This window comes from Plantactinospora sp. B5E13, from assembly GCF_039871775.1.
Taxonomy (GTDB): domain Bacteria; phylum Actinomycetota; class Actinomycetes; order Mycobacteriales; family Micromonosporaceae; genus Plantactinospora.
The window spans coordinates 115,344-172,041 of the sequence record NZ_JBDPLT010000011.1 but is presented as its reverse complement, the minus strand read 5'-3'; the positions used below and the strand labels follow the sequence as shown (position 1 = coordinate 172,041).

The 56,698-nt window shown below is 72.3% G+C and carries 54 protein-coding genes (2 of these 54 only partly in view); 30 read left to right on the top strand and 24 right to left on the bottom strand.

The annotated features are described in order from the left end of the window. On the bottom strand, positions 1-2,145 hold the 5' portion of the coding sequence (locus ABGB05_RS13320; RefSeq protein WP_347653565.1) for a dynamin family protein. The gene continues 174 nt to the left of window position 1, outside the view; only the first 2,145 of its 2,319 coding nucleotides appear in the window; it begins with the start codon at positions 2,143-2,145; its stop codon lies beyond the left edge, outside the window. 213 nt (positions 2,146-2,358) lie between these two features. Beyond that, the gene (locus ABGB05_RS13315; protein ID WP_347653564.1) at positions 2,359-3,282 is read right to left on the bottom strand and encodes an IniB N-terminal domain-containing protein; all 924 of its coding nucleotides are present in this window, start codon (positions 3,280-3,282) and stop codon (positions 2,359-2,361) included. Positions 3,283-3,696: 414 nt separating this feature from the next. Here ABGB05_RS13315 and ABGB05_RS13310 point away from each other — a divergent pair, with 414 nt between their 5' ends. The 6 genes from ABGB05_RS13310 (at position 3,697) to ABGB05_RS13285 (ending at position 11,848) form a co-directional block, all read left to right on the top strand. Continuing rightward, positions 3,697-5,010 carry an Hsp70 family protein gene (locus ABGB05_RS13310; protein WP_347653563.1) on the top strand — a complete coding sequence of 438 codons (1,314 nt, stop codon included), beginning with the start codon at positions 3,697-3,699 and terminating at the stop codon, positions 5,008-5,010. Positions 5,011-5,021: 11 nt separating this feature from the next. Further along, positions 5,022-7,718, top strand: coding sequence for a helix-turn-helix transcriptional regulator (locus tag ABGB05_RS13305; protein ID WP_347653562.1), 2,697 nt, complete (start codon positions 5,022-5,024; stop codon positions 7,716-7,718). Next, entirely contained in the window at positions 7,715-10,252 is a 2,538-nt protein-coding gene (locus ABGB05_RS13300) for a nitrate- and nitrite sensing domain-containing protein (RefSeq protein WP_347653561.1), read from the top strand. The genes ABGB05_RS13305 and ABGB05_RS13300 overlap by 4 nt, the downstream gene beginning before the upstream one ends. Then, on the top strand, positions 10,224-10,643 hold the full coding sequence (locus ABGB05_RS13295; protein ID WP_347653560.1) for a roadblock/LC7 domain-containing protein: 420 nt from the start codon (positions 10,224-10,226) through the stop codon (positions 10,641-10,643). Before ABGB05_RS13300 ends, ABGB05_RS13295 begins: the two co-directional genes overlap by 29 nt. Positions 10,644-10,649: 6 nt before the next feature. Beyond that, on the top strand, positions 10,650-11,033 hold the full coding sequence (locus tag ABGB05_RS13290; protein WP_347653559.1) for a DUF742 domain-containing protein: 384 nt from the start codon (positions 10,650-10,652) through the stop codon (positions 11,031-11,033). 71 nt (positions 11,034-11,104) lie between these two features. After that, a complete protein-coding gene (locus tag ABGB05_RS13285) occupies positions 11,105-11,848 on the top strand; it encodes a cellulose binding domain-containing protein (protein WP_347653558.1) in 744 nt (247 codons plus the stop codon). Positions 11,849-11,951: 103 nt separating this feature from the next. On the opposite strand, the gene ABGB05_RS13280 is transcribed toward ABGB05_RS13285, so the two are convergent. The 5 genes from ABGB05_RS13280 to ABGB05_RS13260 all read right to left on the bottom strand — a co-directional run bounded on the left by ABGB05_RS13280 (position 11,952) and on the right by ABGB05_RS13260 (position 17,391). After that, positions 11,952-14,750, bottom strand: a complete 2,799-nt coding sequence (locus ABGB05_RS13280) for a S8 family serine peptidase (protein ID WP_347653557.1) — start codon at positions 14,748-14,750, stop codon at positions 11,952-11,954. 62 nt (positions 14,751-14,812) lie between these two features. Further along, positions 14,813-15,322 carry a hypothetical protein gene (locus tag ABGB05_RS13275; RefSeq protein ID WP_347653556.1) on the bottom strand — a complete coding sequence of 170 codons (510 nt, stop codon included), beginning with the start codon at positions 15,320-15,322 and terminating at the stop codon, positions 14,813-14,815. A gap of 184 nt (positions 15,323-15,506) precedes the next feature. Beyond that, positions 15,507-16,247, bottom strand: a complete 741-nt coding sequence (locus ABGB05_RS13270) for a DUF3618 domain-containing protein (RefSeq protein WP_347653555.1) — start codon at positions 16,245-16,247, stop codon at positions 15,507-15,509. After that, positions 16,244-16,747 carry a phage holin family protein gene (locus ABGB05_RS13265; RefSeq protein WP_347653554.1) on the bottom strand — a complete coding sequence of 168 codons (504 nt, stop codon included), beginning with the start codon at positions 16,745-16,747 and terminating at the stop codon, positions 16,244-16,246. The genes ABGB05_RS13270 and ABGB05_RS13265 overlap by 4 nt, the downstream gene beginning before the upstream one ends. After that, positions 16,744-17,391 (bottom strand): hypothetical protein, encoded by a 648-nt coding sequence (locus ABGB05_RS13260; protein WP_347653553.1) that lies wholly within the window; start codon positions 17,389-17,391, stop codon positions 16,744-16,746. Before ABGB05_RS13260 ends, ABGB05_RS13265 begins: the two co-directional genes overlap by 4 nt. A gap of 212 nt (positions 17,392-17,603) precedes the next feature. On the opposite strand from ABGB05_RS13260, the gene ABGB05_RS13255 reads away from it, so the two are divergent. The 9 genes from ABGB05_RS13255 (at position 17,604) to ABGB05_RS13215 (ending at position 27,162) form a co-directional block, all read left to right on the top strand. Beyond that, positions 17,604-17,795, top strand: coding sequence for a CsbD family protein (locus ABGB05_RS13255; protein ID WP_347653552.1), 192 nt, complete (start codon positions 17,604-17,606; stop codon positions 17,793-17,795). A 205-nt stretch (positions 17,796-18,000) separates the two neighbouring features. Then, entirely contained in the window at positions 18,001-18,456 is a 456-nt protein-coding gene (locus ABGB05_RS13250; protein ID WP_347653551.1) for an ABC transporter substrate-binding protein, read from the top strand. Between the two features lie 152 nt (positions 18,457-18,608). After that, positions 18,609-19,817: a siderophore biosynthesis protein gene (locus ABGB05_RS13245; RefSeq protein WP_347653550.1), complete on the top strand. Its 1,209-nt coding sequence runs from the start codon at positions 18,609-18,611 to the stop codon at positions 19,815-19,817. Then, positions 19,814-21,508 (top strand): IucA/IucC family protein, encoded by a 1,695-nt coding sequence (locus tag ABGB05_RS13240; protein ID WP_347653549.1) that lies wholly within the window; start codon positions 19,814-19,816, stop codon positions 21,506-21,508. Before ABGB05_RS13245 ends, ABGB05_RS13240 begins: the two co-directional genes overlap by 4 nt. Next, positions 21,505-23,076 (top strand): IucA/IucC family protein, encoded by a 1,572-nt coding sequence (locus ABGB05_RS13235; protein WP_347653548.1) that lies wholly within the window; start codon positions 21,505-21,507, stop codon positions 23,074-23,076. The genes ABGB05_RS13240 and ABGB05_RS13235 overlap by 4 nt, the downstream gene beginning before the upstream one ends. Next, a complete protein-coding gene (locus ABGB05_RS13230; RefSeq protein ID WP_347653547.1) occupies positions 23,073-24,254 on the top strand; it encodes a type III PLP-dependent enzyme in 1,182 nt (393 codons plus the stop codon). The genes ABGB05_RS13235 and ABGB05_RS13230 overlap by 4 nt, the downstream gene beginning before the upstream one ends. Before the next feature lie 39 nt (positions 24,255-24,293). Beyond that, positions 24,294-25,271: an aldo/keto reductase gene (locus ABGB05_RS13225; protein ID WP_347653546.1), complete on the top strand. Its 978-nt coding sequence runs from the start codon at positions 24,294-24,296 to the stop codon at positions 25,269-25,271. A gap of 103 nt (positions 25,272-25,374) precedes the next feature. Further along, on the top strand, positions 25,375-25,899 hold the full coding sequence (locus tag ABGB05_RS13220) for a hypothetical protein (RefSeq protein WP_347653545.1): 525 nt from the start codon (positions 25,375-25,377) through the stop codon (positions 25,897-25,899). A gap of 36 nt (positions 25,900-25,935) precedes the next feature. Further along, positions 25,936-27,162, top strand: a complete 1,227-nt coding sequence (locus ABGB05_RS13215) for a MarR family winged helix-turn-helix transcriptional regulator (protein ID WP_347653544.1) — start codon at positions 25,936-25,938, stop codon at positions 27,160-27,162. Between the two features lie 22 nt (positions 27,163-27,184). Here ABGB05_RS13215 and ABGB05_RS13210 read toward each other — a convergent pair whose 3' ends face one another. From ABGB05_RS13210 to ABGB05_RS13200, 3 genes are read right to left on the bottom strand one after another with little or no spacing between them, the layout of a single operon-like run. After that, positions 27,185-28,096 (bottom strand): aminoglycoside phosphotransferase family protein, encoded by a 912-nt coding sequence (locus tag ABGB05_RS13210; protein ID WP_347653543.1) that lies wholly within the window; start codon positions 28,094-28,096, stop codon positions 27,185-27,187. Positions 28,097-28,115: 19 nt separating this feature from the next. After that, positions 28,116-28,871: a 5-formyltetrahydrofolate cyclo-ligase gene (locus ABGB05_RS13205; protein ID WP_347653542.1), complete on the bottom strand. Its 756-nt coding sequence runs from the start codon at positions 28,869-28,871 to the stop codon at positions 28,116-28,118. A 9-nt stretch (positions 28,872-28,880) separates the two neighbouring features. Beyond that, positions 28,881-30,047: a helix-turn-helix transcriptional regulator gene (locus ABGB05_RS13200; protein WP_347653594.1), complete on the bottom strand. Its 1,167-nt coding sequence runs from the start codon at positions 30,045-30,047 to the stop codon at positions 28,881-28,883. A gap of 342 nt (positions 30,048-30,389) precedes the next feature. On the opposite strand from ABGB05_RS13200, the gene ABGB05_RS13195 reads away from it, so the two are divergent. The 3 genes from ABGB05_RS13195 to ABGB05_RS13185 all read left to right on the top strand — a co-directional run bounded on the left by ABGB05_RS13195 (position 30,390) and on the right by ABGB05_RS13185 (position 32,603). Then, positions 30,390-30,647 (top strand): DivIVA domain-containing protein, encoded by a 258-nt coding sequence (locus ABGB05_RS13195; RefSeq protein WP_347653541.1) that lies wholly within the window; start codon positions 30,390-30,392, stop codon positions 30,645-30,647. A 482-nt stretch (positions 30,648-31,129) separates the two neighbouring features. Then, positions 31,130-32,311, top strand: a complete 1,182-nt coding sequence (locus ABGB05_RS13190) for a Cmx/CmrA family chloramphenicol efflux MFS transporter (RefSeq protein WP_347653540.1) — start codon at positions 31,130-31,132, stop codon at positions 32,309-32,311. Further along, positions 32,196-32,603 carry a DivIVA domain-containing protein gene (locus tag ABGB05_RS13185; protein ID WP_347653539.1) on the top strand — a complete coding sequence of 136 codons (408 nt, stop codon included), beginning with the start codon at positions 32,196-32,198 and terminating at the stop codon, positions 32,601-32,603. The genes ABGB05_RS13190 and ABGB05_RS13185 overlap by 116 nt, the downstream gene beginning before the upstream one ends. Before the next feature lie 57 nt (positions 32,604-32,660). Here the strand turns inward: ABGB05_RS13185 and ABGB05_RS13180 are convergent, their stop codons facing one another. Next, positions 32,661-33,035 (bottom strand): nuclear transport factor 2 family protein, encoded by a 375-nt coding sequence (locus ABGB05_RS13180; RefSeq protein ID WP_347653538.1) that lies wholly within the window; start codon positions 33,033-33,035, stop codon positions 32,661-32,663. Between the two features lie 60 nt (positions 33,036-33,095). Here ABGB05_RS13180 and ABGB05_RS13175 point away from each other — a divergent pair, with 60 nt between their 5' ends. Next, on the top strand, positions 33,096-33,692 hold the full coding sequence (locus ABGB05_RS13175) for a TetR/AcrR family transcriptional regulator (RefSeq protein WP_347653537.1): 597 nt from the start codon (positions 33,096-33,098) through the stop codon (positions 33,690-33,692). 91 nt (positions 33,693-33,783) lie between these two features. Here ABGB05_RS13175 and ABGB05_RS13170 read toward each other — a convergent pair whose 3' ends face one another. From ABGB05_RS13170 to ABGB05_RS13160, 3 genes are all read right to left on the bottom strand, one after another. Next, entirely contained in the window at positions 33,784-36,990 is a 3,207-nt protein-coding gene (locus tag ABGB05_RS13170; RefSeq protein WP_347653536.1) for a S8 family serine peptidase, read from the bottom strand. 76 nt (positions 36,991-37,066) lie between these two features. Continuing rightward, the gene (locus ABGB05_RS13165) at positions 37,067-37,318 is read right to left on the bottom strand and encodes a hypothetical protein (RefSeq protein WP_347653535.1); all 252 of its coding nucleotides are present in this window, start codon (positions 37,316-37,318) and stop codon (positions 37,067-37,069) included. A 115-nt stretch (positions 37,319-37,433) separates the two neighbouring features. Continuing rightward, positions 37,434-38,690 carry an erythromycin esterase family protein gene (locus ABGB05_RS13160; protein ID WP_347653534.1) on the bottom strand — a complete coding sequence of 419 codons (1,257 nt, stop codon included), beginning with the start codon at positions 38,688-38,690 and terminating at the stop codon, positions 37,434-37,436. Positions 38,691-38,790: 100 nt separating this feature from the next. Here ABGB05_RS13160 and ABGB05_RS13155 point away from each other — a divergent pair, with 100 nt between their 5' ends. Then, entirely contained in the window at positions 38,791-38,982 is a 192-nt protein-coding gene (locus tag ABGB05_RS13155; RefSeq protein WP_347653533.1) for a DUF2795 domain-containing protein, read from the top strand. Positions 38,983-39,030: 48 nt separating this feature from the next. Here ABGB05_RS13155 and ABGB05_RS13150 read toward each other — a convergent pair whose 3' ends face one another. The 3 genes from ABGB05_RS13150 to ABGB05_RS13140 all read right to left on the bottom strand — a co-directional run bounded on the left by ABGB05_RS13150 (position 39,031) and on the right by ABGB05_RS13140 (position 41,476). Further along, positions 39,031-39,684 carry a response regulator transcription factor gene (locus tag ABGB05_RS13150; protein ID WP_347653532.1) on the bottom strand — a complete coding sequence of 218 codons (654 nt, stop codon included), beginning with the start codon at positions 39,682-39,684 and terminating at the stop codon, positions 39,031-39,033. A gap of 82 nt (positions 39,685-39,766) precedes the next feature. Further along, complete coding sequence (locus tag ABGB05_RS13145; protein ID WP_347653531.1) at positions 39,767-40,672, bottom strand: Gfo/Idh/MocA family oxidoreductase; 906 nt, start codon at positions 40,670-40,672, stop codon at positions 39,767-39,769. Between the two features lie 75 nt (positions 40,673-40,747). Beyond that, positions 40,748-41,476, bottom strand: coding sequence for a hypothetical protein (locus tag ABGB05_RS13140; RefSeq protein ID WP_347653530.1), 729 nt, complete (start codon positions 41,474-41,476; stop codon positions 40,748-40,750). 199 nt (positions 41,477-41,675) lie between these two features. Here ABGB05_RS13140 and ABGB05_RS13135 point away from each other — a divergent pair, with 199 nt between their 5' ends. Both ABGB05_RS13135 and ABGB05_RS13130 read left to right on the top strand, forming a co-directional pair. Continuing rightward, complete coding sequence (locus tag ABGB05_RS13135; RefSeq protein ID WP_347653529.1) at positions 41,676-42,041, top strand: hypothetical protein; 366 nt, start codon at positions 41,676-41,678, stop codon at positions 42,039-42,041. 79 nt (positions 42,042-42,120) lie between these two features. Continuing rightward, complete coding sequence (locus ABGB05_RS13130) at positions 42,121-42,507, top strand: hypothetical protein (protein ID WP_347653593.1); 387 nt, start codon at positions 42,121-42,123, stop codon at positions 42,505-42,507. Positions 42,508-42,547: 40 nt separating this feature from the next. Here ABGB05_RS13130 and ABGB05_RS13125 read toward each other — a convergent pair whose 3' ends face one another. After that, positions 42,548-44,203, bottom strand: a complete 1,656-nt coding sequence (locus ABGB05_RS13125) for an alpha-amylase family protein (RefSeq protein WP_347653528.1) — start codon at positions 44,201-44,203, stop codon at positions 42,548-42,550. 126 nt (positions 44,204-44,329) lie between these two features. Between ABGB05_RS13125 and ABGB05_RS13120 the strand changes: the two genes are divergently transcribed. Further along, positions 44,330-45,052 (top strand): DedA family protein, encoded by a 723-nt coding sequence (locus ABGB05_RS13120; protein ID WP_347653527.1) that lies wholly within the window; start codon positions 44,330-44,332, stop codon positions 45,050-45,052. Here the strand turns inward: ABGB05_RS13120 and ABGB05_RS13115 are convergent. The 4 genes from ABGB05_RS13115 to ABGB05_RS13100 form a co-directional block, all read right to left on the bottom strand. Further along, positions 44,982-46,385, bottom strand: a complete 1,404-nt coding sequence (locus tag ABGB05_RS13115) for a cellulose binding domain-containing protein (RefSeq protein WP_347653526.1) — start codon at positions 46,383-46,385, stop codon at positions 44,982-44,984. The genes ABGB05_RS13120 and ABGB05_RS13115 overlap by 71 nt on opposite strands. A gap of 90 nt (positions 46,386-46,475) precedes the next feature. Then, positions 46,476-46,958, bottom strand: coding sequence for a hypothetical protein (locus ABGB05_RS13110; RefSeq protein ID WP_347653525.1), 483 nt, complete (start codon positions 46,956-46,958; stop codon positions 46,476-46,478). 70 nt (positions 46,959-47,028) lie between these two features. Next, positions 47,029-47,814: a membrane protein insertase YidC gene (locus tag ABGB05_RS13105; protein WP_347653524.1), complete on the bottom strand. Its 786-nt coding sequence runs from the start codon at positions 47,812-47,814 to the stop codon at positions 47,029-47,031. Positions 47,815-48,034: 220 nt separating this feature from the next. Continuing rightward, positions 48,035-48,436: a DUF6412 domain-containing protein gene (locus ABGB05_RS13100; protein WP_347653523.1), complete on the bottom strand. Its 402-nt coding sequence runs from the start codon at positions 48,434-48,436 to the stop codon at positions 48,035-48,037. A gap of 206 nt (positions 48,437-48,642) precedes the next feature. On the opposite strand from ABGB05_RS13100, the gene ABGB05_RS13095 reads away from it, so the two are divergent. The 7 genes from ABGB05_RS13095 to ABGB05_RS13065 all read left to right on the top strand — a co-directional run bounded on the left by ABGB05_RS13095 (position 48,643) and on the right by ABGB05_RS13065 (position 55,518). Continuing rightward, a complete protein-coding gene (locus ABGB05_RS13095) occupies positions 48,643-49,695 on the top strand; it encodes a GDSL-type esterase/lipase family protein (RefSeq protein WP_347653592.1) in 1,053 nt (350 codons plus the stop codon). 327 nt (positions 49,696-50,022) lie between these two features. Continuing rightward, positions 50,023-51,234: a glutamate--cysteine ligase gene (locus ABGB05_RS13090; RefSeq protein ID WP_347653522.1), complete on the top strand. Its 1,212-nt coding sequence runs from the start codon at positions 50,023-50,025 to the stop codon at positions 51,232-51,234. Next, positions 51,227-52,597 (top strand): FAD-dependent oxidoreductase, encoded by a 1,371-nt coding sequence (locus ABGB05_RS13085; protein ID WP_347653521.1) that lies wholly within the window; start codon positions 51,227-51,229, stop codon positions 52,595-52,597. Before ABGB05_RS13090 ends, ABGB05_RS13085 begins: the two co-directional genes overlap by 8 nt. A 53-nt stretch (positions 52,598-52,650) precedes the next feature. After that, on the top strand, positions 52,651-53,247 hold the full coding sequence (locus ABGB05_RS13080; protein ID WP_347653520.1) for a DUF1707 domain-containing protein: 597 nt from the start codon (positions 52,651-52,653) through the stop codon (positions 53,245-53,247). A 266-nt stretch (positions 53,248-53,513) separates the two neighbouring features. Continuing rightward, complete coding sequence (locus tag ABGB05_RS13075) at positions 53,514-53,873, top strand: GntR family transcriptional regulator (RefSeq protein WP_347653519.1); 360 nt, start codon at positions 53,514-53,516, stop codon at positions 53,871-53,873. Continuing rightward, the gene (locus ABGB05_RS13070; RefSeq protein WP_347653518.1) at positions 53,870-54,817 is read left to right on the top strand and encodes an ABC transporter ATP-binding protein; all 948 of its coding nucleotides are present in this window, start codon (positions 53,870-53,872) and stop codon (positions 54,815-54,817) included. The genes ABGB05_RS13075 and ABGB05_RS13070 overlap by 4 nt, the downstream gene beginning before the upstream one ends. Further along, complete coding sequence (locus ABGB05_RS13065; RefSeq protein ID WP_347653517.1) at positions 54,814-55,518, top strand: hypothetical protein; 705 nt, start codon at positions 54,814-54,816, stop codon at positions 55,516-55,518. The genes ABGB05_RS13070 and ABGB05_RS13065 overlap by 4 nt, the downstream gene beginning before the upstream one ends. Positions 55,519-55,576: 58 nt before the next feature. Here ABGB05_RS13065 and ABGB05_RS13060 read toward each other — a convergent pair whose 3' ends face one another. Together ABGB05_RS13060 and ABGB05_RS13055 are read right to left on the bottom strand one after the other, a co-directional pair. Further along, on the bottom strand, positions 55,577-56,398 hold the full coding sequence (locus tag ABGB05_RS13060; RefSeq protein ID WP_347653516.1) for a DNA-formamidopyrimidine glycosylase family protein: 822 nt from the start codon (positions 56,396-56,398) through the stop codon (positions 55,577-55,579). 78 nt (positions 56,399-56,476) lie between these two features. After that, positions 56,477-56,698 carry the 3' portion of a VOC family protein gene (locus ABGB05_RS13055; RefSeq protein WP_347653515.1) on the bottom strand. Its footprint extends 192 nt past the window's final position, so the window shows 222 of its 414 coding nt (coding positions 193-414); its start codon lies off the right edge, out of view — the gene reads right to left on this strand; its stop codon occupies positions 56,477-56,479.

The window sequence follows — 56,698 nt, the reverse complement described above, 5'->3', positions numbered from 1 at the left end:
CCGGACGATGCCCTCCTGCAGATCCTCGGTCAGCTCGCTGAAGTGGTCGCGAAGCATCCGCTGCACCTGCCGGGCGGTGTCCTTGGTGTCCTTGCTCAACCGCAGGAAGAAGTCGTCGACGTGCCGCTGGGTCGCGGTCTTGACCGCCGCCTGGCGGCGTTTGAGCAGCGACTTGCCCTCGTCCCGGACACTCTTGCCGCCGAACAGCGCACCCGCGCCGAGCGAGATGGGATTGATCAGCGGCATCCCGGCGAGCGTGGTCGCCAGGCCGAACATCAGCACCCCGCCGTACGAACCACGCAGACCGGTGACGAGCTTCTGGGTGCGGGTGAACCGTTCGACCGTCGGCTGTTCCATCACCTGGATCCGGTCGGCCAGATTCTCCGGCACCCGTACCGACCAGCTCGGCAGGGCGTCGAAGCCGTACCGCTCGAAGGCGCCGGCGACCCGCTGGGCGATCCAGCCGCAGCGCTCGGCCAGCCAGGCGTAGTTCGCCTCCGCCGCCTCGGTGAGGTTCTCGGTGAGCCACTCCTGGAAGGTGTCCCAGCCGGTCAGCGGGTCGGCGGTGTCGAACGCCTCGTCGACCTTGCGCAGGATCTGCCGGGTCCGGTCGCGCAGGTCGTACTCGACGTCGGAGATCAGGTCGGCCATCTCGTCGTTGAGGGTGTTCTGCCACCGTTGTGAGCAGCGGCGCAGCTCGTCGACCTCGCGCTGCGCGGCGTGCAGTTTGGAGATCGGACCGGACCTGGTGGCCGCGCTGGTGACCGCGAGTTCGGCCCGCAACGGCGCCGCCAGCTGTTCGAGGACGGTACGGGAACTGAGCGCCACCGCGTTCCGTCCCAGGGTGTCGGCCTTGCCGGCCTGGTCCCGTCTCAACCGGTTGATCAGTTCGGGGAAGTGCGACTCGGCGTTGAGCTGCTTGTCGTTGGTCCGGGCCGCCTGCAGCCGCAGCGTCGCGGAGACCGGGATCAGCGCGGCGGCGACACCGGCGTCGGCCAGGTGCTGACGGTTGCGCTCGACCACGGCACGCCAGTGCGGCACCATGTCGATCTTGCTCTGCACCACGGCCACGTTCGCGTGCGACTGCGCGATGTGCAGCAGCAGGTTCAGTTCGGTCACCGAGAGTTCCCGGGTCACGTCCGAGACCAGCAGCACCAGGTCGGCCTGGCCGGGCGCGGCGGCCGGGCTGATCGGGCGCCGCGGGTCGGTCACGTCCATACCCGGGGTGTCGATGAGCACGAGTCCGGAGGCGAGCAGTGCCCGGGGAATGCCGATCTCGGCGTGTTCCACCCCGGTGCCGGGCCGTGGCCCGGTGCCGTCGAGGTCGCTCCCCCGACCTCCGCCGGCGGACGGCGGACCGGCCGTCTCCGGGGCACCTGTGCCGTCACCGATCCCGGCGCCACGACCACTGATCCGGGCCGCGATCCGTTCCATCGGTACGGCGATCCGGCGGGCCGGGCCGACGACCTCGGTGCCGAGCGGGCCCGGGGGTGGGGACGGCTGTCGCACCCGCGCAGCCGACTGCCCTGCCGTCGTCTGTCCCGCTGTCGTCTGTCCGGCCATCGTCTGTCCGGCGCCCGTGTGTCCGGCGCCCGTCTCCGGCCACGACGGCGCCGGTGACCGTGGCGCGGCCGCCGGACCGGGGCCTGCCCGCCGGGACGCCGGCCGGGGTTCGACACCGTGACCGGCGGCGGACCACGGATCCGGACCGGGCCCGGTCGGCGGGCGGCGCGGTCCGTCCGACCGGGACGCTCCGGACCGTTCCGGCCCGGGACGCTCCGGCCCGGGACGCTCCGACCCGGGACGCTCCGACCCGGGACGCTCCGACCCGGGACGCTCCGACCGGCCGGAACCGCCGGGTAGCGGACTCCAGACCAACGCGGCACCGGGGGTCTCGGCGTGGCCGACCACGGTCGGGATGGTGGTGCTGATTCCCTCACCCACCGGGCAGACCGTCGCGTTGAGCAGTGCGTTGATGAGCAGACTCTTGCCCTGTTTGGGCTCACCGACGACCAGCACCCGCAGTCTCGGATCCAGCAGCTGGGCGCGTCGCCGCCGGAGCCACTGGATGAGGTCGTCCCGTCCGTGTCTGCCGGAGACCCGGACGATCTCGTCGAGGACGTCAAGCCAGTTGGGCGCCACCACGCACCAAGTGTGCCGATTACGCCGCAATTATCAAGAGGAGAACTCGGCTCTGCGCCGGCACCGACGATTTCCGGCCCGATCCACTGCCCACCGCAGCGAAGCGGTTACGGCCTGATCGGCTGCCGGTACGGCGAGCTGGCACCACCGGAGAACCGAAGGCCGGACCGTGGGACCACAGTCCGGCCTTCGGCGGGCTACACGGGCTTCCCGCGCTCAGAGAAGGTCATCCGTGATGCCCAGCAGGCCGCCGGAGGTGGAGGCGTGTTCGTCTCCGGTCGGCCCGGTGTCTCCGACGAGACCGGAGGTGGTCCCGCGCAGTGTCTCGCCGACGTGGTCGGTGAGACCGGTCACCGTCGAGGTGACACCCAGGTCGTCGAGGGCTGGATCGTCGGCGGTGCTCAGCGGCCCGACGTCGAGCGCGTCCCCGACACCACCGACGGCGTCGGTCAGCCCGGCGACCGAATCACCGACGCCCAGCGAGTTCCCGACCCCGCCCAGCCCGTCCGTCACGCCCAGCGTGCCGACCAGCCCGGTCACCTGGTCGAGCGTGCCGTGCAGGGTGTCACCGGCGAAGTCGACCAGACCCAGTTGGCCGCCGTCCGGGCCGCCGGGCACCCCGGCCCCCGTGGTGTCGGTCAACACCGGATCCGACAGCCCCGAGTCGAGGGTGTCGTCGAGGTCCACCCCGGTCGGCGCGACCTCGTCCAGCGGCGCCACCGGAAGCGGCTGGTCGACGTCGAGCCCCGGACCGGGCAGCCCGGCGCCGACAACCCCCAGGCTCGCCGGCGCGACGGTGCTGATCACACCCAGCGCGGCGGTGTTGAGGTCGGGACCGGTCGAGTGGGTGCCGGCGGCGAGCTGGTACGCGACGTGCTGCAACTGCCCGATCACCGCGGTCGGGTCGGGCTGGAACTGCTCCAGGCCGAGATCCTCGGTCACCGGAAGCAGCGAACCGAGCCCCTGGACCGGCGCGTAGTCGACAACCAGCGGCACCACGTCCTGCACGTCCGCGACCGTGATGTCGGTGAGCCCCGCGTCCCGCAGGGTCCCCTCCGGGTCCAGCTCGAAAGCGGACCGCGCATCCGGGTTGGTGAGCAGGTTGAGCACGAAGTCGTGCAGTGTCTGGGGCGAACCCATCGTGCCGGTCTCCTCAAACGAGCTGGCGTACTGGCCGGAGCTGCGCTGCCGCCCCACGCTGGTGCGGCCAACGCGGGTGCACCGGTCGAGCCGGCCCGGTGGCGCCGTTCGGATCTGGTAGCTCACCGTAGCCGGCGGTCCCGGCCCGGGCATCGGGGACGGTGCCCGGTTCGGCCGTGCCCCGGATTGGGGCCGAACCTGAAGTTCAGATTAGGGGCTTAGGGGATGCGTTCCGCCAGAGTTAGGGTCCCGATGGCGGATAGATCTCTGGTACGAAAAGATGACTCCCTAACGGCCCACCGGGCGAGCCCGACCGCCCGGGCCCGCACCCGGCGCGACCGGCGTCGACACCGGCGGAACGGTGCACCACCCACCGGCCCGCCCGACGACAACTCGTGGTGAAGGATTGATCGAATGCCCTATGTCCTCGGCGTCGACATCGGCAGCACCACCACGACTGCCGCTGTCATCCGCCCCCGGGGCTCGACCTGGGAGCAGCCCGAGGCGGTCCGGCTCGCCCCGACCGGCCACCCGGTGCCGTCCGTCCTGCTGATGGCGACGAACCGGTCGATCACCGTCGCCGACCCCGACGACTACGAGCACCCCGTCGACGGCGGCTGGATCGCCCGGAACTTCGTACCCCGGATCGGCGACGACGTGCCACTGCTCTTCGGTGGCGAGGCGTGTACGGCCCAGGCGCTCACCGCGATGCTGGCGATGTGGGTGGTCGAACGGGTCATCGAACGGGAGGGCGAACGCCCCGAGTGGATGGTGCTCAGCCACCCGGCCGGCTGGGGCGCGTACCGCCGGCACCTGCTCCAGGAGGCGCTCTGGGAGGTCGGGCTCGCCGACGTCACCCTCGTACCGGGGCCGGTGGCCGCCGCCGCGAACCACGCCGGGTACGGGCTCGCCGGGCGGACGCTCGCGGTGCACACCCTCGGCGGCAACACCTTCGAACCGGCCGTGGTCGACCGGGTCCAGCCGCTCGGTTTCGAACTGCGCGGCGTACACCCCGAACCGGAACACCTCGGCGGCGCCGACCTCGACGACGCGCTGGTCGAACAGATCCGCACCGCACTGGGCCGGGAACTGTCCGACCTCACCGACCCACTGGTCCGGTCGGCGCTGCGCGGGCTGCACCGGGAGTGCCGCCGGGCCAAGGTGGACCTGACCGACGTGGGCAGCACCGAGATCTCCGTACGGCTGCCCCGGCGGGACCTCCGGATGACGGTCACCCGCGGCGAGTTCGAGGAGCTGATTCGGCCCGCCCTGACGCTGACCGTCGACGAACTGGCCCGGACGGTCCGCTCCCGCGGCCCGCGCCCGGAAGAGGTCGACGCCGTCCTGCTGGTCGGTGGCTCGGCCCGGATCCCGCTGCTGCGCGAACTGCTCGCCGCCCGGTTCCCGGTGCCGGTCGAGACCGCACCCGACCCGCAGCTCACGGTCGCGCTCGGCGCGGCACTGGCCGGCAGCCAGATCCTGGACCGGCAGCGGGGCAACCGACCCCCACCACGGCCACCGGTGATGCGGCCGCCCCGCCCCGGGTACGGTCCGGGCGAGGTCGTGCCGCGCCAACGGGACCGGTCCACGGCGGCGGAACCCGCCCGCCGGCCCCCCGGTTCCGGCGCCGACGGGCGCGAACACCTGCCACCCCGCCCCCCGATCCGGATCACCCCACTGGAGTTGCCGATGCGTGCCCTTTCCCGCCTCACGGCCGGTCGCGGGTGAGCGCGCCGCCGATGCTCCGTACCGACACCGGATCCCCGCTCGTCCTCGACGAGCAGACCGAGGCGTTCCTGGCCCGGGTCGACGCCGACCCCCGGACGCCGCTCAGTGCCGCCGTACAGGGCGCCGGCGGCCACGGCAAGTCGGCCGTCCTGTCCCGGCTGCGGCGCAGCTACCAGCAGGCCGGCATGGTGGTGCTCGACCACTGGCGGGAGCTGGCCGACCCGGCCGATCCCGGTCACGCGCTCCTGGTCGACGACGCCCACCTGCTCGACGCCGGCGCGCTCGGCGAACTGTGCCGGCTGGCCGAGTCCGGCCAGACCCGCCTGGTGGTCGCGTTCCGTCCCTGGCCCCGCCCGACCGGTCTGGTGGAGCTGGTGGAACTCCTGCACCGGGGCGGGCCGCCGGTCCTGCTCGGCCCCTTCTCCGAGCAGCGGACCGCCGCCTACCTCGGCCGGATCCACGGCGGCGCGGCGGCGCCGACCACCGCCCGGCTGGTGCACGAGCAGACCGGCGGCGTACCCCGGTTCGTCGAGTGGCTGGCCCGGGCGCTGCGTCCGGCCGCCCCCGGCCCGGACCGGGCGGAGGCCCGACCCGGCCGGCCGGCCGTCGACGGCGGCCGGTCCGGCGGTGGCCGGCCCCGGACCGGTGCCGACGGGCCGGAGCCGGCGCCCTCGCCGGGATCCCGCCCGACCGGGCCCGGGCTGGAGATTCCCCGGTCGGTGCTGCTGCAGTTCGTCCCCGAACTGGAGAGCCTCGACCTTGAGGTACGGCGCCTGCTGCTGGCCCTGGCGGCCGGCGCCGGTGTCCCCACCGACCTGCTCGGCGCCCTGCTCTCCCGGCAACCGGAGGAGTTGGACGCGCCGCTCGCCGCGGCCCGCGCCAGCGGGCTGCTCGGCCCGGACGACCGGCTGACCCCGATCGTCCGGCGCGCCATCGCCACGCTGAGCCCGGCGAGCCAGCGGGCCGTGGTGTGGCAGCACCTGGCGGAGCTGCAGCTGCAGCGGGGCGGCCGGGTGCTGCCACTGGTCCGCTCGATGATCGACAGTGGGATCGGCGGCAGTTGCCCGGCCGGGCTGGCGGAGGCCGCCGGTGACGAGGCGTTGGCCGAGGACCCGCCGCTCGCCGCCCGGCTCTTCGCCGTCGCCGAGGCGGCCGGCCGACCGACCGCGGCCCGCCGGGCGATGGCGGCGGCGCTCGCCGGCGACCTCGACTCCGCGCTGCGGCTGGCCGACCGGTTGATCGCCGACGCCGAGTCGCCGTACCGGGCGGAGGGGGCGGCGGTGGCCGCCACCGCGCTGGTGCACCGGGGGCATCCCGACCGTGCCGTCGAGCTCTACCGCTGGGCGGGCACCCCGGCCTCGATGGCCTTCGCCGCCATCGGCGCGGTCGGCACCGGTCAGGCCGGCCCGCTCGACCGGCTGCTCGACGACCCGCCGACCGACGGCCCACCGACCCTGCTCGCCAGCGCCGCACTGCTGATGGCCCGGGGGCTGCGGGAGACCCTCTCCGGCCCACCGACCGCCGCGCTCTCCACCCTCGTGCAGGCGTCCGCGCTGCTGGAGCCGGCCGGCCGCGCCGTGCTGTTGCCGGAGAGCCCGGCGGCCCTGGCCGCGCTGGTCGCGATCCACTCCGGCGAGCTGGACATCGGTGAGCGGACGTTGGACCGTGCGGTCGCCGCCGGTCTCGGCGCGACGCTGACCGCCCGCCGGCACCGGCTGCTGCAGACCTGGCTGCTGATGGTGCGCGGCCGGACCGCCGACGCCGGGCCCCGGCTGGCGGCGGCGACCGCCGGCGGCACCCCGCTGGAATCCCGTGACCTGCTCTTCGCCACCGCGCTCGAGCTCGGCATCGCCCGGCGCAACAGTGACCTGCCCGGCCTGCAGCGCGGCTGGGTGCGGGCCCGGGAGGCGGTGGTCCGGCATCCGGTGGACCTGTTCACCCTGCTGCCGCTCGGCGAGTTCGCCATCGCCGCGGCCCGACTCGGCGAACTGGACCGGTTGGCGCCGTACCTCGACGAGGCCCGTACCCTGCTGACCCGACTCGGCGACCCGCCGATGTGGACACTGCCACTGCACTGGAGCAGCCTGCACGCGGCGATCATGACCGACCGGCCGACGGTCGCCGACGCCCACGTCGCCGCCCTCACCGCGACCGCCGGCCACAGCCCGTACGCCGCCGTACTGGCCGCCGCCGGGCAGAGTTGGGTGGAGGTGCTGCGCGGCGAGGTCGACCCGGTACGGGTGGAGAACGCCGCCCGGGGCCTGCACGGGATCGGCCTGTGCTGGGACGGCGCCCGGCTGGCCGGGCAGGCCGCGATCCGTACCTCGGACCGCCGGGCGATGACCACGCTGCTCGACTGTGCCCGGATGCTGCAGGGCCGGCCGACCGGGGTGAAGGGAACTGCCCGGCCGGCCGCCACCGGTACCCCACCGGTCGCCGACCCGGTCACCGCACCGACGGAGGGACGACTCAGTGAACGGGAACGGGAGGTCGCCGAACTGGTGCTCGGTGGCCTGACCTACAAGCAGATCGGTGACCGCCTCTTCATCTCGGCGAAGACGGTGGAGCACCACGTGGCCCGGATGCGTCAGCGGCTGAACTGCGCGAACCGCAGCGAACTGCTGGCCCGGCTGCGCACCATCACCGAGGAACGGTCCGGCGGCCAGCCGACCGGTTCCGCCTGGTCAGGCCAGCGGGTGGCGCGATGATGGCGGCGCTGCGGCGGGGTCTCGGCGACCTCGGCCGGGTGGGCCGGCGACTGACCCGGACCGCACCGGTCGCCAGACCCGTTACCGACCCGGACGCCACGCCACCACCGACCGGCGGCAACCGGCCCGCACCACCGACCGGCGGCAACCGGCCCGCATCCCCAGCCGGTGGCGACTCGGCGGGTGACCCGGTCGGGACGGGTCGGCCGGACCGGACCGAGGGGACCGCGTCGCCGGTCACCGCCGAGCGACTCCGCCGGTTCACCGCCGCCGTACTCGTCGTGCTCGTCCTGCTCTGGGGATACGGGGCCTTCCTGGCCACCCGGGACGCGATGGACCTGCTCGCGCTCCGTACCCTCGCCGGACGACTCGGACAGCCGACCGAGACGCTCCTGCTCGACCTGCAGGCGGAGCGCCGGCTGACCGTGGTCGAACTGGCCGCGCCCGGCCGGCACCGGGACGCGCTGGCCGCACAACGGTCCCGCACCGACAACACGATCGGGAAACTGCGCCGGTTCGTCCAGGACGGCGACCTCCGGCTGCTGACCGCGGGCGCGGCCCGGGACCGGGCCGCCGAACTGGTCCGGCAACTGGAGACGGTCAGGCCACTGCGGGAGGACATCGACCGGGGCGGCGTCGACCGGGCCACCGTCGCGGCGTCGTACGCCGGCCTCATCGACGCCGGCTTCGCCGTGTACGGCGCACAGTGGACGAGTCGACACCTGGAGCTGACCGAACAGACCCGGCCGCTCGTGGCACTGGCGCGGTCGATCGAGCTGCTGGCCCGGGAGGACACCCTGGTCGCCGGCGCCCTCGCGGCGAACCTGCTGACCGCGACCGAACACGCCCAGTTCGCCGAGCTGGTCGTCGTCCAACGGTTCGCAAGGGGCGAGGCGGTGGCGGGGCTCTCCGCCACCGAACGGGCCAGCTACGAACGGATGACCACCGGACCGGTCCTCACCCGGCTCCGGGTCGTCGAGGAGCAGCTGCTGACCGGTGGCCGGGCCGGCACCACCCCGGAGGCGGGCACCGGGCGGCCGCCGGTCGGGGCCGCGGAGTGGCAGGCGGCGGTCGAACCCGCCCTGGCCGAACTACGCGGCCTGGTCAGCGCCGGCGTCCGGCACAGCGTCGAACAGGCCGCGCCCGGCGCCGCCGGTGTGGTGGTCCAGGTCGGCCTGGTCGGCGGCCTCGGTCTCGTCCTGGTGGTCGGTACCGTCGTCCTCGCCTTCCGGGCCGCCCGGCGGCTCGTCGACGACCTCGACCGGCTCGGCACCGAACACACGGCGCTGCGTACCTCCCGGGACGAACTGGCGTCCCGGGTGGCGGTGCAGGCGGAGCGGGCCGGCCGGCTCGCCGCCCAGGCCGCCCAGCTGTCGACCCAGCGCCGGCAGCTCGCCGCCCAACGGGAACAACTGGTGGCGCAGACCGTACGCCGGCAGGCGCAGACGGACCGCGCGACGGAACGGACCGCGCAGGTCGCGGCGCGGTTGGCGGCATACCAGCGGGCCCGGGAGGTCTTCGTCCGGCTGACCCGGGAGAACCAGACCCTGCTGCACCGGCAGATCGGCCTGCTCGACACGCTGGAGCGACGGGAGACCGACACCGAGGCGCTGGCCGAACTGTTCCGCCTCGACCACCTCGCCACCCGGATCCGCCGCAACGTCGAACAGCTGATCAGCTTCTCCGGCGGCACCCCCGGCCGACGCTGGCGGCGTCCGGTGCCCCTGATCGACGTCGTCCGCGGCGCGGTGGCCGAGGTCTCCGACTACGCCCGCGTCCTGGTGGCGCCGAACTGGTCCGGAGAGGTCGCCGGACGAGCCCTGCCCGACCTGATCCACCTGCTCGCCGAGGTGGTCGAGACGGCCCTCGCCAGCTCACCACCGACCACCACGGTCCGGATCGCCGGCGAACGCCGCGGCGGTGCGGAGGCGATCGTGGTCAGCGACGACGGCGTGGGCCGGGGACCCGCCGAACTCGCCACCCTCAACACACTGATCCGGGACACCCCGACGGACTCGCCGCTGCACGGCATGACCGGCCTGTACGTCGTCGGTCGGCTGGCCCGCCGGCACGGCATCACGGTCGAACTGGCCGCCGGTCCCCGGGGCGGCACGGCCACCACCGTGCTGATACCGGCTACCCTGCTGGTCCGGACCGCCGACCTCGATCCGACGGATCCGCCAGCCGACCCGGACCGTGCCAACGCCGGGTCCGACCGGCCGGATCCGCCGGAAGGGACCGGCGACACGGTGATCCCGGCCGACACCGGCGTCGGCCACCCCGGGGATCCGACCCGCCCAGGAGACGGGCCGGACGCCCTGCCGGTACGGGTCCGCCAGCCCCACCTGGGCCCCTCGGCGGGCGTGCCCACCGGGGCGACCGGCCCGCACCAGAACGGTGCGCCGGCCCGCCCCGCCGAACCCGATTGGTCGATGACGATCGAGCTGCCGGTTACCCTGCCGACGCCCATCGGCGACCAACCCACCAGCAGTGAGAGGACAACAGGTGACTCACGCCCTGGTCACGACGGATAACCTGGTCGAGATCCTCGACGAGTTCGTGGACCGTGTCTCGGCCGCCGAGCATGCCGTGGCACTCTCCCCCGACGGGCTGCTGCTCGCCGTCTCCCGGGGGGTCGACGGTGAACTGGCCGAACAGATGTCCAGCATCGTCGCCGGCCTGCAGGCCCTGGCGACGGCCGCCGCCCGGTACGCCGGCCCCGGCGGGGTACGTCAGGTGATCGTGCAGATGCACGAGGCCTTCCTTTTCGTCACCGCGACCCGGGGCGGCGCCATCCTCGCCGTCCGGTTCACCGGGGACACCGAGGTCGACGCGATGGCGTACGAGGTGGCGGTGGCGGCCGGTCAGGCCAACCTGCACCTGCCCACCTTTCCGGTGCCGGCCGATGACCTGACCGGGGGGTGACCCGCGGTGCGCACCGGTACCGACGGCCGCACCGACGACGCCTGGTACGACCAGGACGCCGGGCCGGTGGTACGGCCGTACGCGATGACGCGGGGACGTACCCAGCCGGTCCGGGGGGAGTTCGACCTCATCTCCCTGGTGGTGGCACGCGGTCCGGCACCGGAGGGGGCGGACCTCACCCCGGAGCAGACCGCCATCCTCGGCCACTGCCAGCGGCCGCTCTCGGTGGCCGAGATAGCCGCCGCGCTGGACCTTCCGGTGGGGACGGTCCGGGTGCTGCTCGGCGACCTGCTGGAGGTGGGGCTGATCGACACCCACGCGCCGCCGCTGCTGGACGCGCCCTCGGAGGAACTGCTGGAGGCGGTGCTCGCCGGGCTGCGGGCGCTGTGAGTCCCGGAACCGAGGGGTGCGGCCGGTCCGGTGCCGTCACCCGCGCAGTGGAGGGAAGGTAAGTGCAAGAGGTGGAACAACGTCCGTCACGTACCCTGCCGGTCGTCGTACTCGACCTGCTGTTGACCGGGGTGGCGGCCGTCCGGGGGCTGGCACGTCGCACGGTCCGGCTTCCGGCGGGCCGGCGCGGTGACCGGGCTCTCGCCGTCGTGATCGTCGCCGCCGCACTGGCCGTGGTCACCGGCACCGGATTCGTCGTCGCCGCCCTGTTGCGGGCACCGGACCAGCTCGCCCCGCTGGGGGTGGCCGCCCCACCGAGCCCCACTCCGGAGGCCGGGGGCGACGACGGGCGGACTCCGGGCGAGGCGAGCGGCACTCCGCCGGCCTCCTCACCGCTGCCCCCGCCGCCGAGCCGTGCCCCGAACCCGCCCGCCGACACCGACGCCGACCCCGGACCGCCCCCACCCCCGCCGGCCGCGCTGCTCGGCAGCTACACGACGGAGGACGTCACGCTGCTGCACTACACCGCCTCGGTGACGATCACGAACCCGGGCCGGAGTGCCGCCGGCGACTGGACGCTGGTGCTGACCCTGCCCCGGCAGACCCAGTCGATCGGCCTGGTCGACGGTGCGAAGGTGAGCCGGGACGGGGCGACCTGGACGTTCGTACCGGACCAGGAGACGCGTCGGGTCCCGGCCGGCGGTTCGGTGCGGGTGCGGTTCCGGGTGGACGGAGCGGTGCTCGACGCGGCGCCGACCGGCTGTGCGGTCAACGGCCGCCCCTGTGCGCAGCCGTCGAAGCCGGCCGACCGCTGAGCGTCGACTGCCGACCCCCCGGTTGTCCGACGTGACCCGGTCTGACGTGACCTGGTCTGACGTGACCCGGCCGGCCCGGTGGTAACCGGGCCGGCCGGACCGGTCAGAGCGGGTTGCAGAGGTTGACCCGTTCCAGCACCGCCGCCTGAGCCCGGACCGCGGCGGCCGACGAGGCCGGGTTGACCCGGACCGCCTCGGCGGCGGCGACCACCTCCGCGAAGGTGCCGTCGTCGGCATGTAGGTCACAGTCGGTGTCCACCGGGTCGTCCAGCTCGAACGGGCCGTGTGCGAAGTTCAACCAGACCGCGAGCAGGTCCCGGTCGAACCGCTGCTGCGCGGTCGGCAGCAGCCGCAGCGCGAGCACGTTCCGGGCCCGTTCGATCGTCGACGCGTCGGTCACCTCGCCGAAGACCGCGCTCATGTGCCCGGCGATGTCCAGGTAGCACTCCAGGATGTCGTCCGGCAGGTGCTCCGGCGGCAACGAGGTCACCAGGAACTCCAGGTACCAGATCGTCGGCAGTTTCTTCAGCAGCCCGTTGTCCTGGACGACCACGGTCACCGAGTCGGTGTCCGTACCGCCGTCGTCGTCGGTGGCCGCCAGCCCGACCTGGTAGACACACGCCCGGTCGTAGCTGACCCCGGTGGTGTCGGTGATGTCCCGGGGCTGCACGCTCGGACTCAACGGCGGGTCCGGATTCGGCGGGTTGACCAGCGACGTGGTCGTCCGGTCCGGGGTCGGGGCGCCGTCGCCGAAGTCCCAGGAGACGGTGAGGTCGTCGCTGCCGGGGTCGGTGACCCGGGCGGAGAGTGCCACCTCGTCGTCGGCATGGGTCACGATCGTGCTGCCCCCGGGGGTGTCGACGGCCCGCGACCGGTCGATCCCGGCGTCCGGGGCGACGTTGGTGATGGTCACCTCGGTGTCGCCGCAGGTGGTGGTGTCGTCGTCGCTGCCGCAGACGGTCACCGTGAAGGTGCCGTTGTCGCCGTACACGTGGCTGGTGTCGAAGGTCAGGGTGGCGTTCGGCGGATTGTTCTCGACCGGGCCGGTGAGCGGGCCGCTGGTCCCGTCGCCCCAGTCGATGGTCGCGGTGAGCGGATCCAGCCAGCCGGGGTCGCTGACCGTGCCGCTGGCGGTGACCGCCGCTCCCTCGGACCGGGGGCCGCCGACCGTCGCGGTCACCTGCGGCGGCGCGTTCGTGATGGTCACCGTGGCCTGGTCGGTGGCGGTGCCGCCGGGGCCGGTCACCCGCAGCCGTACGGTGACCACACCGTCCCGACCGACCAGGCCGAACGTCGGATTGGTGCCGCTGGCGTCGTCGAAGGCGCCGTCGCCGTCGAAGTCCCAGGCGTACGCGGTGGCGTTGGTGCCGCTGCCGGCGAGCGTCACCGGTGTCCCCTCGACGGTCTGGTAGGGACCGCCGGCGTCGGCGGTCGGCGGGTCCGGGATCGCCGGGTCGGCCGCGGCGAGCAGGTCGATCCGGGGTGTGGTGACGTTGCCGCCGCCGCTGGCGTACGTCACCGGCACCCCGGTGTCCCGCAGTGCGGTGAGGAGCTGTGCCGGCGTCTGCCCGGGCAGGGCCGCCGCGAGTACGGCGTACGCCCCGGTGACGTGCGGAGCCGCCATCGAGGTGCCGTCGAAGTTCGCCCAGGTGTTGTCCGGCACCGAGGAGTCGATGCCGACCCCGGGGGCGAACAGGTCGAGCAGCGTACCCCGGTTGCTGAACCCGGCCACCGCGTCGCCGTCGGTGGTCGCGCCGACGGTGACCGCGGTCGAGATGCAGGCCGGGGCGCCGACGGCGGCACCGTGCCCGTCGTTGCCGGCGGAGACCACGCTGGTGATGCCGAGCGCCAGCAGGTCGTCGATCGCCTCCTTGCGGGCGTCGTCGTCGCAGGCGGCGGCCTCCTCGCCGCCACCGAGGCTCATGTTCACCGCCGCGATGTCGTGCCCGCCGCTGATGTCCGCGATCCGCTCCAGGGCCTCGATCTGGTCGGAGACGTAGCTCAGCACGCACGGGACCGGGTTGTCACCGCAGTCGTCGGCGTTGTCGAACCGGGTGAAGACCTGGACGGCGATGATCTCGGCGCCCGGCGCCACCCCGTCGCCCGGCGCGCCGGGGACCCCGGCGGCGGCGCCGGCGGCGATTCCGGCCACGTGACTGCCGTGGTCGCAGAGATTCGTCGTACCGTCCACACAGGTCGCCGTTGTCGCGTCCGCCGCACCGGCACCGGTCTGGCTGGTGCCGCCGTTCGGGCAGAGCGTCTGCTCGCCGTCGCCGTCGCTGGAGTAGCAGGCCTCGTCGACCAGCCGGCCGGCGAAGAACGGGTGGTCGCGGTCGATGCCGGTGTCCAGGATCGCCACCGTCTGGCCGGTGCCGACGTGCCCGAAGTCGTGTACGTCGTCGGCGTTGATGACCTGCAGACTCGACGCCAGCGTCGGTGGTTGCGCCACGTCCGGTTGGATCCGCAGCACCTCCGGGGCGGCGGCCAGCCGTTGCAGGGCCGGGGTGCCGACCTCGAGCGCCAACAGTGGATAGCGGTGGAAACGGGTCAGGGTCCGGAACTCCGAGCGGGCGTTCCGCAGGCTGTTGAGCACCGTCGCCTGGTCGCTCTGCTGGCGTAGCCGGACGACGACCCGCTGCGGCCCCTCCGCCTCGGCCCGGGCGACGAGGCCGCGGATCTCACGGTCCCGCCGTGCCGGGTCGATCGCGGGACCGCTGCCCGCACCGGAGGCGGCCTGATCGCCGGGGGCGGCCTGATCACCGGAGCCGGCCTGATCACCGAGGCCGGCCCGATCGCCGGGGGCGGTCAGCGTCGCCGCCCGAACCGGGGCCGGGACGAGGGTGAGTGTCGCCACCACGGTCGCGGCGGCGAGCAGGGCGCGGAACAGGCATCTCTTCTTCACCGTGCGCTCCTGGTCGGGGGAAGGGCATCGTGCCCCGGGGGACGGGGGTCAGGCCCAGCGGGTCAGTCGGTGGTGGAATCCGGTCTGTCCGGCTGGATGTGCACCACAAGCGGCGAGCCGATCAGGTGCCGGAGGGCCGGCTCGTCGACCGTGAGGGCGAGCTGGGGCAGGCGTTCGTACCGGGTCAGCACCTCGACCTGGTACGGCGCCAGTTCGGCGAGCAGCCGCCGCTGGACGTCGGCGATCCGGTCCCGCTGACGTCGTACGGCGGCGGGATCGGGCAACTCGGCTTCGGGTACGTGCGCGACGGCGACGGTGACCACCAGCCGTACCACGCCGCGGCCGGCTCGCAGGGCATCGAACAGTGCCCGGTCGGCGTGGGACGCCCGGGGCGAGGCGCCCGGGGTGGGTGGCGGGTCGGGTGGACCGGTCGGCGGTGTCACCACCGACGAGGTCGGCGGGGCGGAGGGGGCCGGGAGGACGGTCGGGGGGCCGGACGACTCGACGCAGGCCGCGGCGACCAGCACGAAGCCGATCGCCGCCATGGTGGATCCGACGGGTCGTACGGTCACGCCGCGCTCCCTCCCCCGGGACAGCGGGGAGAAGTTAGCGCGGCGAACGGGTTGCTTCCTATTCAAATGTCCTTGATCAGTCAGACCCGGTCAGCTCCGGACAGGATGTCCAGAGGTGTCAGGAAGGGGTCCTGCCCACCGCCGGCTGCCGCCAACTCGGTGGGCAGGACCCCTTCCACACAGGTCAGCGGTGGCGGACCTCGCCGGCCTTCTGCTGGGCCTGTCCCCGCAGGTCCTGGGCGGACGAGCGGGCCTGGTCGCGCATGCCGCCCGCCTCCTGACCGGCCTTCGACCGCACCGACTGCGCCGCCTGCTGCACCGGCTCCCGCAGGTTCTCCTGCGCCTGCCGGGCGACGCCGGTCGCCTGCTGCTTGATCTGGTCGATCTGGTCGGAGTGTTCGGAGATCTTGTTCCGCAGCTGGCCCGCCACCCGGCGCTCCGGCGAGGTGGGCGGCAGCAGGGCGGAGGCGAGTACGCCGAGCCCGAACGCGACCAGCCCGGCCGCGAGCGGGTGCCCCTCGGTCTGCTGCCGGGCGCTCTGCCCCATCTGGTGCATCCGGTCACCCGCCATCGAGGAGGCGGCCGACAGCCGGGCCTGGGAGGTCTCCCGGGCGTGCTGCACACCTTCCCGGGCATGCTGGGCGCCGCCCACCACACTGTCCCGGGTCTGCTGGGCGCCGCCCACGACGCTGTCCCGGGCGTGCTGGCCGGAGCCCGTCATCCGGTCCCGGGTGTGCTGGCCGGTGCCCATCACCCGGTCGCGGATGCGCTGCCAGGTGCCCTGGGCCCGGCCCTGGACCTGCTCCTTCTGCCGTCGCGCGACGCTTCGCGGGTTCATCCGGTCGGTCAGGGCGTTCACGTTGTCGCCGAGGTCGTCCTGGGTACGCTCGATCTCGGCCCGGATCTGACTCGGATCGGTGCTCATCGTTGTCCCCCCGATTGACGATGTGTCTGGCCACGGACGGCGGCCGGGGTCCGCCGCACGGACTCGGCCGTCTGCGGCAGGGTGCTCAGCTTTCTCGTCTGTTTCCGGGCGACCGAGAGCAGGACCACGGCGATCAGCGCCCAGGCCCCGGCCACGACCAGCGCCGCGAGGCCCTGGTCCATCACGTTCGCCAGCCCCCACCACGCGGCGTACGACAGGAACAGCAGCACCATCAGTCCGCCCAGGGCGGCGCCACCGAACATCCCGGCGACCGTGGCGGCGGTCCGCGCCTCCTGGCGCAGCTCCACCTTGGCCAGTTGGATTTCCTGCCGGACCAGGGTCGACGTGTCACGGGTGATCGAGGTGAGCAGTTCGCCGACCGAGGCCTGCGAGGTGTCCCGCTCCCGGAACGGGGTCCGTAACGGGTCCGGCTCCCGGTACGCGGTCTGGGTCGCCGTGTCCCGGTCCCGTCCGGCGCCCTGGCCGTCCGAGGAACTCATCGTGCCTCCCGGGCCCGGCCGTCACCGCTCGGCTGTTCGTGTCGCCGGCGTTCCATCTCGCCCAGCATCCGCTGTGACGGGTCGGAGAGCTGCCCGCGCATGCCGTCCGGGTGGCCGCCTGCCTGCTGCTCTCCACCCTGGCCGGACATGCCACCGCGGCTGCGGGTGAGCCGGCCGGCGAGGATCCCCGCGACCGCCGCCCCGGCGAGGAAGAGTCCGGGTCTGCGGCGGGCGTAGTCCCGTACGTCGTTCAGGACGGTGCCCGGTTCACGCTGGTCCAGCCACTGTGCCGCCTGCTGTACCCGGTCGGAGGCGTGGCGTACCAGGTCCGTCGCGACGCCCGGTTGGTCGGTCCGGTCGGACATCATCCGCAACTGCTCCCCCAGCTGACGCAGCCCGTCGGCGGCCCGCTGCTGCTGCGCCCCGGCCTGCTCCCTGAGTTGGGCGGACGCCTGACCCATCAGGTTCTGCGCCTGCCGGCTGGCCTCCCCGGCGACGTCCCTGCTCCGGTCAGCCGCGCTGTGTGCCAGCCCACCGCCCGCCTGGGAGATCCGCTGACCAGCCTCGGTCGCGCCCTGTCGGGCGGCCTGGGTCGTCGACCCGAGGCCGTCGCCGGTCGCGCCGGCACTCGCTCTCTGCGTCATGACAGGCCCCTCAGCTCTACCACCATGGTCGACGGAACCGCCGACGACGCTGGCTACCCGGGGCGTCGGCAGTTATGCCCACCGTGGCGGCGACCGGCCGGTGGGGAAGCCGCCGCCCGTCGGACAGGTCGTTTCCCGGCGCTCGCCGCCGGGCACCAACAGGACAGCGACGTCGCGCTTCGACGTCAGGACGACTGGAGGACACCATGGGCATGACGGACAAGATTCGGCACAAGGTGGAGGAAGTCGCCGGCCTGGCCAAGGAGAAGGTCGGGGACGCGACCGACAACGAGCGGCTCCAGGCGGAGGGCGCCACCGAGCAGACCGAGGCGAACGTCAAGCAGGCCGGCGACCACGTCGGTGACGCCGCCCGGGACGCCCGCGACGCGTTCGGCCGGCACTGATCCGGTCACGGATCGGCGGTCAACTCCGCCGGGGTGGGCGGCCCGACGTCGGGCCGCCCACCCCGTTGTCGTGAACGGACCGCCACCGGCCGATAGGCGCGGTTCGTCGTCCTACCGCGCGCTGGATTTCCCTCCACCGCCGAGTAAGGATAGCCTAACCGCGATATAGGCGAGCCTTACCTTAGTGCGGAACGAGGAACGACAGATGCGTCGATTCGCAACCGGCCGAGGGGCGGTCTCCCGACTCGCGGTGGGCCTGACCGGAATGGCCATGGCCGTCGGAGCGTCGGACAGGCCGAACCTGGACCTGATCGCCTCACTGCGTCCAGACCTGATCGTCTCGACGACCGTCCGGCACGACAGGCTGTACGACAAGCTCGCCGCGCTCGCCCCGACCGTCCTCGTCGTCGCCACCGGTCCGACCTGGAAGGAGAACGTCACGCTGCTCGGCCGGGCCCTCGGTGCGGAGATCCGGGCCGCCCAGGAACTCACCCGCTACGAGGCCCGGGCGAAGCAGCTCGGCGACGAGATCAACACCAGGGCCGCCAACCCGACGATCTCGGTGGTCCGGTTCGGCGACGGGAAGACCCACCTGATGACAGGGGCCTCGTTCGTCGGCGTCATCCTGGCCGACACCTTTCGGATCGACCCGGTCACGTAGCGCCGGACGTGCGTCGGGTCGCCGCGGTGCGGCCCCGTCGACGCTCATCCTGACCCTGGTGTCGACGATCGCGTCGACCCGACCGCCGGTGGACGGCTCCGTCGCGCCGGCGTACCCGACGCAGCGGTGACCCGGCCGGAGGAGGCCTGTCCGTGCGGCTCTACCTGACCGCGCTCAACCCGACCGACGCGGTGCTCGACGGCTTCCTGCCGGCCGCCGCCCGGCTCGGCCTTCCGGTGACGGTGTTGACCGACCAGCCGACGAACTGGCCGGACCTGCCCGGGGTCACGCTCACCGGCGCCGACGTACGGGACGTCCGGGCGATCGTGGACGTGGTGCAGTCGGCCGAACCGCCGACCGCGCTGCTGTCCAACAGCGACCACCTGCAGACGCCGACCGCGCTGGCCACCGACTATCTCGGGTTGCCCGGCAAGGACTGGCGGGCGACGCTGCGGTGCAAGGACAAGCGGCTCACCAGACGTACCCTGGCCGACGCCGGACTGGACACCGTGGCGGCGGTCGCGCTCGGCCCGGACGACGGCCCCGACCTGGCGCGGGCCCTGCCGTTCCCGGCGGTGGTCAAGCCCCGGGAGGGGGTGGCGAGCGAGGACGTCTACCTGGTCGCGGACCGGGCCGACCTGCGCCGCCGGGTCACCGAGATCCGGGACCGCCGGCCCCGGCTGCCGCTGCTGGTCGAGGAGTACCTGGCCGGCGACCTGCACACCCTGGAGACGTTCGGCGACGGACGCATCCTGACGGTGCTCGGTGGCTGGCGGACCGAGCTCGGCCCGCCGCCGACCTTCGTCGAGGCGGCGCTCGACTGGGTCCCGGAGCTGCCGCCGTCCGTCGCCGAGCAGGTGCTGGCCCAGCTCGCCGCGCTCGGTGTCGGATTCGGCGCCTGCCACACCGAGTTTGTCGTCGCCGACGGCCGGGCCCGGATCGTCGAGGTCAACTACCGGCTGATCGGCGACCGGATGGACCTGGTCCTTGCCGAACTGCTCGACGTCCCGCTCTTCGAGTACGTCATCCGGGTGCACGCCGGCGAGACCCTGTCGTCGCCGGCCGCGCCGGGACTCCCCCGACCCGACCCACTGCGGGTGGACCGGCACGCCCGGGTCGAGTACGTCTGCGCCGACCGGTCCGGCACCCTGGTCGCCGCACCGGACCGGCTGGACGTGGTCACCCCGGACGACGTCCGGCTCGGCATCCGACCACTGCGTCAGCTCGGGGTGAGCGCGCCGCTGAGCCGGACCAACCGCGACTACCTGGCGGTCCTGCACGCGATCGGACCGGACGCCGGGAGCGCCAGCCGCGCGTTACGCGACCTCCGGGCCGCCCACCGCTGGGAGATCACCGGATGACCGTCGGGCGGACGCCGGCCGGGGTGGACGACGCGGAACGGCTGCTCTTCCAGCGGGTGTTGGACGCCCTGCTCCGCGAGGACCACCTCGGACTGTGGCACAACGGCCGGACGGACGGCCCGGGCCAGTGGCTGACCCGTACCCCGGCCGTCCGGTTGCGGATCCCGGTCCGGCCCGACGGCTTCCAGCACCCGCTGCGTTGTGCCGGCCCGGAACTCACGGTGCTGGCGGAGACCGGTGCGCCGCGGCCGGTCCGGACCCTGGACGGGCTGCTCGACCTGCTGGCCCCGACCGACGATCCGGAGGCCGAGGCGGGCTGGGCGGACTTCCGGGCCGAGTGCCGGGCCGACCTCGCCGCGCGGCGGCTCGCCGCCCGGACCGCACCCCGGGTGTACGCAGAGCGGCGCGCCGCCCGGCGCACCGAACCGGACGGGATGGCGGGGGCGCTGTGGGACGACGCCCTGGCCGCCCGGACCGATCATCCGGTGTACCCGACCGGCCGCTGCCGGCACGGGCTCGACGAGCGGGACCTGCTCCGGTACGCCCCCGAGCACGCCCCCACCTTCGTGCTGCGCTGGACCCCGGTGCCGGTCAGCGAGTTGACGGTGACCGGACGGTTGCCGGCCTGGTGGCCCGCCGCACCGTCACCGGAGACCGGGCTGCTGCCGGTGCACCCGCTCACCGCCGCCCGGTACGACCTGCCGGTGGTCGACGACGTACCCGACGTACCGGTCCGGCCGACCCTGTCGATGCGGACCGTGGCCGTGGTCGACGACCCGGCGCTCCGGTTGAAGCTGCCGCTGCCGACCGCGACCCTCGGCGCCCGTAACCTGCGGACGATCTCGCCCGGCACCCTGGCCGACGGCGCCGCGCTGCACCGGCTGCTCGACCGGATCGCCGCCGCCGAGCCGGCGTTCGCCGACCGGATCCTGCACGCCGACGAGAGCTGTCACGGGCAGGCCGGGGCCGACGCCCGGCGGGCGTTCCTGCTCCGCCGCTTTCCGGGCGGGCTGGCCGGGTGCCGGGTGGTGCCGGTCTCCGCGCTGGCCGCCGCCGACCCGGACGGCGGTACGGTGGCGCAGCGGGTCGGCGGGCCGGATCCGCGCCCGCTGCTCGACGCGTACCTGGATCTGCTGCTCGACTGGCACGGCTACCTGTGGTTGCGGCACGGGATCGCCCTGGAGGCGCACCAGCAGAACATCCATTGTGTGCTCGACCCGGCCGACCGGGACGGCGCCAGCCTGCGGCTGCTCTACCAGGACAACGACGGGGCCCGGTTGGCGCCGCGTCCCGGGGTGGACCTGGCCGACACCCGGATGTGGATCACGGATCGGGGCGAGTTGGCCGACGTCTTCACCACGATCACCCTGCACCTGGCCGCCACCGCGCCGCTGCGCGACCTCGCCGGGCACGGGGTGCCGGTGCCGTCGCCGGGCGCCGCCCTGCGTCCCCGGCTGGTCAGGGTCCGGGACCGCTGGACCGCCGGCGTCGACACGCCGACCGGGCTCGACGGGTGGGACGTGGCGGCCGCTGCCCGGATGCTCACCGAACGGGTGCTGGACGCCAACCGGCTGCCGGTGAAGGCGATGGTCACCGCCGGCACCCTGCTGCCGAAGAGCCGCACCGGCTGCGCCGACGTCAACAAGTACTACCGGCGTACCGGCCCCAACTATCTGCGGCCGGACCGGTGACCGCCGCGGTGTCCCGGTCCGCCGCCGACCTCGCCAGCGCACACACGCTACTCGGCTGCGTCGCGCGGGAGGTCGCCGGGCCGGACCGGCAGGCGAGCCTCGCCGACGGGTACGCGCTGGTCCGGCTGGCCCGCACCGACGTACTGCTGCGCTGTGCGGTGGCCCGGGTGTCGATGGTCGGCGCCCACCGGTACGTCGGGCCGGTGCAACGGCTCGCCGGCGGCGGCTGGACCGACGTCGACGCCGTCGAGCTATCCGGTCTGGTCGGCGCCGAGCTGACCCGACGGACCGGCCGGGCCAACCCGGAGTTCGCCGGGCAGGTCAGCGCCAGCCGGGACGCGCTCGACCGGGTGCTGCGGCTGCGTCCGGCCGTCGATCCGGAGCCGACCGGCGATCCGGCCGTCGATTCCTACGTGGACTCCGAGCAGTCCCTGGTGTACGGGCACCCCCGGCATCCCACCCCGAAGTGGCGGACCGGGGACGTGGCGGCCTGGAACGCGTACGCCCCCGAACTGCGGACCAGCCTGCGGCTGCGCTGGCTGGCCGTACCTCGGTCACTGCTCGCCGAGGACGGACCGTTCGACACGCTGGTCGAGGTCCTCGACCCGCCGACCGCACCGGGCGGATACGCCGTCCTACCGGTACACCCGTGGCAGTTCGCCCTGGCCGGGCCGCTCGACCCGCGGCTGCGCGACCTCGGCCCCGGCGGTGTGGTGCTGCGGCCGACGGTGAGTGTCCGGACCCTGTACGCGCCGACCGCCGACCTGTTCGTCAAGACCAGCCTGCACGTGCGGATCACCAACTGTCTGCGGAAGAACGCCCGCTACGAGTTGACCGGGGCGGTGGCGTTGACCCGGCTGCTCGCCCGGCTGCCGATGCCGGCCGGGGTTGCGCTGCTGCCCGAGCCGGCATACCGGACGCTGGACGTGCCGGGGCTGGACGAGACGTACGGGGTGATCCTGCGTGGTGGGCTCGGTCCGCACCTGGCTGGTGGCGGTACGCCGGCGGTCGCCGCCGCGCTGGCCGCCGGGCCGCTCGACGTACCCGATCCGGTCGGCTGGTGGGGTCGGTACGTCCGGCTGCTGGTCCCGGCCGTGCTGGAACTGTGGGGTCGGCACGGGGTGGTGCACGAGGCGCACCTGCAGAACGTGGTGGTGGTCCTCGACCGCCACCGGTGGCCGGTCCGGATGCTGCTGCGCGACCTGGAGGGGGTCAAGCTCGACGTCGACCGCCGGGCCGACTGGCTGACCGGGCTGCCGGCGTCCGTGGGCTACCGGCCGGAGCGGGCGTTCCAGCGGGTCGCCTACTGCCTCTTCGTCAACCATCTGGTCGAGCTGGCCGGTGCGCTCGCCGACGCCCACCCCGGGGTCGAGCCGGCGCTCTGGGCGGTGGTCCGCGAGGTGGTCGCCGAGACGTCGGCCGGGCTCGGCGACCCGGCCCCGTTGCGGGCGCTGCTCGCCGGCGAGCCACTGCCGGCGAAGGCAAACCTGCTGCTGCGCTGGCGTCGGGCCGCCGACCGGGAGGCCGACTACCTGCCGTTCCCCAACCCGATCGGAGGACGCTGGTGAACGGGACCGACCGGCCGGCGACCGGCGGCGGTGAGACCGGCCCCCGGCCGGTCTACCACTACGACCTCGCCGGGCTGGCCGCGCACGTCGGATGGGTCCGGGCCGCGTTGCCGGCCGGGGTGGAGCTGCTGTACGCGATGAAGGCGAACCCCGATCCGGAGGTGCTGCGTACCCTGGCGCCCTACCTGGCCGGGTTCGAGGTGGCCAGTGGCGGCGAGCTGCGGCACCTGGCCGAGGTGCTGCCGGGGTCCGTACCGGCGGCGTTCGGCGGGCCGGGCAAGACCGACGCCGAGCTGGCCGCCGCGCTCGCCACCGGGGTATGCCGGTTCCACGTCGAGTCCGTGACCGAGCTGCGCCGGCTCGCCCTGCTCGCCACCGCCCGGGGTGCCGTCGCCGACGTGCTGCTCCGGGTGAACCTGCCGTTCGCCGCCGACGGTGCGGTGCTGGTGATGGGGGGCCGGCCGGGGCCGTTCGGGATGTCGCCGGAGCAGGCGCGGGAGTGTCTCCGCCTCGGTCTGCCCGGGATCCGGGTCCGGGGGGTGCACGCCCACCTCGGCAGCGGGCTCGCCGCGCCGGCCGCCGCCGACCTGGCCCGGGCGGTCGTCGGCTGGGCGGTCGACGAACTCGACGCCGCCGAGGTCAACGTCGGGGGTGGGATGGCGGTCGACTACGCCGATCCGACGGCCCGCTTCGACTGGCCCGGCTACGGGGCCGCCCTCGGCGGGCTGCTCGCCGACTTTCCGGGCCGGGTGTTGCGGATCGAGCCGGGCCGGGCGTTGACCGTCTACTGCGGCTGGTACGTGACCGAGGTGCTGGACGTGAAACGGTCCGGTGACGAGTGGTTCGTGGTGGTCGCCGGCGGTACGCACCACCTGCGTACCCCGGCGGCGAAGCAGCACTCCCAGCCGTTCCGGGTACGGCCGGAGCAGCGGTGGTCGCGGCCGTACCCGCGTCCGGTGACCGGGGCCGGGCCGGTGACCGTGGTCGGGCAGCTCTGCACCCCGAAGGACGTACTGGCCCGGGTGCCGGACGCGGCCGCCCTGCCGGCTCCGGGCCGGATCGCGGTCGGCGACACGATCGTGTTCGGCATGGCCGGGGCGTACGCCTGGAACATCAGCCACCGCGACTTCCTGATGCACGACCCGCCGGAGTTCCGGTACGACCGGCCAACCCACTGACCGCCCGCCGGCTACCCTCGGACAAAAGAGGATCATGAGGTGGAGGACAGGGTGCGGTACCGCGAATTGGGACGCAGTGGGCTGTCGGTGTCCGAGATCGGCTACGGCGCGTGGGGTATCGGCGAGTCGGCCTGGGTGGGTGCGACCGAGGACGAGTCGGTACGCGCCCTGCACCGGGCCGTCGACCTCGGGGTGAACCTGATCGACACCGCCCGGGGCTACGGCGAGAGCGAGCGGATCGTCGGCCGGGTGGTCCGAGAGCGGGCCGGCGACGAGGTGCTGGTGGCAACGAAGGTGCCGCCGAAGAACGGGATCTGGCCGGCGCCGGACGGCCTCGACCCGGCCGAGACGTTCCCGGGCGAGCACATCCGGGCCAGCCTGGACACCAGTCTGCGGGCCAGCGGCCTGGACCACTTCGACGTGCTGCAGTTCCACGTCTGGAGCGACGACTGGGTGGGTCGGGGCGACTGGCTGGAGACGGTCGCCGAGCTGAAGCGGGAGGGCAAGATTCGGCTCTTCGGCGTCTCGATCAACGACCACCAGCCGGACAACGCGCTGGAGTTGGTCCGCAGCGGTGCGGTGGACAGCGTGCAGGTCATCTACAACATCTTCGACCAGGCGCCGGCCGACGCGCTGCTGCCGGCCTGCCAGGAGCACGGGGTCGGGGTGATCGTCCGGGTGGCGTTGGACGAGGGTGGGCTGACCGGGCGGATCACCGCCGACACGACGTTCCCGGAGGGCGACTTCCGCAACCGCTACTTCCGGGACGACCGGCCGGCGCAGGTCGAGCGGCGGGTGGCCGCGATCGTCGCCGACCTCGGCATCACCGCCGACCAGATCGCCGAGTACGCGCTGCGGTTCGTGCTGAGTTCGCCGGCGGTCTCGACGGTCATCCCGGGCATGCGTTCGGTCCGCAACGTCGAGCGCAACGTGGCGGTGAGTGACGGCCGGCCGCTGACCGCCGACCAGCTCGCGGTCGTGGCCGGGCACCGCTGGCTGCGGAACTTCTACGGCTGACCGGACCGAACCCGTTCGGCCCGGCCGCCCTGGGAACCGGGGTGGCCGGGCCGGCGTCGTACCGGGTGGCCGATGTTCGGCTCCGGGCCTTCGGGGGGACGACGTGGCAGCTTCTCCGGTGCAGCGGCGACCGTGGATCGCGCTGGTGGTTGGCGTCCTGGCCCTGGCCGGGGTGTTCGGCGTACTGCTGTGGGACGGGGGCCGCCTGCTGTCGTCCGGGTCCTCCTCCGCTGACGAGCCGTACTACAACTCCACCGTCGACCTGGAGGGCAGCGCCGACCTGATCGTCCGGGGCGGTTTTGTCGACAGCCGGGAGCACTCCGACCGGGGTTGGCCGGAGGTCACCGCGACGCTCAGGGTCGACGCGGTGGCCAAGGGCGAGGTGAGCGTCGGCGACACGGTCGAGGTCTCGTACGCCCGGCCGGGCTCCGGGCCGGACGCCCCGGACGGGCTGGACCCGGACGGCGGCGAGTACGTCTTCCTGCTGGTGGTCTGGCCGGAGGGCGGGTCGAGCCTGGTCAACACCACCCAGGGCTTCTACCGGATCGAGGGCGGCCGGGCGGTCGCCGGTGAGGACAACCCGGTCCCGCTCAGCTCGACGGTCCGGCAACAGCTCGGTCTCAGTTGAGGTGTCCGGCACACTTCTCTGACTATTGTCAGAGATATGGCGACGCTGAGCGAGCAGGCAGCCCTGGTCCGCGACTTCAACCGCTACTACTCCCGACGGATCGGCCTGCTCACCGACCGCTATCTCGGCCAGGCCCGCCCACTCAGCGAGGCCCGGCTGCTCTTCGAGATCGGCACCGGCGCGGACGTCCGCGACCTGCGCGCCCGACTCGGCTGGGACTCCGGATACCTCAGCCGCTCGCTCCGTTCCCTGGAAGGTCAGGGTCTGGTCGAACTCCATCCACACCAGACAGACGGACGGGTACGGGTCGCCGGGCTCACCGACGCCGGCCGTACCGAACTCGCCGAACTCGACCGGCTCTCCACCACCCGCGCCGTCGAACTGCTCGAACCGCTCACCGCCGCCCAGCGGGACGAACTCGTCGCGGCGCAACAACAGACCCGACGGCTGCTGCGGCTGGCCGCCGTCACGGTCGAGGTGGTCGCGCCCGACTCGGCGGTCGTGCGGCACTGCCTGTCCGGGTACGCCACCGAGCTGACCGCCCGCTTTCCGGAGGGGTACGACACCGGGGCGCTGGTCGCCGACGCCGAGGTCGACGGCGACCGGGGTGCCTTCCTGGTCGCGTACGAGCACGGCGAACCGGTCGGCTGCGGGGCGGTACGTACCCACTCCCCCGGCGTCGGCGAAATCCGCCACCTCTGGGTGCACGCCGACGCCCGTGGACTGGGCCTGGGCCGCCGACTGCTCCGGGAACTGGAACGGCAGGCGGAGCTACGCGGCCTGCACACCGTGCGGCTCGGCACGCACCGGGTGCTGACCGAGGCGGCGACGCTCTACCGCGCCTCGGGGTACCGGGAGATCCCGACGTACGACAACTCGCCGTACAACCACCTCGCCTTTGAACGGGTGCTGGTCGGCGACGACGTGCTGCCGTCGCTGGACGGCCGCCGGTTCGCCGCCGTCGACGAGGTGGCCGGCGGGGAGGTCGACACCGCCACCCGGTTCGACTACCGGGAGCGGAACGGCGAGGTCTCGGCGACGTACACCGGGGGTGCGATCCGGACCGGGCACCTGGTCGGCACCCGGGACGGCAACACCCTGGACTTCCGGTACGTGCAGCTCAACCGCTCCGGCGAGACGTCGAGCGGGCACTGCGTGTCGGTGCTGTCCCGGCTGCCGGACGGGCGGCTGCGGCTCGACGAGACCTGGACGTGGGAGTCCCGGTCCGGTTCCGGCACCAGCGCCGTCGAGGAGGTGCGGTAGCCGACCCGGACGCCAGAACCGGTCAGCCGAGCCGCTGCCGCAGCCAGCGCAGGGCACCGACGCCGAGCCGGCGTTTCTCGAGGGCGATCGGTTCCAGCCCCGGCGGCATCAGCGTCATCCCGCCGGCGACCAGGAACCCGGTGTACGCGGCCAGGACCGCGTCGACGTCGCCGGGCTCGACCGGCATGGTCGACGCGACGCTGGACAGGTACGGCTCGGGATCGAGACCGTCCGCCGCCGCGCTGCCGAGCACGGTGACCAGGTCGACCACGGGTGCGCCGAGTCGGGCGTGCGGCCAGTCGACAAAAACCACCCTGTCCTCGGTGAGCAGGATGTTGTGCGGGTACAGGTCGAAGTGGACCAGCGAGTCTCCCTGCGCGGCGCGCAGCCCGCGCGCCTCGAGTTCGGTCAGCCGGGTCAGATTGGCGGCGGACCAGGGCGAAACGGCCGACAGCCGGTCGCGGTCGAGTTCGGCCCACCCGCCGAGTCGTGGATGGTCGGTGCCGAGCGGTACCGGTGACGGGGTCACCGCCCCGGCGAGCCTCGCCACGGCCCGCACCGTGCGCCGCAGGTCCCCGTCCGTCCACGGCCGGGCCGGCTCGGCACCGTCGACACACTCGAAGGCGAGCACCGTCCACCCGGTGATCTCGGAACTGCTCAACAGCCGGGCGGCCGGCACGTCCGCCGGCAGATGCCCGGTGACCACCGCCTCGGCCCGGTAGTGGCCGGCCTCGACCGGCCAGCGCGTCCCGTCGACGGCCTTGACGAAGACGCGACGGCCGTCCCGCAGGCCGAGCCGCGAGGCGAAGCCCGGCGAAAACCCGCCCGAGCAGTTGTCGGACCGGGTGACCGGGCTGCCGACCAGTTCCTCGACGCCGGTACGCAGCGTCGGCGGCAGGTCGTCCCACAACGGTCGACGTTTGCTTCCGAACATGATCCTCGCTCTGTCGCGGTCACCCGGGCCGTCGTTGGTCAACCGGTGTCAGGAAAATGGGGCGTCCTGGATTGAGGGCGAGCACCGGGATGGCGTCGATTTTGCCAGCATCCAGCGCATCCCAGTAGATCCCGCCCGGGCGACGGGAAGACCCGCACCGGATCACCTCGTCCGGAGTCACGATCAGGTCGACTCTGAAATCGTGGGGTGACTCCGGAAGCGGACGGTCGAGCACCTGCGCCGCGTGAACCGTGGTTGCCAGGATGGTTTCTGGTCCGATGAGGCCGGCCTCCATGAGCAGGGCGACCTCGATGTCGGAGTAGCCAGCCCCCTTGCCCACGCGCACGCCGTCTCGGTTGACCGCGACACTGCCGCAGATCACCAGGTCAACCGGCCGCATCTGGTCAACCCCGACCTTCGGCGCGTTTGCCGCCGCACCAGCGCTGGTAGCGACCCTAGCGGAGTCGTCTCCCACAATCGCCGGATCGAGAAGGTAGAAGGGTTGTGCGTCGGCAAGCTTCGGCACAGCCATATAAACCAACTTCGCCTCGGCCAGCGCCCGCATCCGAACTGCGAACTGGGCCTTGTCCGGATTCGACTTGACAACGCGTGCACGGTGCCACTCCGGCAGGTCCGCGAGACGCCGGGCGGCGGCCTCCGCACCGACGAAGTTGGGGATACGACCGTACGGTCCAGGGGGCGGAACGGCGCCCAGGCGATCCAGCCGGCCCCAGACCTCATCGCGTACGCGCCGCTTTTCCTGCTCCGTTTCCATCGGGTGTCCTCACCCAGCCATCAGCTGGAACAGTCGGTCCGTAACTTCCTGTACGTCAACACGGCCGCGCCATGGACGCAGCTCGCGTCCTACCTTGAACAGGACGTTCATACCGCCGCCCGCACGGGTCCGCTCGACCACGTCAACGCCCGCGTGCAACGCGACAACCGCCCCGTCGATCTCGCGCTGCCGCAACCGCGCCAGCGCGAGGTTGCCGGAGGTGATCGCTCGGGACTTCGTCCGGTCCGACAGCTGCGTCATCGCCGCTTCGAGCAGGGTTTCCGCCTTCCGCGCATCCCCGAGGGAGAGGTAACAGGAGCCAGCCACCCGGGCAAACTGGGCGGCCGCCACCAACGGACGACAGGGGTCGGTCTCGGGTGTCACGCCCAGCTCGCGTCCGGCATCGCCGAGCGCCCGATCGCACGCCGATCGGTCTCCGAGCATGGCGTGGGCTTCACCGACGTGCAGCGTGGCCAGTCCGGCGAGCGCGTGGCTTCCGAAGCGGTGCGCCAATTCGGTCGCCTGCGCTGCCTGGGCGAGGCCGCGCCTCAGGTCCCGGTCGGCGTAGAGGGCGACATAACCGCTCCGCAGCCGTGCGTGTGCCTCCTGCAGCAGGTCGTCTCCCTGCCGCGCCGCACTGGTCGCCTGCTCGTAGTAGGCCACCGTGGTCGTACGGTCCCGACGCTGCGAGGCGTCCCAGACGAGTTGACCCAGCAGAATCAACGAGGTGGCGTGTACTCGGGCCAAGGCACGCCGCACCTCGACCGCCGAGGCGTGTGCCCGGAACAACGCGATGTCGGCATGCAGTCGGACGGCGTTCGGCAGGAGCGCTGTGGACGGGGTGCTGTCGTAGCGCAACGTCAGCACATCCAGTTCGTCGCGGAGTTGAGCCGCGGTAGCCAGGTCCACAGCCCGGGGCGATCTCAGGGCATGCCCGAGGCGTTCGGTGCGGCGAGTATTGACCTCGCCGATATCCTCCAACAGTTCGGTGATCTTCTCCAACGGAACCTGGAGTGCGTCCGCGAGGCGTGGGCGGGCCCACGGCTGCGGATCGGATTCCGCCCGCTCCCAGCGAACCACCGTCGTGCGGTCCACCCCGAGCTTCTCGGCGAGGCTCTCCTGGGTGTGTCCGACCGCCCTGCGTCTGTCCGCGAGGCGCTGCCTTTTCAAGGCCATCAGTGAACTCCCCGCCCACATGTCACGGAAACAGCCTCGGACAGTTACGCATATCGCTGATCGTATTGCAACGTTCCTACGCCATTTCCGCCGAAGTCACGCGCTGGGCCGGCCCACCGTTTGGGCAGCAGGCTGATGACACGGCCCGGGGCGGATGCTGGGCCACCGGTTCCCGCCAAGCCGGCGTGGCGGGCTGCCGACCCCGTCCGCCTCGGCGCCACCCAGAAGCGGATCGACAACAGGGGGCAACGTGGTGTTGGTGGCAGCCGCCCGGAGGGCGGAATCCGATGGTGTTGCGTCTGTCGAGTTGCCGGGCGTACTTCCGGATGGTGGTGGGCGACGGTGAGCGCACGCTATCCGAGGCCGACCCCGGCGGAGGTCAGATCTGTTCGTTTCGGTCGTGGTCGGTGGCGGCGTGGTCTCGACCCGGACGAGGTGTACGGGTTCCTGGACCGGCTCGCGGACGAGATGGAGTTGCTGCGCCGGGACATCCGGGTGGCCCGCGAGGACGCCGACCGGGTGAAGGCCGCGTTGCGGACCTGGCAGACCCGGAACGCCCGGGCGGTCGACCAACGCTGGCGTGGTGGGCGGCAGCGATGAGCGAGCCCTCGGGCAGACGACCGTCAGCGGCTGTCGAGGTCACCGACGAGATGGCCGCGCGCTTCCGGGACACGCTGCTTGAACACGCCAACGATCGGGAATCCGGCGTCTGTGTGCGGTGCGGTCGAAACCGCTGTGACGAATGGCGCTGGGCGTACGAGCGACTGGTCCTCGCCGGTCGCCTCGATGACCTGCCCCGCCTTTGGGCCGGTCCCTAGAAGTTGGGAGGCACGAGGTTGACGACACGCGCCCCGGGCGGAACCCAGTTGCGTGATGACCGGTGGATTTGAGTAGTCTTTGCGCCATGTCGAGCCCTGAGGCATCCAAGGTGGGGGCTTTCGGTCACGCCGTCAGCCCCCTGAACCACTGAGTTCATAGTCCGCTTCCCAGCAGCCTTCGCTGCATGGGCATCTGCGCACACCCTTGGGCGCTGGCCGCGGTGACGAGACGTCTCCCCGTTCTCTCTCACCTCGGAGTTCTTGATGCCTCTGCCGCTCTACCTGCTTGCCGTGGCGGTCTTTGCCATGGGCACCTCGGAGTTCATGCTCGCTGGCCTGGCGCCAGACATCGCCACAAGCCTCGACGTGTCGATCGGGGCCGCCGGGCTTCTGACCTCGGCGTTCGCTGTCGGGATGATCATCGGCGCACCGCTTATGGCGGCGCTCGCGCGCCGGTGGCCTGCCCGGGCCAGCCTGCTGGGCTTCGTGCTGGTTTTCGCCATAGTCCACGTCGTGGGGGCCCTCACGACGAGTCTCGCAGTTTTGCTTGTCACCCGGGTGGTCGCCGCCGGGGCCAACGCGGGCTTCCTGGCCGTGGCACTGAGCACGGCGGCCAACCTCGTCCCATTTGACCAGAAAGGGCGCGCGCTGGCGGTGCTGCTCTCGGGTACGACGGCGGCCACCATCGCTGGGGTTCCCAGCGGTGCGGTGCTCGGCACAGTCTTCAGCTGGCGGGCAACCTTCTGGGCGATCGCACTGCTCTGCCTTCCCGCTGCCTTCGGCGTCGTGAAAGGCATCCCGGCCCGGGTCGGAAAGACCCCTCGAGACACGTCGGCCGGCCCGTCTCTTCGGGACGAGATCGCCCAGCTCGCGATGCCCAGACTGGTCCTGGTCATGCTGCTCGGTGCCCTGGTCAACGCTGCCACCTTCGCCACGTTCACCTTCCTGGCACCGATCGTGACCGACACCGCCGGCCTGGGTGAGCTGTGGGTCTCGGTCGTGCTGGTGCTCTTTGGTGGCGGGTCCTTCGTCGGCGTCACCCTCGCGGGACGGCTCTCCGATCAACGTTCCGGCATGGTGATCGCAGTCGGTGGCCCGCTGCTGCTGCTCGGCTGGGTCGCGTTGGCGACCCTGGCTGCCCAACCGGTGGCGCTTCTGCTCCTCGTGTTCGTGCAGGGCACGCTCTCCTTCGCGTTGGGCAGCACCCTGATCGCGAGAGTGCTCTATGAGGCAGCAGGCGCCCCCACCATGGGAGGGTCGTATGCGGCCGCCGCGCTCAACGTCGGTGCTGCCGGCGGCCCCGTCGTGGCAGCAGCGACCCTCGGGACCGATGCCGGCGACCTCGGCCCGGTGTGGGTCAGCGGCCTCCTGGTTACGGTCGCACTGCTCATTGCCCTGTCCCTCCGGCGATTCATCGCATCCGGCGTCGACCAGACGATTCCATGACTCATGCGAACGCTCCGTTGAGTGTCGAGGGACGGCGGCGACTCATCGAGCGCTGCCGACCCCGACGGAGATCCGAGCCGTACGTTTCGGTCGGGGAAAGTGCCGGCGTGGTCTCGACCCGGACGAGGTGTACGGGTTCCTGGACCGGCTCGCGGACGAGATGGAGTTGCTGCGCCGGGACATCCGGGTGGCCCGCGAGGACGCCGACCGGGTGAAGGCCGCGTTGCGGAACTGGCAAACCCGGAACGCCCGGGCGATCGACCAACGCTGGCGAGGTGGGCGGCAGCGTTGAGCGACCGCCAGGATCGGGCGTCCATCGACGGAGTCGGGGGCAGCCGCGAGACAGAACCTAGTCGGACGGGATCGTGCGGGTGGCCTGGATGGCGCGGCGCAGCCGACCGTCGGCAGCCAACTCGCCGAACATGTAGATCTCGGTGCTGATGGTGCCGCCCTTGCGCAGTTCGGCGATGAGCCGGTACCGGGCGGCGACCTGGTCGCCGTCCACCAACGCCTGCTCCACCTCGACCCGGAGGGCGGTGGCCCGTTTGCGGGCCGGACGGATGTGGTCCAGCAGCCGCTTCCGGTCCAACAGCACGCCGTCGTTGATCAGCTCGTAGTCCGGCGTGTGGTAGCGGTCCAGCACGGTCGCCGGGTCCTCCTCGCCCAGCCCGGCCTCCTCCGGGTACCTCAGCAGATAACCGGTCAGGTCGGTACGGGGCGTCATGCCATCCCTCTTATCTTTGACATGCTGTCCACGATAACGCCGCCCGGTAGATTAGACAACGTGTCAGAGATAGCAGACGGTCGGCGCCGGCGGCGGCGCTCGGATGCCGAGCGCAGTGCCGCAGCCGTGCTCGACGCCGCCGTCCACGTGCTCGGTCGGCATCCCGACGCGAAAGTGGAACAGGTCGCCGCCGCGGCCGGCGTCACCCGCCAGACCGTGTACGCCCACTACCCCTCCCGACCGCTGCTGGTGGCCGCGGTCGTCGACCGCATCACCGCCGCAGCCGTCGCCGCCCTCGACGCCGCCGAAGCCGACACCGACAGCGTCACCGAGGCACTGCTGCGCTGGCTCGACGTCACCTGGCGACTGTTCGACCGGTACCCGCTGCTCCTGCACCCGTCGGTGGCCGCCGTCGACCAGGCGGACGCCGACCGTCAGCATGCCCCGGTTGTTGAGCGGCTGGAGCGGCTGATCAGACACGGCCAGACCACCGGCGAGTTCGACAGCAGCCTCAGCCCGGCCTGGTTGGTCTCCGCGACCATCGCACTCGGTCACGCCGCCGGTGGCGAGGTGGCCGCCGGCCGCATGACCACCACGGAGACGGCGACGGCGCTGCGACACAGCATCCTGCGCCTGTACGGCGTCCACGAGACCTGATCACTCCCGTACGCCGACCCGACCCCCGTCGGGGGCCCGGCCGCCGGCGACGTGCCGGGCCGGACCCCCGACGGTCATGTCTCCAGTTCCGTCACCGCAGGGCGTAGGCCCGGATGATGGTCTGGTCCTGTGCGTTGCCGTCGGAGTCGGTGACCGCCGAGCGCAGCGAGACGAACTCCGCGCCCACCGGGTGGTCGACGGTGACCGCCCACTGACCGCGCTGCCGCGTGACCGTCACCGGTTTCCAGCTCCGGCCGTCGTCGTAGGAGACCTCGACGGTCAGCGTGGAGATCTGCCCGGGGTGGTCGCTGCCGTTGCGCTGCACCGAGACCGGGATGGTGAACGGCTCGCCGGCGGGCGCGGCGTTCTCGTTGTCGAGGTCCGGTGCGTACCGTACCGCCAGCAGCGGCAGGTAGCTGGCGTACAGGGGATCGTCGTGGCGCTGCGAGGCGAACGTCCACTCCACGTCGATCCGGGTGGAGAGGCGGGCGTAGGCGGACCGGTCCGCGGTGGTACGCACGGTGTACACCGCGTCTTCCGGTCCGACCTCGAACACGCCACGGGTCGCCTCGTCGGACTCGCCGATGACCTCACCGTCGCGCAGCAGCTGGGTCTTGCCGGGCAGGAACCCGTCACCCCAGCGACCTCGACCCTGGTCGGACACCAGCGTCTGCTGGAGGTACAGCTGGTCCTGGTTCCGGAATGACGCTCCGCCGCCGTACTGGGCGCCGGCCATGGCGGGTCCGAACACGCCGACGTTCCAGCGGACGGTGGTGGTCCTGCCCCGGCGGAACACCACCGGCGCGTACTGCATGAACTGGGTACGGATGTCGCCGTCGATCACCTCGTTGAAGCTGCGAAAGTTCCACGGCACGTCCGGGGTGTAGTACTCGTCCAGGGTGACGGGCAGTGGGACGGTGACGTCGAACTCGCGGAGCCCGGTCGCGCCGGGTGTGCTCGTGGCGTGCTCGGACCGGACGTGCGCGAGCTCCTGTCGCCGGTCGTGCCATCCAGGCGTACGCGAAATGCCGTTGTCCACGCGTTTCAGCTGGTACAGGTAGGGACTGTTGTCGAACGATTCGCCGTTCCACCGCGCCATGAGGGTCTCGACGGTGAAGGTGAAGTCGTCGTGCCGGGTGGCCGACGGTTTGACGGTCAGGTCGGAAAGTCGCCCGGCCGGCACCAGGGTCGTCGTGCCGACGTAGCCGCGTCCGTTTCCGAGTTCGCGTCCGTAGTCGAGCTGGCTGTGGACGTGCCGGGCGGTCGGATCGTCGATCGTGATGTCGACCGGCACAGTCTCCCGGACGTCGTAGACCACCTCGGTGTCCTGGGTGACCATGAACGTCGGCTCGGCGAAGTCCGCCAGGCGACCGGTCGCCGCGTCCGGGACGTACCCGGTGTAGGTGTATTCCCCGCGAGGCAGCCGGAGCGTGATCGGGCCGGTGGCGAAGCCCTTGTAGATGCCGACGTGATCGATCGGAACGAACCGGTAGCGGAACTCGTCGCTCGGCGTTCCGTCGTACCCGATCGCGCTCACGGTGACGTCGTAGCTCTCGATCTCCCGGTGGACCGCGACCGGTGTGCGGAGCGCACCGCCACCGCTCGACGCGTCCCGGGTCGCGACGACCACGCCCGTGAAGGCGCCGGTGGGTCCGTCGAAGCTGGTGTCGGCGGTGACCGTGGTGCTCGCCTGGCCGCCGGCCGGCACGGTCAGCGACGCGGGGGCGAAGGTGAACATGCCCTCCGGGGCCGGGGCCCCGTCCTCGCTGACCACGTCGGCCGCGAGGTCGAGCGAGACCGGGCCGGTGCCGAGGTTGGTGTAGGTGAGGGTCCTGCTGATCGGCTTGTTGTCGTGGTGCGGCCACCGCACCGCGCCCAGGTTGAGGTTCGTCGGCGAGGCGACCACCGTCGATCTGACGGCCGCGGCGAGGTCCACCCGACCGGCGCCCTGCTCGAAGACGGTCAGGCCGTCCTTCGGCACGGCGTTGCCCATCAGCGTGGCCTTGATCTGGTCCGGGCTCCAGTCCGGGTGTGCTCCGGCGAGGATCGCGGCCGCGCCGGCGACGTGCGGGGCGGCCATGGAGGTGCCGGAGAGCGGCATGTGGCTCTGCCCCGGTTCACCGAGCACGCCGTTGCTGGCCCGGGCCGCGACGATGTCGACGCCGGGCGCGGTGATGTCCGGTTTGATCGCGCCGTCGAGGAGCCGCGGGCCGCGCCCGGAGAACTCCGCGAGTTCGTCGTCGCGGTTGACCGCGCCCACGGTCAGTGCGGCATCAGCCGTGCCCGGCAGGTCGACGTAAGCCGGTTCGTTGCCCGCCGCGACCACGAACAGCGCCCCCGTCCGGGCGGTGAGTTCGTTCACCGCCTGTGACAACGGGTCCGTGCCGTCGCTGGGGCCGCCGCCCAGACTCATGTTGATCACATCGGCGCCCTGCGACGCGGCCCACTCCATGCCCGCGAGCACTGCGGACTCACTCCCGAAGCCGTCGTCGGCGAGCACCTTCACGTTGAGGATCCGGGTGTCCGGCGCGACTCCCCGGTGCCGGGGATCCGCACCGGTGACGATGGACGCGACGTGGGTACCGTGCCCGTTCCGGTCGTCAGGGTCGGCACCGCCGGTGAAGTCGCGGGCGTCCACCACCGCGTCGGCGAGATCCGGGTGGGTGGCGTCGACCCCGGTGTCGAGCACCGCGACCGTGGTGCCCGCGCCGGTGTGTCCGGCAGCCCAGGCCGCCGGCGCGCCGACCTGCGGCACCGAGTGTTCCAGCGCCGCCCGGACCCGCCCGTCGAGCCAGACCCGGTCGGCGGTGCGTGCCGTCGGCCAGTACGCGGCGGAACGCTCCACGGAGAGAGCCGTGGCGCCCACGGCTGGCAGCTCACGGCTCACCCGGGCGGCCGTGCTGCGCGGCGCCGGCCCGGCGTGGTCGACGATCAGCGGCAGCCGGTCGGCCAACGTGTCGTCGAACCCGGCCTCGACAAGCTCGGTGACGTTGAAGAGCCGCGGATCCAGTTTGCCCTGCGCCAGAAGCGCCTGCGCGTCCTCGGGTACGACGTTCGTGTCACCCCGTTCGTCGGTGTAGGTGTGGAACACCATGTGTTCCCGGCCGTGCGCCGCCCGCACGTTCAGCACCCGGGTACCGCTGACCGTCACGGTGTCCCCGGTCAACAACGTGACGGTCACCCCCGCAGAAACGGGTGGCTGTGCCACCACAGGGCTGGCCACCGCCTCCGGCACGACCGCACCGGATGACACCGTGACGGCGGCCAGGAGCCCCGACAGGGCCGATCTCATTCGCATCGACAACTCCGACTCTACTGTGGACAGACGAGGGAGAGCGGGCCGCACCGACGCAGACCACCCGGATGGACGCGGCTCAGCCGGTCTGACCGACCTCGTCGACGACGGTGAGGACCAGTGCGGCGAAGGTTCCCGCGACGCCCGAGATGCCGAGTAGGTCGTCGGCGATCCCGGATCCGAGCCGCCTCGCCAGGTAGCGGCGGACGTACGGCGCACACCTAACGGAGATCGTCGCGAAGCTCTCGGGATCCCGGACGGACCGCGCGATCACCGCCGCGCCCGTCAGCACGCCGACATCGGCAGCCTTGACTCGTTGTGACCAACTCATGCACGACCTTCCGCGGGCCCGAAACTCATCACCTGTTATCCGCAGGCCGCGGGAAAAAGGTTCACGGGCGGAGCATGTCGGCGGCGGTCAGCGCACGACTTCGAAACCTGCTCGGTCAGACCCCGGACGGGTACGTCTCGAGTTCACCGGAGGCGACCCAGGTCGGCAGCGGGTGCAGGGCAGTGGTGTGGTCGCACCAGACGAAGGCGTCGTAGCGGTCGCCGAGCCGGGTCGGCACGTAGTTGCCCCACGCCTCGAACGACGGGTCGTAGACCACGCCGATCGCCCGGTGGTCGGCCTCCTGCACCAGCCATTCCGGCTGGTCGCCGTGCGAGAGGATCAGCAGCGCCCGGTCCGGGAGCAGGGTGTGGAACCGCTCCTCCAGCGAACCTCCCCGGGCCGGCGGCACGGTCATCACCTCGCACGGGGCACCCCAGCGCGGCGCGGCGACCACCGTTCCCTCGTAGCTGCCGAAGCCGACGAGGACAACGTCGTCGGCACCGTACCGTTCCCGGGCGAGTTGCCCGATGTTGACCATCCCGTTCGGGGACATGTCGGTGGCCCGGGCGTCGCCGACGTGGGTGTTGTGCGCCCAGACCACCGCCTTCGCGTCCCGGCCGTACCGGTCCAACAGCCGGTCCAGGGTGTCGGCCATGTGGGTGTCCCGGACGTTCCACGACTGCGGGCCGCCGCCGACCATCGCCCGGTAGTACTTCTCCGCTCCGGCGACCACGGCGGCGTTCTGCCACGCCGAGAAGCTGTCCGCGCCGTCCCGGGCGGCCCGTTCCCGGGTACGCGCCAACAGCCGTACCACCTCGTCCTCGCAGCGGGCCGAGACGAACCGGCTGGCCACGCCGTACTCCTCGATCCGGCTGCCGTACGGCTCGAAGCAGCGGTACGCCTCGGCGGCAGCCTCAAGCGTCGCCGGGTCCTCCTCCCCAAGGTAGTCGAGGATGGACTGCATCGACTCCCAGAGGCTGTAGACGTCGAGGCCGTGGAAGCCGACCCGGGCCGGCTCGGGCCGCTCCAGGTTCCAGGCGCGCAACCAGCGGCAGAACCGGACCACCTCGGCGTTCGCCCACATCCAGGTCGGCCAGCGGACGAACCGTTCCAGCGCGCTCTGCGGGTCGGCGTCGGCGCCGGGCGCGGCGGTGACCGACCGGTGCACCAGGTCGCAGTCCGGCCAGTCGCCCTCCACCGCCACGAACGAGAACCCGTGCTCGACGATCAGCCGTCGGGTGAACTGCTCGCGCAGCCGGTAGTAGTCGTACGTGCCGTGGCTGGCCTCGCCCAGCATCACCACCCGGGCCGAGCCGACCCGCTCCAGCAGCGGGTCGAAGTCGCCCGGCGCCCCGAGCCGCTCCACCAACATGCCCACGGCTACCCCGGCCGGCCGGTGAACAAACGCGGCAGCGGCCACCCGGCCGGACCGCCCTGGCATACGGACGGCCCCCCGGGGTATCTCCCCGGTCATGAAGCTGGACGCGATGCAGTTGCAGGACTACCTCTCCGGCCTGGACTATCCGGTGTCGAAGGAGGATCTCATCCGGTGGGGCCAGGAGACCGGCCTGGACACCGAGACCCTGCAACTGCTGCGTTCCCTCCCCGTCGACCAGTTCCAGTCCCCGAACGACGTCGGCGATGCGATCATCGAACTCTCCTGACCGGTCCGGCCGGGGGCGGGACTCCTGTCCATCCGCCGACCGGGCGGCTCACTCCCCCGCGCTGTCCAGGTACGCCAGCACGGCCAGCACCCGCCGGTTGTTGTCGTCGGACTGCACCAGGTCGAGCTTGCCGAAGATGCTCGCGGTGTGCTTGCCGACCGCGCTCTCGCTGAGGTGGAGTCGCTGGCCGATGGCGTGGTTGGAGCACCCCTCGGCCATCAACCCCAGCACCTCCCGCTCCCGGGGCGTGAGCCGGGCCATCGGCGCGTTCCGGCCGCCGCGGACGAGCAGCTTGGCGATCACGTCCGGATCCATCGCCATCCCGCCACCGGCCACCCGGCGGACCGCGTCGACGAACTGCTCCGCGTTGAAGACCCGGTCCTTGAGCAGGTAGCCGACCCCGCCGCTGCCGTCGGCGAGCAGTTCCCGGGCGTAGAGCTGCTCGACGTGCTGGGATAGGACGAGCACCGGCAGCCCCGGCACCTCCCGGCGGGCGGCCAGCGCGGCCTGCAGCCCCTCGTCGGTCTGGGTGGGCGGCAGTCGTACGTCCACCACGGCGACGTCGGGGCGGAGCCGGAGCAGCGCCGCCAACAGCTCCGGACCGGTCTCGACCGCCGCCACCACCTCGAAACCGTGTGCGGTCAGCATCCGGGACAGGCCGTCGCGCAGGAGGTAGAGGTCCTCGGCGAGGACAACACGCACGGCGCCTCCAGGGTCACGCCGGTCGGCCGGCCGACGGCTCTGCGGTTCGACGACGCCGCCGAATGTACTAGGCCGGCTGCCGTCAGGCGGGGATGGCGACGGTCCGGCCCTGCTCCCGGGCGGTCTGGGCGGCGGCGAGCACCGCCACCACCTCGCGGCCGAACCGTACGTCGCAGCGGTGGTCCCGGGTGCCGGCGTTCACCTCCGCGAGCAGTTGCTCGACCGCCAGGCCGTACGCCTGCACCGCCGGGGCGTCCCGCTGGGGTACCACCTCGATGCCGTTCTCGCCATGGAAGACGACGTCGAACGTGGTGGAGGCGGGTGGGGCGTCGAGGGCCAGGGACAGCGTGCTCGTCGCGCCGTCGGCGTGGCCCAGCATCAGGTGGACGCTGTCCCGGGGACCGTCCATCGCGGCGACCCGGACGACCTGGCCGAGCACCGGGATGATCAACGAGAGCGCGTGCGGGCCGATGTCCCAGAGTCCGCCGTGGGCGCGGCGCCAGGCCGACCCGCCGTACGGGTTGCCGGGCTGGAAGATCGACGCGTAGATGGCGCCCCGGGCGCCGTGCCAGCCCCCGGTGGCCGCCGCGGCGGCGAGGAAGCCGGCGATCGTGGGATGGAACCGGTTGGTGAAGAAGACGATCGAGGCGACGCCGGACGTCTGCGCGGCGGTCACCACCCGGTCGGCGGCCGGCAGGGTCAACGCGAGCGGCTTGTCCAGCAGCAGGTGCCGGCCGGCGGTGGCGGCCCGCACCGCGATGTCGGCCTGCACGTCCGGCGGCAACGCGACGGCCACCGCGTCCACGGCCCCGATCAGGGCGTCGACGTCGTCGAAGGCCGGTACGTCGTACTGGTCGGCCAGCGCCCGGGTCTTGACCGGGTCTCGGCCCCAGACGCCGGCGAGCCGGGCCCCGGGGTGGGCGGCGAGCGCCGGGGCGTGCACCTGGGCGGCCCAGTGACCGGTGCCGAAGAGTCCGAACGTGAGCAAGGCGGGGCCCCTCTGTGGTTGGGCGTCGGGTGGCCAGATCTTCCTAACACACCTGGTCGGACGAACCGGGCAGACCTAACCAGCCCGCCGCCTGCGCCGCCGGTTCCGGCCGCCGCGCCGCTGACCGAACCGCCGCACCATGTCGTACGCCTCCCGCGCCTCGGCGACCGCCCGGTTCGCCTCGGAGTGCAGTTCCCAGGCGACGGCCTCGGCGGCCGAGGTTTCCTGTTCGGCGCGCCGGGCCATCGCCGCCGCCCGCTCGTACGCCCGGCGTGCCTCGGCCAGCAGCATCCGGCTGCGTTCGAGTAGCCGCTCCCGCTGCTCCTGCGCCGGGTCCCGGTGCCCGGAGCGACCGAACACCTCACGCAGTTGCGCCAACGAGAGGTCCCCGCGCTTGTACGCCGCCAGGGCGGCCCGGGACACCGCGCGGTCCTGTTCCGGGTCGGGCTCGGCGGGCGCCGGCGCCCGGTCGGCGGCCTCCCGGCCGGCGAGCACCGCCTGCCAGGCCCGTTCGTAGTCCCGCTCGGCCGCCTCCTGGGCCAGCCACGCCGTGTGCCGCTCCCGCTCCGCCGCCGCGAGCGCGACCCGGGCCGCGCCGGCGATCGCGGCGGCGCGGCCGGCGTCGGTCTGGACCCCGATCGCGTACGCCTCGAGTTGCTCGGCGGCGGCGCGCAGCCGCTCCGGGTCGGGTCGCCGCTTCCTCGGCTGCCGGTCCGTCACCACGGCGAGGAAGAGCAGGGAGAACAGCACCGCGCCACCGGCGATCAGCAGTGCGGAGGGCGCGTCGATGCCGGACAGGTCCACGCCCTGGGCTCCCGGTGAGGTGGGGGTACGGGTGCGGCCCAATCATAGAAGATCCTGATGCCCTGGCCATGATCGCACACCTCGCGGACCCCTTCGACCCGCGCTACTACGCCGGTTAGTAGACTGCGCCGGTGAGTCGATACCGGTCCCGCGCCGCCGTGCCGCCGTCTCGCGCGGGCTCCCGCCCCGGGGTCGACCGGTGAACGAGTTCCTGGTCGCGCTGACGATCGTCCTGTCACTCGTACTCGCGGTCTGGAGTCTGGTCACCACGATCCGCAACCGGCCGCCGGACCGTTCGCACCTCGCCGGCCTGGCGGTGGTGGAGCTGGCCGTGCTCGCGCTCGCGGTCACCGCGCTGGTCTCCTGGGCCGGCGGCGCACAGCCCGCCGAGGCCGGGACCTTCGCCGGCTACCTGTTGACCCTGGTCTGCCTGCCGCCGTTGGCCGGGGTGCTGGGCCGGATGGAACCGACCCGCTGGGGATCCGTCATCGTCACCGTGGTCTGCCTGGTCATTCCGGTTGTCGTGCTGCGCCTGCAGCAGACCTGGCAGGTACCGGGTGTCTGAGCCGACCCCCCGGTCGGGCACCCGCCCGACGCCACCGGACGGCGGCCCCGAGGCCGCGGAGCCGACCGGGACGCGGCGGATCAACAGTGGCCCGGGACGGGCCCTGGTCGCCGTCTACATCCTCTTCGCGATCGCGGCGAGCTGCCGAGCGGCGGTCCAGATCATCACGAAGTTCGACGAGGCGCCGGTGGCGTACCTGCTCTCCGCGCTCGCCGCGGCGATCTACATCGTGGCCACCGTCGGGCTGGCCCGGGGTGACGCGGTCGGACGGCGCACGGCGCTGGTCTGCTGCTCGGTGGAGTTCGCCGGGGTGCTCGCCGTCGGGGCGCTCAGCCTGGTCGACCCGGCGCTCTTCCCGGACGACACGGTCTGGTCGGACTTCGGCGGCGGCTACGGGTACGTCCCGCTGGTGCTGCCGGTGCTCGGCCTGCTCTGGCTGCGGCACACCCGCCCCGGACGGACCTGAGCCCACCGGCGGGCCGGGCCGGCCCGGGTACCGGCGACGGTCAGGCGTAGCTGTCGGCGCGGCACAACCGGATCCAGCGGTAGCCGTAACCGGCGATCTCCAGGGCGTCGAGCTTGCCAACCGGGGCGTACTCCTGGTCGGCGAGGACGTCGTTGGGCAGGTCGGCGTCGGCGTACAGGCTGCCGAGGTCGACGGTCGCCGCCTCGGTGCCGAGGTTGTGCAGGAAGAGCATCGAACCGGTCGGGCCGTCGGCACGGTGGGCCAGCACCCCGGGCGGCAGCTCCTGGTCGACGTGGGTGCAGGAGCCGGAGCCGACCTCCGGCGCCTCCCGCAGGGTACGGATCATGCGCTCGAACCAGCCGAGCAGCGAGCCCCGGTCGTGCCGCTGTGCGGTCACGTTGACCCGGCGGTAGTCGTACTCGCCGTTGCTGACCACCGGCCGGACCAACCGCTCCGGTTCGGCACTGGAGAACCCGGCGTTCGGCTTCGTCGACCACTGCATCGGGGTACGGATCGCCTCCCGGCCGGGCAGCGACAGGTCCTCCCCCATGCCGATCTCCTCGCCGTAGCGGAGAACCGGGGTCCCGCGCAGCGAGAACTGCAGCGAGTACGCCAACTCGATGCGACGCCGGTCGTTGCCGAGCATCGGGGCGAGCCGGCGTCGGATGCCCCGCTCGTAGATCCGCATCTCCTCCTCCGGGCCGAACTCCCGGTAGACGTCGGCGCGCTGGTCGGCGGTGAGCCGGGACAGGTCGATCTCGTCGTGGTTGCGCAGGAAGGTGGCCCACTGGGCACCGGGCGGCAGCGTCGGGGTGTCCCGCAGCGCCTCGATGATCGGTTCGGGGTCCTGGCGGGCCAGGGCCAGCATCAGCCGGCCGTTGAGCATGAAGTCGAAGAGCATGTGCAGCCGGTTGGCGGAGCCGCCCCGGTCGGCGAAGTACTCGACGAGCTGCGCCGGCGGCACGTTCGCCTCGGCGAGCAGCAGCGCGTCGGCGCGCCGCCACTGCACGTGCTGGCGCAGCTCGGTGAGGAAGTCGAAGTCCTTCGGCGAGTCGGGGTTGCCGGGCTCGGTCAGCTCGATGATGAACGGCACCGCGTCGATCCGGAACCCGGCGACCCCGAGCTGCAGCCAGAACGACATGATCTTCTTGATCTCGGCCCGGACCGCCGGGTTGGCGAAGTTCAGGTCCGGCTGGAACCGGTAGAAACGGTGGTAGAACCAGGCCTTGCCGGTCCGGTCGTAGCTCCAGGTCTCGTCCTGTTCACCGGGGAAGACCATGCCCTGTCGACGGTCCGGCGGCTCCTGCTCGGACCAGACGTACCAGTCCCGGTACGGCGAGTCCGGTGCCGAGCGGGCGGACCGGAACCACGGGTGCTGGTCCGAGGTGTGGTTGACCACCAGGTCGATGATCACCCGGATGCCCCGGTTGCCGGCCTGGTGCAGCAGTTCGGCGAAGTCACCGAGGCTGCCGAGCCGGGGGTCGACGGCGTAGAAGTCGGTGGCGTCGTAGCCGTCGTCGCGGTGCGTGGTCGGGTGGATCGGATGCAGCCACAGGCAGGTCACGCCGAGCCGGGCCAGATAGTCGAGCCGGCCGATCAGCCCGTTGATGTCGCCGACCCCGTCACCGTCCGAGTCCGCGTACGTGTCGATGTCGAGGCAGTAGACCACCGCCTCGGCGTACCACCGGTCCGTCATGGGACGGGAACTTCTCCGGTTCGGCCGGTCCGCAAACCGTCCGCCGTACGGGTGGCACACCGGCACCCGGGTGTAGCCGTCGTCGACCCCGGGTACGGAGACGTTCCCCGACGGAGGGGAGTAACCGTGGCCCTCGCCGAGGACGTCGGCCCGACCCGACTCGGCGGGCTGACCGGTTGGATCGCCGGTGTGATCGACTCACTCGGTGCCGCCGGGGTCGGTCTGCTGGTGGCGCTGGAGAACATCGTCCCGCCGATACCCAGCGAGATCGTCCTGGCGATGGCCGGTTACCTGGCCGGCGAGGGGCGGACGAACGTCTTCCTCGTGGTCGTCGCCGCGACCGCCGGTTCGGTGCTCGGCGCGCTCGCGCTCTACTGGGTCGGCGCCCGGCTCGGTGAGGACCGGTTGAAACGCTGGCTCGACCGGATCCCACTGGTCGACACCGACGACCTGGACCGCGCCGACCGCTGGTTCGAGCGGTACGGCAGCTGGGCGGTCCTCTTCGGACGGATGATCCCGGTGATCCGCAGCCTGGTGTCGGTGCCGGCCGGCGCCAACCACATGCCGCTGGGCCGGTTTGTCGCGCTCACCACGTTGGGCAGCGGTCTCTGGAACGTGATCTTCGTGGCGCTCGGCTACGCGCTCGGCGCACAGTGGCAGCAGATCGACCGCTACACCCGGTTCTTCGACTACAGCCTGCTCGCGGCCTTCGTACTGATGATCACGGTGTGGGTGGCGAAGAAGGTCCGGAAGCGTCGGCGCCGGGCCGGCGACCCGGTCAGGGCAGCGTGTCGAGGTGCGGTCGCACGGTACGGGCGAAGCCGTTGCCGTTCGCCACGTCCCAGTTGATCGACCAGGTCATCGCGCCCCGGATCCCCGGATAGGTGCGCGGCGGCCGGAAGCTGCCACAGCTGGTCCCCTTGGCCAGGCAGTCGAGTGCCTGGTTGACAAGTGTCGGGGCGACGATGCCACCGCCGGCCGCCCCGGGCCCGGCGGGCAGGCCGAGCGCCACCTGGTCGGGCCGGAGTCCGGCCTCGAGCTGGAGGCAGGCGAGCGCGGTCATGAAGTTCACCGTGCCCTGGCTGTACGCGAACGCCTGGTCGCAGCCGAGCATCGAACCGGAGTTGTAGAACTGGGTGTGCACCACGGTGAGGATGTCCCGGATGTCGAGCGCCAGCTTGAAGTACGACACCGAGGGTGACTGCATGTCGATGGTCTGCGGCGCCATCGTGATGATCAGGTTGGCGCCGACCCGGTTTCGCAGCGTACGCAGCGCCTGGGCCATGTACGTCGGGTTGAGTCCGTTCTCCAGGTCGATGTCGACACCGTCGAAGCCGTACTGCTGGATCAGGTTGTGGACGCTGGTGCTGAACGCGGTGGCCGAGGCGGCGTCGTTGACCGCAACCCGACCGGTCTCACCGCCGACCGAGAGGACGACCTTCTTGCCCCGCGCCTGGACGGTGCGTACGTCGGTGCCGAAGTCGGTGTTCGTGTAGCCGCCGAGCGAGGCGGACAGGCCTGGGTCGATGCCGAAGGTGACCGCACCGGGCGTGCTGGTCGCCTCGGCGAAGGCGACCGCGATCAGGTCGTACTCCGCCGGCACGTCCCGCAGCCGCAGCTCGACGGCCGGGTTGTCGAAGTTGTGCCAGTACCCGGTGAGGAAGTGCCGGGGCAGACCCTGGCTCGGTGGGTTCGTGGTGGGCGGGGTCGTGGGCGGGGTCGTCGGCGGCGTGGTGGGTGGGGTGGTCGGCGGTCCGGTGGTCGGTGGGGTGGTCGGGTCGGTGCCGCCGCCGCACGCGGCGCCGTTGAGGGTGCAGTTGCCCGGACTGCCCGGGCCGGCGCCGAGGAAGCCGAACGAGAGCGACGCGCCGGGGGCGAGGGTGCCGTTCCAGGACCGGTTGGTGAAGGTGTGCCGCTGGCCGTTGACGCTGAGCAGCGCGTCCCAGTAACTGCCGACGGTGGTGCCGGCCGGCAGGTCGAAGGCGAGCGTCCAGCCGTTGATGGTGCTGGTCCCACCGTTGGTGATCGTGTACCTGGCCTCCCAGCCGGTTCCCCAGTCGGCGGTCTTGACGAAGGTCGCGGTCGGGCCGGCGGCGTACGCGGGGCCCGCGCCCCAGGCGACGCCGACCGCTGCCAACAGGCCGACGACAACGGACAGGGCCAGGCTTCTGCGACGTCTCATGGGCTCCTCCACCGGGGGTCGGGCATCCACCGCCATCAACTGTCCGCTAATTATTAGGATAGTTAACTGTTGATGTCCAGACCTCTGCCGTCACGCCTGCGGCACGGCCCCGGCGTGCCGACGCCACGCCTCGTGCAGCCGCACGTACACCTGGTAGAACTCGTCCGGCTCGAGGATGATCCGGTTCCGGTGGCGGACGGATCCACGCCGCCACACCGGGGTCTCCAGCTCCCACGGCCCGTCGGGGCCGGAGACCGTGATCCAGATTGCCGTCGCCTCGAAGTCACGCGCCTGCCCGATCCAGATCTGCCGCACCGCGTACCAGGGAATCGTCCGGGTCCGGGCCAGATGACACACCCGCACGCCCTTGGCCCCGACGAACACGTCGACCGCGAGGATGCGCCAGACGAGCAGTTGCCAGAGGGCCACGAAGCCCACGACACCGAGGGTGGTCCCGACGGTGCGGCCCGGCGTTGCGAGGTAGCCACCCAACGGGAGCAGGCCGGCCACGCCAAGGAGGATCCGCAGGCCGAGCTTGCCCGACGACTCGTACGGGGGCTCCCAGTCCGTCATGAACCCATCGTCGGGACCCGGGGCAACCCACCGTCGACAGCCGACCCGACCGCCGGACCCCGAACACCGCTCAGGACCGGTCGGCGCCGACCGGTTGGATCCGGCGACGCAGCAGGGTCTGCTCCAGCACGGTCCACGCGGTGGTGGTGACGAGGTAGATCACGGCTGCCAGCGGCACCACCGCCGCCGCCAGCACCGTCGCGTACGGCAGCAGCGGCAAGAACCGGGCCAGCGTGGCGGCACCCGGCAGCACCTCCTCCCCCGTCGAACCGGAACGCCCCGGGGCGGAACCCGCCGACAACTGACCCGCTGCCGCCTGGGCCTGACGCATCCGGCGTGACGACAGCCAGGCCAGCAGCACCAGCAGGGCTACCAGTACGGCGTACAACGGCCCCGCCGAACCGCCCAGACCGTCGGCGACGTGATGACCGAGCGGCACGCCGAAGAGCTGCTCGCGCAGCAGCCCGGCCTGGTCACCGGCCCCGCCCGGCAGGGCGAACAGCCGATACATGACCAGGAAGAACGGCCACTGCAGCAGGGCCGGCAGGCAACCACCCACCGGGGACGCGCCGGTACGACGCTGCAGGTCGAGCAGTTCGGTGCGCAGCCGATCCGGCTGGTCGGCGTACCGCCGGCGAAGTTCTCGGATCCGGGGCGCGATCGCGGCGGTGCGCTGCTGGCCACGGATCTGTGCCCAGCTCAACGGCGAGATCAGCAGCCGGACCAGGACGGTGAACAGCACGACGGCGACGGCGGTGGCGGCGCTGCCGGTGACCGGCCCGACCAGGCCGGCGAGCAGGGAGACGAGATGGGCGGCGACACCTACGGTGCCGTCCAGTGGTGCGAAGGCGAGCATGGGGATACCCCTCGGTTCGGTCCGGAGACGCCGGATGCGCGGAGGCACATCCGCGGGAACTCCCGTCCCCGGTCCGTCGGGCGGACGCGACCGGGATCGGCGCCGCCCGGATCAGCGGGATCAGGCAGCACCGGACCTCACCGGACGCGCTGGCCGCGAACGGTGGGAACGGGAGGTGGGAAAACCGGATCGGCCTGAACCGCAGCGAACGGAGCTGCGGTTACCGGACCGAGCGGCGGGCCGAGGGTGCTCGCGGACGGGGTCGGCCGGCCGCGTCCGGGTCGAGCTGCCGGGGCGTCCGGAACCGACGCGAACGGTGCCGCAGCGCCACGCCGTGGCGTACCAGGTGGCCGCCGGAATCGCGATCGGACGGCAACCAGCCGGCGGAAGCGGCGAGCAGCAGCGCCGTCGCGGCGGCCATCGCGGCGCCGGCCAGGGACTCGACGGCCTGGCCGGTCGAGGTGCCGATGCCGGGCGCGTCGACCTGCAGGAGCAGGTAGCCGACCCAGCCGAGCAGCAGCACCGGCCAGCACAGCAGGGCTGCCGGCCGGCGCAGCGGCGAGGCCGTCCCGCCGGGCTGACCCGCCCGGCCGGACGTCAACCTCGGTCGGGTCGCCGGCACGCCGCCAGGCTAGCCGGCGCCGGCAAATCGACACCGCCAGATGCGTTCGGCGCACTCGGACGTCCGTTCGCCGCTCCGACCGGCAACTCGGTGGGCAGCATCGATCCGTTCCGCATTAAATCGAAAGTTATTGATTGAAGAGTTGGGAGGAGCGGGTCGTGACCACGACAATTCGCCGGGTCGCCGGCGTACTACTCGCCGCCGTGATGGTGACGGTGGCCGTCCTGACGTACACCGTCGACCATGTGCGGGCGGACTCCGGGGTGAAGGTGATGCCGCTCGGTGACTCGATCACCGACGGCTTCAACGTGCCCGGCGGATACCGGATCGACCTCTGGCAGAAGGTGGTGGCCGGCGGCTACGCCGTCGACTTCGTCGGCTCGGGCACGAACGGGCCGGCCAGCCTCGGTGACCGCAACCACGAGGGCCACTCCGGCTGGCGGATCGACCAGATCGACGCCAACATCGTCGGCTGGCTGAACACCTACCAGCCCCGGACGATCCTGTTGCACATCGGCACCAACGACATCTCGCAGAACCGCGACCTGCCGAACGCCCCGAACCGGCTCGCCGCGCTGATCGACCGGATCACCACCACCGCGCCGCAGACGAAGCTCTTCGTGGCCACCATCGTCCCGCTCTCGTTCGCCGACGCGCAGGTACGCAGCTTCAACGCGGCGATACCGCAGATCGTCCGGAGCCGGGCGGACGCCGGCCGTCAGGTGTACCTGGTCGACATGTACTCCGCGCTGACCACCGCCGACCTGGCCGACGGTGTGCACCCGAACGCGACCGGCTACAGCAAGATGGCCACCACCTGGTACAACGCACTGCTGGCCGTACCGGGCAGCCTGACCGAGGGCGGTACCCCGACGCCGACGGCGACCCCGACGCCGACGGCGACCCCGCCGACCACCGGTCCCACGCCCCCGCCGACCACCCCGCCAGCGACCACTCCCCCGGCCACCGCCGGCTGCACCGCCGCCGTCTCGCTGAACTCCTGGAACGGCGGCTTCGTGGCCACCGTACGGGTCACCGCCGGCTCGTCCGGCACCACCGGCTGGACGGTCGGCGCCACCCTGCCGTCCGGTGCCGCCATCTCCAACTCCTGGAACACCGAGCGCAGCGGCAACAGCGGCGCGGTCACCTTCACGAACGTGAGCTACAACGGTCGGATCGCCGCCGGGCAGTCCACCGAGTTCGGCTTCCAGGCCAGCGGCAGCGGGACAGGCATGACCCCGACCTGTACCGCCCGCTGACCGGACCGGGCCGGAAAACCAGGGCGGGCCAGCACGGTCGGCACCGCGTGGCCCGCCCGGTCACCGCCGGCACCGGACAGTACGGGACGGTCGGCCACGACGGTGACGATCCGGCCGGAACGGCCGGCGCAAACGCCCTCACCAATCGTGACCGCCCAGCGTTTCCCACCGGCTCTCAGCGGGGTACACACCAGCCAGACCGACGCGGGTCACGCGACGGCCGCGGAAGCGAACGACCGACAGGCGGTGGGTTCGATGGTTGGTGGGGTGGCGGCGCAGGCCCGTCCGGTGCACGACGTCCTCGGCGGACCGGCGGAAACAGCTGAGATGGCAGAGATGGCAGAGACAGCCGAGACGGCAGAGGCGGCAGAGGCGGCCCGGACCGCTGGGTCAGCGGAGGTGCCGGGGACGGCCGACCGGTCGGAGGTCGATTGCGACCTGCTGACGGTCGGGGTCGAGGAGGAGTTTCTCCTGGTCGACCCGGCCACCGGCGAGGCGGCCCCGGCGGTCGAGGCGGTGCTGGCCGAGGTGCCGGACGAGCTGCGCGGCCAGGTCCAGCGTGAGTTCCAGACCAGCCAGATCGAGATCGGCACCCCGCCGGGACTGGACCTGGCCGCCCTGCGGCACTCCCTCGGCCTGCTCCGGACCGGGCTCGCCGACGCCGCCGAGGCCGCCGGCACCCGACTGGTGGCGGTCGGTACGGGTCCGGTCGCCGGGCCGATGCCGCCGGTGGTGGAGAACCCCCGGTTCGACCGGATGATCGAACGGTACGGGCTGGTCGTACCGTCGCCGGGGGTCAACGGCATGCACATCCACGTCGGAGTCCCCGATCCGGAACTCGGCGTGCAGGTGCTCAACCATCTCCGCCCCGCCCTTCCCCTGCTGCACGCGGCCACCGCGAACTCACCGTTCTACGCCGGCCGGGACACCGGATACGCGAGCTGGCGGTCGGTGCTCTGGGAGCGCTGGCCCTCGGTGGCGCCGACCCCCTGGCTGGAGTCGCACGCCCACTACGAGCGGCTGGTCGCGAAACTGATCGAGACCGGGATGATGCTCGACGAGGGCATGCTCTACTGGTACGCCCGCCTGTCGGCCAACTACCCGACCGTCGAGATCCGCATCGGTGACGTCTGCCCGAGCCTGGACGACACCATCCTGATCGCCGCCCTGGTCCGGGCCCTGGTCGACACCGCGCTCACCGACATCGCCGCCGGACGGCCCGCACATCCGGTGCCGCACCACCTGCTGGCCGCGGCGCACTGGCGGGCCGCGCACGACGGTCTCGAGGGACTCGCCGTCGACCTGGACGGCCACGGCCTGCGGCCCGCCTGGCAACTGCTGCGCCGGCTGGTCAACCGGCTCCGGCCGGCCCTGGAACGGCACGGTGACCTGGCCGTGGTCACCGCCCTGCTGACCCGGTTGCAGGCGCACGGCACCGGCGCCGCCCGGCAGCGCGCCGCGTACGCCCGCCGGCAGGAGTTCTCCGACGTACTCGACGACCTGATCCGGCGGACCCGGGACACCGCCGACCATGGCTGACCGGCTGGTGGTGATCGGCGGTGACGCGGCCGGGATGTCGGCCGCGTCCCAGGCCCGACGCCGCCGTGGCCCGGACGAACTGGAGATCGTGGCGTTCGAACGGGGCCACTTCACCTCGTACTCGGCCTGCGGCATCCCGTACTGGGTGGGTGGGCAGGTCAGCAGGATCGACGACCTGATCAGCCGGGATCCGGACACCTTCCGGAACGAGTACCGGATCGACGTCCGGACCCGGCACGAGGTGACCGCGATCGACCTGGACCGGCGCGAGGTGGTGGCCCGGAACATCGACGACGGCGGGCGCGAGGTCCGGGAACCCTTCGACCAACTGGTGTACGCCGCCGGCGCGGTTCCGGTCACCCCGGCGTGGGCCCGGACCGACGCGGCCGGCGTCTTCGGGGTACAGACCCTCGACAACGGTGCCGCGCTGCTGGACTGGCTGACCCAGGATCCGCCGCCACGACGGGCGGTGGTGGTCGGCGGCGGCTACATCGGCGTCGAGATGGCCGAGGCACTGATCCAGCGAGGGCTGACCGTGACCCTGGTCGAACGGAGCCCGGAGCCGATGTCCACCGTGGACCCGGACATGGGCGTACTGGTCCGCGAGGCGCTCTGCGCGCTCGGGTTGGACGTCCGCAGTGGCGCCAGCGTCACCGGCCTGCAGAGTCGCGACGGGCGGGTCGTCGCCGTGCACACCGACGCCGGCACGTTCCCGGCCGACGTGGTGGTCCTCGGGATCGGGGTACGCCCGAACACCGGGCTCGCCGCCGGGGCCGGGCTGCCGCTCGGCCCGACCGGGGCGATCCGGGTCGACCTGCGGATGCGGGTGATGGGCCAGGACGGGATCTGGGCGGCCGGCGACTGCGTGGAGTCGGTGCACCGGGTCTCCGGTCAGCCGGTCTTCGTACCGCTCGGCACCCACGCCAACAAACAGGGCCGGGTCGCGGGGATCAACATCGGCGGCGGGTACGCGACCTTCGCCGGGGTGGTCGGCACCGCCGTCACCCGGGTCTGCGACCTGGAGGTGGGCCGGACCGGGCTGCGCGAGCGGGACGCGGCGGCGGCGGGCTTCGAGTTTGTCACCGCCCGGGTGGAGTCGACGAACCGGGCCGGCTACTTTCCGGGCGCGGAGCGGATGACGGTGAAGCTGATCGCCGAACGGCACACCGGTCGGCTGCTCGGGGCCCAGATCGTCGGCCGTTCGGAGGCGGCGAAGCGGATCGACGTACTCGCGGTGGCGCTGTGGAACCGGATGACGGTGGAGGAGATGGCGAACCTGGATCTCGGCTACGCGCCGCCGTACTCCCCGGTCTGGGATCCGGTGCTGGTCGCGGCCCGGAAGGCCGCCGCCGAGCTGCGCTGATCCGCCGTCCGGCGGAGCCCGGGAATGGCGGCACGCCGATATGCTGGGCAACCGTGACGCTCGAACCACGCGACGATCCCGACCGGGTACGCGTCTCCGACCGGGAGCGGGAGCAGGTGGTCGAGCTGCTCGGCCGGGCGGCGGCCGAGGGACGGTTGACCCTCGACGAGTACGCGGACCGGGCCGGCGCGGCGCACGCCGCCCAGACCCGTGGTGAGCTGGCCCGGCTCACCGACGACCTTCCGGCGGAGCTGCCGGCCGCCCGGCTGCCCGTCCAGCGTCCCGGCGCGACGCTGGCTGGTCCTGAGCCGGAGCGGCTGATCGCCATCTTCGGCAACGAGTCCCGCAAGGGACACTGGTCGGTCCCGGCCCGGCTGGCCGCCCGGTCGGTCTTCGGCGACTGTCACATCGAGCTGCAGGACGCCCAGCTGCAGTCCCCGGTGACCCGGATCGAGGCGACCGTGGTGTTCGGGTCGGTGACGGTCTTCGTACCGGAGGGTGTGGACGTCCGGCTGACCGGCAGCGCCGTCTTCGGCAGCAAGGAGTCGAAGCTGCGCGGTGGGCCGCCGCCGCCCGGCGCGCCGGTGTTGGAGATCAACGTCCGGGTGGTCTTCGGCTCGGTGACGGTACGTCCCCCGACACACCACTGACGGCGGGGCCAGCGCGCCGGTGCTGACGGCGCTCCCGTCGGCGTCCCGGTGTGACCTCTCCGGAGAAACGCCCTGTTCCCCCGGGTGGGCAACGGCACCGCCGGTGCCCGTGCCCGGCATCGCCGAACGCGCGGCATGACCCGGACAAACCTCTTGACACCAGGACCCCTTGGTTAGATGGTTAGTTACATGAGTAGTGAACCAGGGAAGCGACGAGAGCCGGGGCCCGCGCCCGGCGTCGCGTCAGCTCCGGCCGGGGCGCGGTGATGGACGACGGGCGGCCGATCTTCCTGCAGATCGCGGAACTGATCGAGAACTCGATCATCGACGGCACGCTCGCCGAGGAGAGCCAGGTGCCCTCCACCAACGAACTCGCCGCCTTCCACCGGATCAACCCGGCGACCGCCGGCAAGGGCGTCAACCAGCTGGTGGACGACGGAATTCTCTACAAGAAGCGAGGTATCGGGATGTTCGTCGCCACCGGAGCCCGTACCCGGCTACGGGACCGGCGTCGCGAGGAGTTCGCCCAGCAGTTCCTCCACCCGTTGCTGACCGAGGCGCACAAGCTCGGCATCAGCGCCGACGAGCTCAAGCGTTTGATCGATCGATGGGAGCAGGGGCGATGAGCACGGTGGTGGACGTCCACGACGTCACCCGGCGGTACGGCGACGTGACCGCCCTGGACCAGGTCAGCTTCTCGCTGGCCGAGAACCGGATCCACGGCCTGCTGGGCCGCAACGGCGCCGGCAAGACCACCCTGATGCAGATCCTGACCGGTCAGAACTTCGCCACCAGCGGCAGGCTCACGGTCTTCGGCGAACCGCCGTACGAGAACGAGAAGGTCCTCTCCCGGGTCTGCTTCATCAAGGAGAGCCAGACGTACCCCCAGCACTTCAAGGTCCGGCACGCCCTGGACGCCGCCCGGCTGCTCTTCCCGCACTGGGACGAGGAGTTCGCCGCCACCCTGCTGGCGGACTTCCGGCTACCGCTGGGTCGGAAGATCCGCAGACTCTCCCGGGGCATGCACTCCATGCTCGGCATCACCATCGGGCTCGCCTCCCGGGCTCCGCTGACCCTCTTCGACGAGCCGTACCTCGGACTCGACGCGGTGGCCCGGCACCTCTTCTACGACCACCTGCTCACCGACTTCGCCGCACACCCCCGCACCGTCGTGCTCTCCACCCACCTCATCGACGAGGTCGGCGACCTGCTGGAGAACGTGCTCCTGCTCGACAACGGCCGGCTCCTGCTCGACACCACCGCCGAGGCACTGCGGGGCCAGGTGGTCACCGCGTCCGGCCCGGTCACCGCGGTCGACACCTTCGCCGCTGCCGCCGAGGAACTGCACCGCGAGTCCCTCGGCCGGTACGCCCGGGCCACTTTGCGCGGCAGCTTCGGCCCCGCCGAACACCACCGCGCCCGGGAACTCGGCCTCGACGTCGAGCCGGTCTCGCTCCAGGACATCGTCATCCGACTCACCACCGCCCGGGCCCGCCGCGCCGACACCCGGCCCGACCTCGACACCGCACCCGGCGACGCCGGCCACACCACCCGGGAGGCAGCCCGATGAACCGCATCGGCAGCGTCGTCCGACTCCAGCTCGTCGGCTGGCCGAGCAGCCTGGGCGGAGCCTGGGTGCTGCTCACGCTCATCTTCCTGGTCAACCTCGGGCTCTTCGTCGCCATCGGTGACATCGGCGACATGACCGAGAGCGGTCCGCAGACCGGCGCGGTGATCTCGATCTACATCATCATGTTCGTCGGCGGCCTCACCACCTTCACCCAGGTCTTCCCGTTCGCCCTGGCGCTGAGCGTGATCCGGCGCACCTTCTACGCCGCCTTCGCGCTGCTTCTGCTGGGCCAGTCGCTGGTCTTCGGCCTGCTGCTCACCCTCTGCAAGCTCGCCGAGGACGCCACCGGCGGCTGGGGCATCGGGATGACCTTCTTCGGCGTCGGCCCGCTGAACCAGGACAACCCGCTGCTCCAGGTTGTCGTCTACGCGGTGCCGTTTGTCGTGCTCGGCTTCCTCGCCGCGTTCCTCTCCATCAGCTACCTGCGCTGGGCGATGACCGGCATGTTCGTGCTCACCGCCAGCTCCGTGGTGGTCTTCGGCGGACTGATCGTGCTGACCACCTGGCAGGACTGGTGGGGCGCCGTCTGGCGCTGGATCACCGAGCAGCCGGACGCGCTGCTGGTCGCCGGCTGGCCGCTGATCCTCGGCGCGCTCGCCGCCGGTGCCGGCTACCTCACCATCCGTCGCGTCACCGCCTGAGCGGTGCAAGGAAGGGGCCCCTGTCAACGCGTTCGGTAACGCAAGGCTCCCTGCTGACTCATGCGGCCGGGCGGACCGGCTGACAGGACGGACACCAGAACAGGTTCCGCCCCACCAGGTCGGCCCGGAGGACCGGGCCGGCACAGACGTGACACGGTTGGCCGGCACGGCGGTAGACGTACACCTCGCCGCCGTGCCGGTCGACCCGGGGCGGCCGGCCCATCGCCTCCGGCAGGTGCTCCGGACGTACGGTGTCGATCCGGCCGGACGCGACCGCGAGCACCATCAGCTCCCGCAGATCGACCCAGATCCGCGACCACTGTTCCGTGGTCAGCGACCGGCCGGGAGTTGTCGGCGGCAGACCGGCCCGGAACAGCGCCTCGGTCACGAAGATCAGCCCGGTGCCGGCCACCACGGACTGGTCGAGCAGCAGCGCGAAGAGCGGGGTCGGGCTGCGCCGGATCCGGGCGTACGCGGCGTCCGGGTCGGCGTCGGCCCGTAACGGGTCCGCCCCCAGCCGGGCCCGCAACGCCTCGACCTCGGGTGGGGTAAGCAGGTCGCAGGCGGTCGGACCCCGCAGGTCGAGCCAGTGCAGGTCGCTGGTGAGCCGGAGCCGTACCTGACCGACCGGGTCCGGCGGCTCCCCGTCACCGTCGGCGAACTTGCCGTACAGCCCGAGGTGCACGTGCAGGATCTGGCCGCCGTCGTAGTGGTGCAGCAGATGTTTCCCGTACGCCTCGGTCCGGTCGAGGACGGTGCCGGAGAGCAGCGCGGCGCCCTCGGTGAACCGACCCTGTGGGCTGCTGGCCAGCACCTTGTCCCCGGCGAACAGCTCGGCGTGCCGTGCCGCCAGGCGATGGACGGTGTGACCCTCGGGCATGTCACCAGCCTAGCCAGCGCCGACCGGGCGACCGGGTCAGCCTCGCCACGGTGGCCCAGCTCAGGACTGCCCGACAGCTCAGGAGCCCGGCTGGCTGATGTTGACCATCCACGGTACGCCGAACCGGTCCACGCAGGCGCCGAACTCGTCGCCCCACATCTGCCGCTCCAGCGGCACCGAGACGACGCCGTCGTCGGCGAGCTCGCGCCAGTAGCCACGCAACTCGTCGCCGTCGTCCCCGCTGAGGCTGACGGTGATGGTGTCGCCCGGACGGTGGGACATCTCCGGCGGCGTGTCCGA

Coding starts and splice junctions, on each gene's coding strand:
- ABGB05_RS13315 (WP_347653564.1), bottom strand. CDS start 3,282: ATGGGTTCGCCCCAGACACTGCACGACTTCGTGCTCAACCTGCTCACC.
- ABGB05_RS13310 (WP_347653563.1), top strand. CDS start 3,697: ATGCCCTATGTCCTCGGCGTCGACATCGGCAGCACCACCACGACTGCC.
- ABGB05_RS13305 (WP_347653562.1), top strand. CDS start 5,022: ATGCTCCGTACCGACACCGGATCCCCGCTCGTCCTCGACGAGCAGACC.
- ABGB05_RS13300 (WP_347653561.1), top strand. CDS start 7,715: ATGATGGCGGCGCTGCGGCGGGGTCTCGGCGACCTCGGCCGGGTGGGC.
- ABGB05_RS13270 (WP_347653555.1), bottom strand. CDS start 16,247: ATGAGCACCGATCCGAGTCAGATCCGGGCCGAGATCGAGCGTACCCAG.
- ABGB05_RS13265 (WP_347653554.1), bottom strand. CDS start 16,747: ATGAGTTCCTCGGACGGCCAGGGCGCCGGACGGGACCGGGACACGGCG.
- ABGB05_RS13260 (WP_347653553.1), bottom strand. CDS start 17,391: ATGACGCAGAGAGCGAGTGCCGGCGCGACCGGCGACGGCCTCGGGTCG.
- ABGB05_RS13255 (WP_347653552.1), top strand. CDS start 17,604: ATGACGGACAAGATTCGGCACAAGGTGGAGGAAGTCGCCGGCCTGGCC.
- ABGB05_RS13250 (WP_347653551.1), top strand. CDS start 18,001: ATGCGTCGATTCGCAACCGGCCGAGGGGCGGTCTCCCGACTCGCGGTG.
- ABGB05_RS13240 (WP_347653549.1), top strand. CDS start 19,814: ATGACCGTCGGGCGGACGCCGGCCGGGGTGGACGACGCGGAACGGCTG.
- ABGB05_RS13215 (WP_347653544.1), top strand. CDS start 25,936: ATGGCGACGCTGAGCGAGCAGGCAGCCCTGGTCCGCGACTTCAACCGC.
- ABGB05_RS13210 (WP_347653543.1), bottom strand. CDS start 28,096: ATGTTCGGAAGCAAACGTCGACCGTTGTGGGACGACCTGCCGCCGACG.
- ABGB05_RS13205 (WP_347653542.1), bottom strand. CDS start 28,871: ATGGAAACGGAGCAGGAAAAGCGGCGCGTACGCGATGAGGTCTGGGGC.
- ABGB05_RS13200 (WP_347653594.1), bottom strand. CDS start 30,047: ATGGCCTTGAAAAGGCAGCGCCTCGCGGACAGACGCAGGGCGGTCGGA.
- ABGB05_RS13190 (WP_347653540.1), top strand. CDS start 31,130: ATGCCTCTGCCGCTCTACCTGCTTGCCGTGGCGGTCTTTGCCATGGGC.
- ABGB05_RS13185 (WP_347653539.1), top strand. CDS start 32,196: ATGCCGGCGACCTCGGCCCGGTGTGGGTCAGCGGCCTCCTGGTTACGG.
- ABGB05_RS13180 (WP_347653538.1), bottom strand. CDS start 33,035: ATGACGCCCCGTACCGACCTGACCGGTTATCTGCTGAGGTACCCGGAG.
- ABGB05_RS13170 (WP_347653536.1), bottom strand. CDS start 36,990: ATGCGAATGAGATCGGCCCTGTCGGGGCTCCTGGCCGCCGTCACGGTG.
- ABGB05_RS13165 (WP_347653535.1), bottom strand. CDS start 37,318: ATGAGTTGGTCACAACGAGTCAAGGCTGCCGATGTCGGCGTGCTGACG.
- ABGB05_RS13160 (WP_347653534.1), bottom strand. CDS start 38,690: ATGTTGGTGGAGCGGCTCGGGGCGCCGGGCGACTTCGACCCGCTGCTG.
- ABGB05_RS13155 (WP_347653533.1), top strand. CDS start 38,791: ATGAAGCTGGACGCGATGCAGTTGCAGGACTACCTCTCCGGCCTGGAC.
- ABGB05_RS13125 (WP_347653528.1), bottom strand. CDS start 44,203: ATGACGGACCGGTGGTACGCCGAGGCGGTGGTCTACTGCCTCGACATC.
- ABGB05_RS13115 (WP_347653526.1), bottom strand. CDS start 46,385: ATGAGACGTCGCAGAAGCCTGGCCCTGTCCGTTGTCGTCGGCCTGTTG.
- ABGB05_RS13110 (WP_347653525.1), bottom strand. CDS start 46,958: ATGACGGACTGGGAGCCCCCGTACGAGTCGTCGGGCAAGCTCGGCCTG.
- ABGB05_RS13105 (WP_347653524.1), bottom strand. CDS start 47,814: ATGCTCGCCTTCGCACCACTGGACGGCACCGTAGGTGTCGCCGCCCAT.
- ABGB05_RS13095 (WP_347653592.1), top strand. CDS start 48,643: ATGGTGACGGTGGCCGTCCTGACGTACACCGTCGACCATGTGCGGGCG.
- ABGB05_RS13090 (WP_347653522.1), top strand. CDS start 50,023: ATGGCAGAGATGGCAGAGACAGCCGAGACGGCAGAGGCGGCAGAGGCG.
- ABGB05_RS13085 (WP_347653521.1), top strand. CDS start 51,227: ATGGCTGACCGGCTGGTGGTGATCGGCGGTGACGCGGCCGGGATGTCG.
- ABGB05_RS13075 (WP_347653519.1), top strand. CDS start 53,514: ATGGACGACGGGCGGCCGATCTTCCTGCAGATCGCGGAACTGATCGAG.
- ABGB05_RS13070 (WP_347653518.1), top strand. CDS start 53,870: ATGAGCACGGTGGTGGACGTCCACGACGTCACCCGGCGGTACGGCGAC.
- ABGB05_RS13065 (WP_347653517.1), top strand. CDS start 54,814: ATGAACCGCATCGGCAGCGTCGTCCGACTCCAGCTCGTCGGCTGGCCG.
- ABGB05_RS13060 (WP_347653516.1), bottom strand. CDS start 56,398: ATGCCCGAGGGTCACACCGTCCATCGCCTGGCGGCACGGCACGCCGAG.